General features: G+C 70.2%; 41 protein-coding genes and 1 pseudogene. 29 read left to right on the plus strand and 13 right to left on the minus strand.

Going from position 1 to position 46857, the window contains the following annotated elements:
- The 6 genes and pseudogenes from AC1Q49_RS08025 to AC1Q49_RS08050 form a co-directional block, all read left to right on the plus strand.
- Nucleotides 1-722: LGFP repeat-containing protein (locus AC1Q49_RS08025; RefSeq protein ID WP_492491493.1), on the plus strand; the 722-nt coding region annotated here is incomplete at its 5' end.
- 214 nt (nt 723-936) lie between these two features.
- Nucleotides 937-1203 (plus strand): hypothetical protein, encoded by a 267-nt coding sequence (locus AC1Q49_RS08030; protein WP_060960953.1) that lies wholly within the window; start codon nt 937-939, stop codon nt 1201-1203.
- A complete protein-coding gene (locus tag AC1Q49_RS08035) occupies nt 1200-2327 on the plus strand; it encodes a glycosyltransferase family 2 protein (protein WP_492491495.1) in 1128 nt (375 codons plus the stop codon). The genes AC1Q49_RS08030 and AC1Q49_RS08035 overlap by 4 nt, the downstream gene beginning before the upstream one ends.
- A 7-nt stretch (nt 2328-2334) precedes the next feature.
- Entirely contained in the window at nt 2335-3567 is a 1233-nt protein-coding gene (locus AC1Q49_RS08040) for an acyltransferase family protein (protein WP_492491497.1), read from the plus strand.
- Between the two features lie 4 nt (nt 3568-3571).
- Nucleotides 3572-4441, plus strand: a complete 870-nt coding sequence (locus tag AC1Q49_RS08045) for an NAD-dependent epimerase/dehydratase family protein (RefSeq protein ID WP_101306722.1) — start codon at nt 3572-3574, stop codon at nt 4439-4441.
- Nucleotides 4438-4998 (plus strand): annotated as a pseudogene (locus AC1Q49_RS08050) (dTDP-4-dehydrorhamnose 3,5-epimerase family protein); the annotation flags it as partial. The gene AC1Q49_RS08045 and the pseudogene AC1Q49_RS08050, both read left to right, overlap by 4 nt.
- Before the next feature lie 9 nt (nt 4999-5007).
- Here AC1Q49_RS08050 and AC1Q49_RS08055 read toward each other — a convergent pair.
- The 5 genes from AC1Q49_RS08055 to rfbA are packed head-to-tail and all read right to left on the minus strand — an operon-like array spanning nt 5008 to nt 10630.
- Nucleotides 5008-6519, minus strand: a complete 1512-nt coding sequence (locus tag AC1Q49_RS08055) for a glycosyltransferase family protein (protein ID WP_157831635.1) — start codon at nt 6517-6519, stop codon at nt 5008-5010.
- 38 nt (nt 6520-6557) lie between these two features.
- Nucleotides 6558-7781, minus strand: a complete 1224-nt coding sequence (locus AC1Q49_RS08060; protein WP_060960947.1) for an ABC transporter ATP-binding protein — start codon at nt 7779-7781, stop codon at nt 6558-6560.
- Between the two features lie 7 nt (nt 7782-7788).
- Nucleotides 7789-8700, minus strand: coding sequence for an ABC transporter permease (locus tag AC1Q49_RS08065; RefSeq protein WP_082734293.1), 912 nt, complete (start codon nt 8698-8700; stop codon nt 7789-7791).
- Between the two features lie 59 nt (nt 8701-8759).
- Nucleotides 8760-9761 (minus strand): dTDP-glucose 4,6-dehydratase, encoded by a 1002-nt coding sequence (gene rfbB, locus AC1Q49_RS08070; RefSeq protein ID WP_191008937.1) that lies wholly within the window; start codon nt 9759-9761, stop codon nt 8760-8762.
- Nucleotides 9761-10630: a glucose-1-phosphate thymidylyltransferase RfbA gene (rfbA, locus tag AC1Q49_RS08075; protein WP_060960944.1), complete on the minus strand. Its 870-nt coding sequence runs from the start codon at nt 10628-10630 to the stop codon at nt 9761-9763. The genes rfbB and rfbA overlap by 1 nt, the downstream gene beginning before the upstream one ends.
- A 144-nt stretch (nt 10631-10774) precedes the next feature.
- Here rfbA and AC1Q49_RS08080 point away from each other — a divergent pair, with 144 nt between their 5' ends.
- The 3 genes from AC1Q49_RS08080 to AC1Q49_RS08090 are packed head-to-tail and all read left to right on the plus strand — an operon-like array spanning nt 10775 to nt 13949.
- Entirely contained in the window at nt 10775-12718 is a 1944-nt protein-coding gene (locus tag AC1Q49_RS08080; protein WP_492491501.1) for a DUF6541 family protein, read from the plus strand.
- 23 nt (nt 12719-12741) lie between these two features.
- On the plus strand, nt 12742-13488 hold the full coding sequence (locus AC1Q49_RS08085; protein ID WP_060960942.1) for a glycosyltransferase family 2 protein: 747 nt from the start codon (nt 12742-12744) through the stop codon (nt 13486-13488).
- Entirely contained in the window at nt 13485-13949 is a 465-nt protein-coding gene (locus AC1Q49_RS08090) for a DUF2304 domain-containing protein (RefSeq protein WP_060960941.1), read from the plus strand. Before AC1Q49_RS08085 ends, AC1Q49_RS08090 begins: the two co-directional genes overlap by 4 nt.
- Here AC1Q49_RS08090 and AC1Q49_RS08095 read toward each other — a convergent pair.
- The 3 genes from AC1Q49_RS08095 to AC1Q49_RS08105 form a co-directional block, all read right to left on the minus strand.
- The gene (locus tag AC1Q49_RS08095; protein ID WP_492491504.1) at nt 13942-15078 is read right to left on the minus strand and encodes an NAD-dependent epimerase/dehydratase family protein; all 1137 of its coding nucleotides are present in this window, start codon (nt 15076-15078) and stop codon (nt 13942-13944) included. The genes AC1Q49_RS08090 and AC1Q49_RS08095 overlap by 8 nt on opposite strands.
- A gap of 170 nt (nt 15079-15248) precedes the next feature.
- Nucleotides 15249-16136 carry a glycosyltransferase family 2 protein gene (locus AC1Q49_RS08100; RefSeq protein ID WP_492491506.1) on the minus strand — a complete coding sequence of 296 codons (888 nt, stop codon included), beginning with the start codon at nt 16134-16136 and terminating at the stop codon, nt 15249-15251.
- Nucleotides 16129-16995: a glycosyltransferase family 2 protein gene (locus AC1Q49_RS08105; protein WP_492491508.1), complete on the minus strand. Its 867-nt coding sequence runs from the start codon at nt 16993-16995 to the stop codon at nt 16129-16131. The genes AC1Q49_RS08100 and AC1Q49_RS08105 overlap by 8 nt, the downstream gene beginning before the upstream one ends.
- A gap of 86 nt (nt 16996-17081) precedes the next feature.
- Here AC1Q49_RS08105 and AC1Q49_RS08110 point away from each other — a divergent pair, with 86 nt between their 5' ends.
- The 4 genes from AC1Q49_RS08110 to glf all read left to right on the plus strand — a co-directional run bounded on the left by AC1Q49_RS08110 (nt 17082) and on the right by glf (nt 21649).
- The gene (locus AC1Q49_RS08110; RefSeq protein ID WP_492491510.1) at nt 17082-18272 is read left to right on the plus strand and encodes a glycosyltransferase family 4 protein; all 1191 of its coding nucleotides are present in this window, start codon (nt 17082-17084) and stop codon (nt 18270-18272) included.
- A 50-nt stretch (nt 18273-18322) separates the two neighbouring features.
- Entirely contained in the window at nt 18323-19225 is a 903-nt protein-coding gene (locus AC1Q49_RS08115) for a glycosyltransferase (protein WP_060960937.1), read from the plus strand.
- Complete coding sequence (locus AC1Q49_RS08120; protein WP_101306712.1) at nt 19222-20451, plus strand: lipopolysaccharide biosynthesis protein; 1230 nt, start codon at nt 19222-19224, stop codon at nt 20449-20451. Before AC1Q49_RS08115 ends, AC1Q49_RS08120 begins: the two co-directional genes overlap by 4 nt.
- 61 nt (nt 20452-20512) lie before the next feature.
- Nucleotides 20513-21649, plus strand: coding sequence for a UDP-galactopyranose mutase (gene glf / locus AC1Q49_RS08125; RefSeq protein WP_060960935.1), 1137 nt, complete (start codon nt 20513-20515; stop codon nt 21647-21649).
- Nucleotides 21650-21688: 39 nt separating this feature from the next.
- Here glf and AC1Q49_RS08130 read toward each other — a convergent pair whose 3' ends face one another.
- Both AC1Q49_RS08130 and AC1Q49_RS08135 read right to left on the minus strand, forming a co-directional pair.
- On the minus strand, nt 21689-23611 hold the full coding sequence (locus AC1Q49_RS08130) for a glycosyltransferase (protein WP_060960934.1): 1923 nt from the start codon (nt 23609-23611) through the stop codon (nt 21689-21691).
- A 36-nt stretch (nt 23612-23647) separates the two neighbouring features.
- Complete coding sequence (locus AC1Q49_RS08135) at nt 23648-24649, minus strand: glycosyltransferase family 2 protein (RefSeq protein ID WP_492491513.1); 1002 nt, start codon at nt 24647-24649, stop codon at nt 23648-23650.
- A gap of 95 nt (nt 24650-24744) precedes the next feature.
- On the opposite strand from AC1Q49_RS08135, the gene AC1Q49_RS08140 reads away from it, so the two are divergent.
- Both AC1Q49_RS08140 and AC1Q49_RS08145 read left to right on the plus strand, forming a co-directional pair.
- On the plus strand, nt 24745-25539 hold the full coding sequence (locus AC1Q49_RS08140; RefSeq protein WP_060960932.1) for an ABC transporter permease: 795 nt from the start codon (nt 24745-24747) through the stop codon (nt 25537-25539).
- Nucleotides 25539-26279 carry an ABC transporter ATP-binding protein gene (locus tag AC1Q49_RS08145; RefSeq protein ID WP_060960931.1) on the plus strand — a complete coding sequence of 247 codons (741 nt, stop codon included), beginning with the start codon at nt 25539-25541 and terminating at the stop codon, nt 26277-26279. The genes AC1Q49_RS08140 and AC1Q49_RS08145 overlap by 1 nt, the downstream gene beginning before the upstream one ends.
- Before the next feature lies 1 nt (nt 26280).
- Here AC1Q49_RS08145 and AC1Q49_RS08150 read toward each other — a convergent pair whose 3' ends face one another.
- Both AC1Q49_RS08150 and AC1Q49_RS08155 read right to left on the minus strand, forming a co-directional pair.
- Nucleotides 26281-27609, minus strand: coding sequence for an O-antigen ligase family protein (locus tag AC1Q49_RS08150; RefSeq protein ID WP_492491516.1), 1329 nt, complete (start codon nt 27607-27609; stop codon nt 26281-26283).
- Entirely contained in the window at nt 27606-29009 is a 1404-nt protein-coding gene (locus tag AC1Q49_RS08155; protein WP_492491518.1) for an O-antigen ligase family protein, read from the minus strand. Before AC1Q49_RS08155 ends, AC1Q49_RS08150 begins: the two co-directional genes overlap by 4 nt.
- Before the next feature lie 42 nt (nt 29010-29051).
- On the opposite strand from AC1Q49_RS08155, the gene manA reads away from it, so the two are divergent.
- The 4 genes from manA (at nt 29052) to AC1Q49_RS08175 (ending at nt 35032) form a co-directional block, all read left to right on the plus strand.
- On the plus strand, nt 29052-30215 hold the full coding sequence (gene manA, locus AC1Q49_RS08160) for a mannose-6-phosphate isomerase, class I (RefSeq protein ID WP_492491520.1): 1164 nt from the start codon (nt 29052-29054) through the stop codon (nt 30213-30215).
- 156 nt (nt 30216-30371) lie between these two features.
- Nucleotides 30372-30689 carry a WhiB family transcriptional regulator gene (locus AC1Q49_RS08165; RefSeq protein ID WP_101306705.1) on the plus strand — a complete coding sequence of 106 codons (318 nt, stop codon included), beginning with the start codon at nt 30372-30374 and terminating at the stop codon, nt 30687-30689.
- Between the two features lie 66 nt (nt 30690-30755).
- Entirely contained in the window at nt 30756-33590 is a 2835-nt protein-coding gene (locus AC1Q49_RS08170; RefSeq protein WP_492491522.1) for a glycosyltransferase, read from the plus strand.
- Nucleotides 33587-35032, plus strand: a complete 1446-nt coding sequence (locus tag AC1Q49_RS08175; protein ID WP_240191298.1) for a DUF5719 family protein — start codon at nt 33587-33589, stop codon at nt 35030-35032. The genes AC1Q49_RS08170 and AC1Q49_RS08175 overlap by 4 nt, the downstream gene beginning before the upstream one ends.
- Nucleotides 35033-35062: 30 nt before the next feature.
- On the opposite strand, the gene AC1Q49_RS08180 is transcribed toward AC1Q49_RS08175, so the two are convergent.
- The gene (locus tag AC1Q49_RS08180) at nt 35063-35497 is read right to left on the minus strand and encodes a metallopeptidase family protein (RefSeq protein WP_191008927.1); all 435 of its coding nucleotides are present in this window, start codon (nt 35495-35497) and stop codon (nt 35063-35065) included.
- Nucleotides 35498-35598: 101 nt separating this feature from the next.
- Here AC1Q49_RS08180 and AC1Q49_RS08185 point away from each other — a divergent pair, with 101 nt between their 5' ends.
- From AC1Q49_RS08185 to hpf, 10 genes are all read left to right on the plus strand, one after another.
- Nucleotides 35599-35805: a DUF3499 family protein gene (locus AC1Q49_RS08185; RefSeq protein WP_005048283.1), complete on the plus strand. Its 207-nt coding sequence runs from the start codon at nt 35599-35601 to the stop codon at nt 35803-35805.
- Nucleotides 35806-35845: 40 nt separating this feature from the next.
- Complete coding sequence (ahcY, locus tag AC1Q49_RS08190) at nt 35846-37327, plus strand: adenosylhomocysteinase (RefSeq protein WP_060960925.1); 1482 nt, start codon at nt 35846-35848, stop codon at nt 37325-37327.
- Between the two features lie 135 nt (nt 37328-37462).
- Complete coding sequence (locus AC1Q49_RS08195; RefSeq protein ID WP_101306702.1) at nt 37463-37933, plus strand: Fur family transcriptional regulator; 471 nt, start codon at nt 37463-37465, stop codon at nt 37931-37933.
- Nucleotides 37930-40203, plus strand: coding sequence for a catalase/peroxidase HPI (katG, locus tag AC1Q49_RS08200; RefSeq protein WP_492491526.1), 2274 nt, complete (start codon nt 37930-37932; stop codon nt 40201-40203). Before AC1Q49_RS08195 ends, katG begins: the two co-directional genes overlap by 4 nt.
- A 150-nt stretch (nt 40204-40353) precedes the next feature.
- Nucleotides 40354-40998 (plus strand): MIP/aquaporin family protein, encoded by a 645-nt coding sequence (locus AC1Q49_RS08205; protein ID WP_060960922.1) that lies wholly within the window; start codon nt 40354-40356, stop codon nt 40996-40998.
- A gap of 164 nt (nt 40999-41162) precedes the next feature.
- Nucleotides 41163-41843 (plus strand): MtrAB system response regulator MtrA, encoded by a 681-nt coding sequence (gene mtrA, locus AC1Q49_RS08210; protein ID WP_191008925.1) that lies wholly within the window; start codon nt 41163-41165, stop codon nt 41841-41843.
- A gap of 10 nt (nt 41844-41853) precedes the next feature.
- The gene (mtrB, locus tag AC1Q49_RS08215; RefSeq protein ID WP_492491529.1) at nt 41854-43524 is read left to right on the plus strand and encodes an MtrAB system histidine kinase MtrB; all 1671 of its coding nucleotides are present in this window, start codon (nt 41854-41856) and stop codon (nt 43522-43524) included.
- The gene (locus AC1Q49_RS08220) at nt 43521-45212 is read left to right on the plus strand and encodes an LpqB family beta-propeller domain-containing protein (RefSeq protein ID WP_492491530.1); all 1692 of its coding nucleotides are present in this window, start codon (nt 43521-43523) and stop codon (nt 45210-45212) included. Before mtrB ends, AC1Q49_RS08220 begins: the two co-directional genes overlap by 4 nt.
- Before the next feature lie 100 nt (nt 45213-45312).
- Entirely contained in the window at nt 45313-45984 is a 672-nt protein-coding gene (locus AC1Q49_RS08225) for a ComF family protein (protein WP_492491532.1), read from the plus strand.
- A 141-nt stretch (nt 45985-46125) separates the two neighbouring features.
- Complete coding sequence (gene hpf, locus AC1Q49_RS08230; RefSeq protein WP_060960917.1) at nt 46126-46788, plus strand: ribosome hibernation-promoting factor, HPF/YfiA family; 663 nt, start codon at nt 46126-46128, stop codon at nt 46786-46788.
- The last annotated feature ends 69 nt before the right edge of the window (nt 46789-46857 follow it).

Genomic DNA, 46857 nt, shown 5'->3' on the forward strand with positions numbered 1-46857 from the left:
GCGGCGGGGCGTTGGGTGCGCCGACGGCGGCGGCGGTGTGCACGGCGGTGACGTGTTCGCAGTCGTTCCAGGGCGGTCTGCTGGTCGGTTCGCCGTCGAACGGCGTCGTCGCCGTGACGGGACAGTACCGTGACGTGTGGCTCGCGACGGGCGGCGTCACGGGCTCGCTGGGTCTGCCGCTGGGCAACGACTCGTGTGACGGCAAGAGCTGTTCGCAGGCTTTCCAGCGCGGTGTCCTGGCGTGGACGCCGGCGTACGGGATGGTGACGGTGTCGGGCTGGTTCCTGCAGCCGTGGCAGGCGCAGGGTGCGGGCGGCGGGGCGTTGGGTGCGCCGACGGCGGCGGCGGTGTGCACGGCGGTGACGTGTTCGCAGTCGTTCCAGGGCGGTGTGCTCTCGGGGTCTCCCTCCAACGGCGTGATCGCCGTCCTCGGCGAATACCGTGATCTCTGGATGGCGGCGGGTGGTCCCACCGGCACGCTCGGGCGTGTGCTCGCCGCCGCCACCTGCAACGGGAAATGGTGCGGGGTCGACTTCGACAACGGATCCATCGTCTGGTCGCCGGCAACGGGTGCCAACGTCGTGTCGGCGCCGATCTACAGCCGGTGGATCGCCGCCGGGGGAGCGAACGGGCGTTACGGACTTCCGTTGCGCGCGGCCAAGAACGTTTCGGGGGGCACGGCTCAGGACTTCCAGTTCGGCACGATCTCGGTGGCGCCGTGACGGTCGGTCGTCGCGAAGAGTCCACGGCGATGGATGCTAATCTGCTGGGGGCGGGGGAGATCGCCGGCGGGCGATATCGAACCCGCGGCGTCCTGATCGCCACCGAGTCCGCTGCAGCGCCTGCCGGGGCGGGCTCATCTGAGGCCGGTCGTGCTCCCCGGTGAGAACCCGGCCCCACGTCCCCTCGCCGAGGGTACTGACGAGAGGATTCCAGATGACCGATGACCGTGTGCTGTCCGCGGATGCCGTCGATTCCGTCTCGCTCGAGCGTGCGCTCAAGGACGTCGAGGTCGCGAACGCACGGGTCATCGAGCTGACTCGCGGCATGCTGGAGCGCGAGAAGCGGATCACCGAGCTCGAGGCCGAAGTCGTCCAGCTCAAGCTCATGCTGGATCCGCGGCGCAAGATCGAGCACGTGTTCCGCAAGAACCACACCCTGTACGTCATCGGTCGTCGCGCCAAGCGGATGATGGGCCGGTGAGCGCGCCCACGAGGCCGCGCGTCCTCCTGGCGGTCACCTTCTACAACGGCCGCGATTTCGCCGAGCGGACGATGGACTCGATCGCGGCCATCGAGCACGATGGCTTCGATCTCGATGTGCTCGTGCTCGACGACGCGAGCCCGGAGCCGGGCTTCAGCGACCATCTGGCGGAGATCTCGGATCGCAAGGGCGCGACGTACTACCGCGCCACGCGCAACCTCGGCATCCCGCGGAACGTGAACCTGGGCCTCGCGACGGCGCAGAAGCTGCAGTACGACTACGTCGTGATCTCCAACTCCGACGTCATCTACTCCAAGAACTCGGTGAGCGTGCTGCTGGAGGCGCTGCGCGGGCACGAAAACGTCGCATCGGCGACGGCATGGTCGACCAACGTCGAGCCGTACTCGTTGCCCTGCGGTGTGGAGCTGTATCCGGAGGAGCAGGACGTCGCCGATCTCATCGGAACCGCCCTCCACAACCGTTTCGGGACGGAGGCGATCGACATCCCCGCGGGCATCTCGTTCGCCATGATGGTGCCCGTGCCGCGACTGGAGGTCGTCGGACTCATGGATCCCGTCTTCGGGCGGGGCTACGGCGAGGAGTCGGACTGGTCCGCACGGGCGACGAGCGCCGGGTATCGGCACCTTCTCGTCCAGGGGGCGTACGTCTACCACGCCGGACGTGGCTCGACTCTCGCGGCCGGGGTGGTGTCGCAGTCCGATATCGCCGACTGGACGAATCAAGCGATCGTCGAGCACCGCTCACCGATGTTCCGCTGGAGCGTCGATGCCTTCATGCGCTCCGGGGTCATGGACGACGCGCGCCCGGAGGCGGTGGCGGCGATCATCGCGCACGCTGCCGCTGTCAACGGCTATGCGCTCGTCAACGCGGCATCCGACTGGGACGATGTCGACCCGCGGGTGGTGACCGTGACCCTGCGGTCCGAGGCCGATGAGATGTGCATGGCTCAGTGGTGCGGCTTCACGACGGAGATCGACACCGATCAGATCGACGTCGTCGACGCGGTGGTCGCCTACTTCGGCGGGCAGCGCCCTGTTGCGACCAACCTCCGCCCGGCGATCTGGGAGGGCGCCGACACGTTCGGCTATCCCGTCGGATTGTGAGCGCGGATTGACGAGTCTCGCTGTCGCCTTCGACACCCGTAACAACTCCATCGGCTTTCTTCGCTGGCTGATGGCCTTCATGGTCATCTTCTCGCACGCGGGACCCGTCGCCGGTCTCTTCGGCGGCGTGGATATCGGCGCCCAGTGGGGCGCGGAGACGTCGCTGGGCGGAGTGGCCGTCACGGGCTTCTTCTTCCTGTCGGGAATGCTCATCACCCGCAGCATGATGAACAGCTCCTCCCCGGTGCGCTTCCTGTGGCATCGCGTCGTCCGCATCTTCCCGGCCTGGTTCCTCGTCCTCGTCATCACGGCATTCGTGTTCGCGCCCCTGGCGTGGTGGCACGAGCGCGGGACCGTTCGCGGCTTCTTCTCCGTCGCATCGGATTCCCCGTGGGATTACGTGGCGCGCAACTTCACCTTGATCCTCGGACAGTGGTCGATCGCCGGCACGGGCTCCGGCGTTCACGCGGTGCTGGAGGGGTACAACACCTGGAACGGCTCCGCATGGACCCTGATGTGGGAGTTCGGCTGCTACCTGGGGGTCCTGGCGCTCGGCGTCGTGGGCGCCCTGGCCGGGCGCATCGTGGGTGCGGCCTTCGCGGTGCTGATTCTCGCGCTCAGCATGCTGCAGGCTCTGCATGTCGGCGACCTGGCGTCGACGTTCCAGCTGCTCGGCAACCCGCAGGTTCTGCAGCTCGCCGCCCCGTTCGCCTTCGGCACACTGGTCCAGCTCTTCATCGACAAGGTCCCGTTCGATGATCGGCTCGGGATCGGGATGCTCGTTCTGGCCGCGTTGTGCTGGTGGCGCGGTGGATGGTTCGTCGTCGGCCAGTACGCCTTCGCCTACGGTCTGATCTGGTTCGGCAGTCGGGTGAAGGTCCTTGCCAACTGGGACCGGAGGGCGGACCTCTCGTACGGCATCTACATCGCCGGATGGCCCGTGATGTTCCTTGCGGCGGTCTTCGGCGTCGAGAAGTGGGGAACGGTAGCGTACCTCGCCGTGGTCATCGTGATCGTGCACCTGTATGCGCTCGCGAGCTACATGCTCATCGAGAAGCCGGCGTTGGACTTGAAGCACTGGATGCCGCGCGGCGTCGCCGTCCTGGGAGGCTGGAAGCCGGTGCCGCCGAAGGCGAGCTCGTCGCGCGTCCCCTCGTGGCTCAGGATGACGCCGCTCGTGCTTCTGCTCCTCGTGACGGGAGCGCTGGTCATTGTCGGGGCCCTGAGAGGAGCGATCTAGGACTATGGCGGGATCATCGGTCATCATCACCGGAGCGGCTGGTTACGTCGGAAGGCATGTCGTCACGGCGGTCGCCGACCTCGGCTTCGAGCCGATCGCCGTCGTGCGACCCGGCTCCGCCGCGGCCATCGACCCCCGGGCACGTGTCTTCGAGGCAGACATCCTCACAGAGGGTGCGGATGTGCTCCGGGCCGTCGGGGTCGGCGACGTCGCGGCGGTCATCCACCTCGCGTGGCAGGACGGTTTCGTGCACAACGCGCCGTCCCACATGGCGCAACTGTCACGCCACTACGCGTTTCTGACGGGCCTCGCCGATGCCGGCGTTCCGCGCATCGCCGCGCTCGGGACCATGCACGAGATCGGCTACTGGGAGGGGCCGGTGACCGCCGACACCCCCACCAATCCGCTCACGCTGTACGGCGTCGCGAAGGATGCCCTGCGACGCTCGACGACCATCGCCATCGGTGAGCGTTCCGAGTACGTCTGGCTGCGGGCCTATTACATCCTGGGTGATGATCGACGAAACCGTTCGATCTTCGCCAAACTGCTCGAGGCGGCAGATCGAGGGGAGACGGTCTTCCCGTTCACGACCGGAAAGACCCTGTACGACTTCATCGATGTGGTGGAGCTCGGCCGGCAGATCGCCGTCGCCGCCGTCTCTCCCGGTGTCACCGGGGTTCTCAACGTCGCGAGCGGCGCCCCGGAGTCGCTGGCGAGCCGAGTGGAGAGGTTCATCGCCGACAACGGTCTGGGGCTCACACTCGAGTACGGAGCCTTTCCCGACCGCCCCTATGATTCCCCCGGAACGTGGGCCGATGCAGAAGCCATATCTGCGCTCATGTCCGCCTCCCCCTTCGCCAAGGAGAATTCGTGACCATCGAGTACGGCAAATCGCTCGCCGCCCGCACCACGCCGATACCCGGGCTCCTCCTCGTCGATCTGCCCGTCCACGGCGACAACCGCGGATGGTTCAAGGAGAACTGGCAGCGCGAGAAGATGATGGAGCTGGGTATTCCGGACTTCGGTCCGGTGCAGAACAACATCTCGTTCAACGACGCCGTCGGCACGACGCGCGGCATCCATGCCGAACCGTGGGACAAGTTCATCTCGATCGGCTTCGGATCCGTCTTCGGCGCGTGGGTGGATCTTCGCGCCGGTGAGAGCTTCGGCACCGTCTTCACGGCGGAGCTCGACCCGTCGACCGCGATCTTCGTTCCGCGCGGGGTGGGCAACTCCTACCAGACGCTCGAGCCCAACACGGTCTACACCTACCTCGTGAACGACCATTGGAGCCCCGAGAAGCTCGGCGAATACTCCTTCGTGAACCTCGCCGATGAGACCGCCGACATCCCGTGGCCGATTCCGCTCGCGAACGTCGAGTTGTCCGACAAGGACCGACAGCACCCCCGGTTGGGGGAGGTCACGCCCCTCTGAGCGAGATCACCGACGGCGATCTCGAAGAGCGCGCAGACGGCGCGCGACGGCCCGGACGGGCCTCGTCGCCCGCCATGCGCGGCTCTGCTCGATGCGCTGGAGTCGTGACCGGGTCTCCCGCAGCTCCGATCGCGCATCGTCGAGCTCGCGGGCCGTGCCCATCAACTGCTCATACGTCTCGGTGAACTCCGCGGTGGCGGCGTCGCGCTCTGCCGTGCGGATGCGGGCCAGGCGGTCCAGCTGCAGGATGTTCCACTCCGTCTCCGCTTTCGGGACCAGCTCCAGATGGAACGAGATCTCCAGGGTTCCCGCCACCGGCGCCGACGACAGGTACCACGGGTTCGTCGTGAGGAAGGTGTCGACGCCGTCCGCGGACGACGCGCCCTCGGCAACGAGCGCTGCGTCGCCGAGGTCCGACACCGCGGAGAGCACCGAGATCCGGCTGACCCATCCGTCCAGGGGGTGGAAGCGGACGCTGTCGATGTTCGTGTAGGCGGAGAGATCGAACGTCACCGTCATCCGGTCGTCGCCGAACACGTTGTTCGTGGCGTCGATACGCTGGTCGTCCGTGAATCCGGCTCCGGTGTCGATCAACAGCTTGGAGGCCACCATGTCCCCCGGCAGAAGCCGGAGATCGCGTGCGCGCTGCTCGGCCTCGGCCGCCCGCGTCGCCAGATCGTAGGCGTCCCAGGGTGTGACGCCCTCGGGCACGTGTGCGCGGACGACGGCGAGGACCTCCTCCAGGAAGAGATCGGTCTTCTCGATGCAGGCGTCCAGGACGTCGTAGGAGCGCGCTCTCCTCGCCGCATCCTCGAGATCCTCGCCCGGATCGATGAACGTCGGCGGGTACTCGAACCCGTCGAACTTCGTGGAGAAGCCTCCGGGGCTCAGGCAGCGCTTGCCCATCAAGGTCGCCCAGTAGATCATGTGATAGCTGTTGGACACGACGATCTCGCTCTCACCGATGAAGGTGAGGATCTCCTCCACGCTCGTCTCATTGGAGATCGCGTCATGGCCGGGGAAGTCCAGCGGGAAGTCCTTGTGGTGCGCGACTCCGAACCGCCTGCGGATCTCGTGCGTCGTCCGCAGCTGCGGCATCACGCACGTCACATCCGGGAGGTAGGGGATGGCGTGCTCGTTCTCGAAGTCGCGGACGGTGAGGATCGTGAATCGATCGAAGTCGATCGGCGTCCGGAACGAGGGGGACAGGCCGAAGTGCGTGTTGAACCCCGGCGCCCACGCGATGACGGGCGCACCGACGCGAAGGAGCCGATTGATCGCGCGGTTCATGAACTCGGTGTGGTCGAACATGCCGCCGCCGCCGAGGATCACGACGTCGTCGTCGCGGATGGCGTCCCAGTCGATGTAGCGGATGTCATGCCGTCGGAAGGGGAAGGCGGCGAACCGCTCGGCGTAGTGGGTGAGCGGGCTCGCCACGCGGTCACCGGCGTTGCTGTCGTCGACTCGGCTGACGAAATGCAGCATGCGGCGCCGGGTGGTGGCTGGCGAGAGGGACATCGACCTACCCTATCCGTTTCCTCGGCGGGGCATCGGCCTCACCGACCTGCAGCCGATGCCTCCACGGGGATGCTCAAGAATCCGATGGCGTGGGGGTCGGCTTCGACGTTGAACGACGTCGCCTGCATCACGTTGTGCAGGGTCTGACCCTGGTCGTTCAGCAGCGCCGCGTTGACGAAGTACTTTCCACCGCCGAACGCGGGTGCGCGCAGGAGGAAGCGCACCTCCCGCTCCCCGGACAGCGGCTCCTGCGCCACTCCCAGCCAGTCCGTTCCGGTGACATAGACCTTCTGGCCCATCTTGTCGTCGATCTGAATCCGGCAGGCCCAGTCGTCGAGGTGGTCGGCGGCGACCGTGACCACGATCTCCAGGTCGTCACCGCGCCGCAGCGCTCCTCCGGAGCGGGGATCGCCCGCACGTGCGACGACCGTCGTGACGGCTGCGCCACCCGTCCGCGCGTTGGCCGCATCCGTCGCCCGTTCCTCCAGACGCCGTTCCTCGAGGAGGTCTCGGAACTTGGCGACCGCGATGGTGGGGTTGCCGTCGTAGACGATCTTCCCGTGATCCAGCAGGACGGAGCGTCCGCACAGATCCACCACCTGATCCAACGAGTGGCTGACGAGGATGATCGTGCGTCCCTCGTGCTGGAACTGCCGGATGCGGTCCATGCACTTGCGCTGGAAGGCCTCATCCCCGACGGCCAACACCTCGTCGACGAGCAGGATGTCGGGGTCGGTGTGCACCGCCACGGCGAACGCCAGACGCACGTACATGCCCGATGAGTAGAACTTGACCTGCGTATCGATGAAATCGCCGATGTTGGCGAAAGCGACGATGTCGTCGAACTGCGCCTCGGTCTCCTCACGGCTCAGCCCCAGCACCGAGGCGTTGAGGAAGACGTTCTCGCGGCCGGTGAGATCCGGATGGAAGCCGGCGCCCAGCTCGAGCAGCGCCGCGAGGCGACCCCGTTCGCGCACCGTTCCCGATGTCGGTTCGATGATCCCGCCGATCATCTTCAGCAGTGTGCTCTTGCCGGACCCGTTGTGACCGATCAGTCCGATCGTCTCGCCGGCGCGGATGTCGAGCGTCACGTCGTCGAGGGCCCAGAAGCTCTGCCGATGGCGCCTGCCCGCCCTGCCGAGTGTGACGATGCGCTCCTTGATGGAGGAGTCCTTGCGGATGACGAATCGCTTCGAGACGTGCTCGACGGATGCCACCACGGGAGGCGTGACGTCGTCCTGGTCGCGGGATGAGGAAGGCATGGCCGGCTCAGAGCTCCTGGGCGAAGTTGCCCTGCAGGCGAACGAAGGTGCGGTGACAGAAGACGAGGAGGACGAGCCCGATCCCGAGCGCGACGAGGAGGCGCAGCATGAGTTCGCCGGGCCACACGTGCGCTTCACCGGCGACCCAGAACGCGCGCTGGAATCCGAGGACGGCGAGCGTCAGCGGGTTGTTGGTGTACACCTCGAGGAGCAGCGGGCTCGAGATCAGGTTGCGCACCATCTCCCACGAGTACACGACCGGGCTCGCCCAGAACAGCAGCATCGTCACGACCTCGACGAGGTACTGCGTGTCGCGCAGGTACACGTTGACCGCGCTGAACAGCAGCCCGAACGCGGTCGCGTAGACGACGAGGACCAGGAGAGCGGGGAAGAAGTAGAGGAACTGGAGGTGCAGCGGCGGCTTCGCCACGAGCAGGGTCGCGCCGAGGAGGATCACCAGCTGGATGCCGAAGTTGAACAACGCCGATCCGACGCTCGAGAGCGGGAAGATCTCTCGCGGCAGGTAGACCTTCTTCACCAGGCCGCCATTGTTCAGGATCGAGCTCGTCGCTCCGGTGATGATCTCCGTGAACAGTCCGATGGCCGACAGGCCGGCGAAGACGTACACGGCGAAATCGGGGATGCTCTTCGCCGCCTGGAGGAACTGCCCCATGACGACGAAGTAGATCGCGAGCTGGATGAGGGGCCGGGCGGTCGACCAGAAGAAGCCGAGGGTCGAGTCCTTGTAGCGGGCCTTGAGGTCGCGGCGAATGAGCAGACCGAGCATCTCACGCCGGGACAGCACGTTGCGCAGGGCTCCGACGGATGAGCGGCGGCCGTGGGATCCGCCGACCTCCTCGAGCGGCATCGCCGCGAGGCGGCGCATCCGCTCACCAGCATCCCGGTCTGAAGCAAACATCCTTGCGAGTCTACCTGGTGGGGCCTGTGCGCCAGCCTGAGAACGAGGCCGTCCGCGGGTCACTGTCCTTTGCTGGCGTAGAACGCTTCGACGCCGTCTTTGGCGGCTGCCCACCATGCTTCGTTGGTGCGGTACCAGTCGATCGTCGCGGCGAGCCCCGCTTCGAAGTCGCGGTACTGCGGCGTCCAGCCCAGCTCGGTGCGCAGCTTCGTGGAGTCGATCGCGTAGCGCAGGTCGTGGCCGGCACGGTCGGTCACGTGGTCGTAGGCGTCGGCGGGTTGGCCCATGAGCTCGAGGATCAGCTCGACCACGGTCTTGTTGTCCTTCTCGCCGTCTGCGCCGATGAGGTACGTCTCGCCGATGACACCCTTGTCGAGGATCGTGAGCACGGCCGAGGAGTGGTCGTCGGCGTGGATCCAGTCGCGCACGTTCTCGCCCTTGCCGTACAGCTTCGGACGGATGCCGCGGATCACGTTCGTGATCTGGCGCGGGATGAACTTCTCGACGTGCTGGTACGGGCCGTAGTTGTTCGAGCAGTTGCTGATGGTCGCCTGCACGCCGAAGGAGCGCACCCAGGCGCGCACGAGGAGGTCGGAGCCCGCCTTCGTCGACGAGTACGGCGACGAGGGGTTGTAGGGGGTGTTCTCGGTGAACCGTTCCGGGTCGTCCAGCTCGAGGTCCCCGTACACCTCATCGGTCGAGATGTGATGCACGCGCGTCCCGTGCTTACGCGCGGCCTCCAGCAGCGTGTACGTGCCGATGATGTTCGTGTCCAGGAACGGACGCGGATCGTTCAGGCTGTTGTCGTTGTGCGATTCCGCGGCGTAGTGGACGACCGCATCCGCCCCGGCGAACAGGTCGTCGACCAGCGCCGCATCGGCGATGTCGCCCTCCACGAAAGAGAAGCGGTCCGCCGGCAGGCCCGCCAGCGACGCCAGGTTGCCCGCGTAGGTGAGCTTGTCCAGGACCGTGACGTGATCGTCGGTGTGCGCGATCACGTGGTGGACGAAGTTCGAACCGATGAAGCCGGCACCACCGGTGACCAGGAGTTTGCGCGCCATCAGAGTCCTCGTTCCAGAATGCTGAGCAGGTAGGTGCCGTAGCCCGATTTCACGAGCTTCTGCGCCCGCTCGTTCAACTGCGCGTCGGACAGGAACCCCTGCCGCCACGCGACCTCCTCCGGCACCCCGATCCGCAAACCGGTGCGGCGCTCGATCGTCCGCACGTAGTCCGCGGCATCCGTCATCTGGTCGAAGGTACCCGTGTCCAGCCACGCGGTTCCGCGCGGCAGCACCTCCACCTGCAGCTTTCCCGCCTCCAGGTAGGCCTTGTTGATGTCGGTGATCTCGTACTCGCCGCGCGCCGACGGCCGCAGGTTCCGGGCGATGTCCACGACGTCGTTGTCGTAGAAGTAGAGACCCGGTACCGCGTAGTTGCTGCGCGGCGCGACGGGCTTCTCCTCCAACGAGACGGCTCTGCCTTCGGCGTCGAACTCGACGACACCGTACGCGGAGGGCTCGGCGACCCAGTAGGCGAAGACGGCGCCGCCGTCGACGTCCGTGTACCGCTTGAGCTGCGTGCCCAGTCCGGGGCCGTAGAGGAGGTTGTCGCCGAGGACGAGCGCGACCTTGTCGGTGCCGATGAAGTCGGCGCCGATCGTGAACGCCTGGGCGAGGCCGTCGGGCGACGGCTGCTGAGCGAAGGAGATGTTCACCCCGAACTGGGAACCGTCGCCCAGGAGCCGCTCGAAGAAGGGCGCGTCATGGGGGGTGGTCACGACGAGGATGTCCCGGATGCCCGCGAGCATCAGCGTCGACAGCGGGTAGTAGACCATCGGCTTGTCGTACACAGGAACCAGCTGCTTCGACACCCCGAGGGTGATGGGGTGCAGCCGGGTGCCGGAGCCGCCCGCCAGGATAATGCCCTTCATGGTCTCCCATCCTGCCAGACGGCGGTCGTCTCTCTCCGCAGAACGTGCGGACGCGGCGCGCGTCGGTGTTCTTCCAGGCCGCACGATTAGTGTGGATGGGATCCGCGAGAATCGAGCGGACACGACTCCCGAGGACTTCACCCCGTGACCTGGCTTTTGCTCGCTGTTGCCGTGCTCGCTGCCCTCGCCGTCCTCGCCGTCGTCGGCGGCGTGCTCTCCTGGGCGGTGGGCCTGCGCGGACTGTGGGCGTGTGCCGCGGCTCCGGCATTCGCCCTGACGGCGATCGCGCTCGCCTCCGTCACCGCGCCGTGGGTCGGGTTGGTCTGGTCGCCCGTCCCTCTCATCCTGCTCACTGCGATTCTGGCCGTTGCACTGACGCTGATCCGCCGGAGGTGGGTGCGACCGTCGACGGAGGCGGGGGGTTCGCGCCCCGACTTCTGGGTGCTGGCCGCGATCGTGCTGGGCAGCGGCTTTCTCGTCTGGCGGGTCTGCGTCGCGATCGGGGAGCCGACCAACTTCTCGCAGACCTTCGACAACATCTTCCATCTCAACGGTGTCCGATATGTCCTGGACACGGGAAACGCTTCGTCGTTCAACCTCGGACGGATGACGAACCCGGGGGGCACGCTGCCGTTCTATCCGGCGGCGTGGCACGCTCTCGTCTCGCTCGTGATCACGCTGACCGGTGTGGCCATCCCGATCGGAGTGAACGCCGTCACCCTGGTCGTCTCGGCCGTCATCTGGCCGCTCGGCGCCCTCCTGCTCACCCGCACGCTCCTGGGGACGGGGCGGCTGCTGTCTGTCGCCGCGGTGGTCGCCGCCGTGGGGGTGCCCGCCTTCCCCTTCCTGTTGATGGACTACGGCGTCCTCTTCCCCTTCCAGCTGGGTCTCGCTCTCGTGCCGGTGGCGCTCGCGGCGGCCGTGCAGGCCCTCGGCTTCGGTGCGCGGACGACGATGCCGCGGACCTGGTGGTCGCTCATCTTCCTCGGCACGCTCCCGGGGCTGTCACTGGCGCACCCCGGTGCGTTCGTCGTCGTCCTGGCGCTGACCCTGCCCATGGTCACCCTCTTCGCGTGGCGGCTCTCCCGGCGGACCGCGGGGCGTCGGCGCATCCTGGTCGTGCTCGGCTTCGTGGCCTATGCAGGCGTCGGTCTCCTGCTGCTCAAGGTGCTGCGACCGCCGGCAGACGCCCGTGGATGGCCCCCGACGCTGTCGATCCCGGATGCCGTCGGCCAAGTGCTGACGGCATCGATGTGGTACGCGTCGCCCTCCGTCGTCGTGGCGGTCGCGGTGCTCGCCGGGATCGTCGCCACGGCCGTGTCGCGCCGTCCGGAGGCTCTCGTCGCGCTGTCGATGTACGTGGTCGCGGCCGGGCTGTTCGTCGTGGTCTCATCGTTCACCTATCAACCGCTGCGAGACGTCCTCACAGGGAGCTGGTACAACAACATCCCGCGTCTCGCCGCGATCGTTCCGATGACGATGGTGCCGCTGGCGGCCCTCGGCACGGAGTGGGTCTGGAGGATGCTCAAGCGGCCGGCCGATGCCTCGGGGGTGCGCGTCGGACGCGCCGTGCGCGCCGTGGGGAGCGTGGCGGGCGTCGCCGCGATCGCCCTGGTCCTCACGGGCCCCGTCGCGACGGTCTCGTCCTTCGTCAACACCGTGTACCGCATCGCGCCCGACTCCCTGCTGATCAGTTCGGACGAGTACGCGCTTCTCGAGCGGCTCGGCGACCGGGTGCCGGAGGGGGCGGTGATCGCAGGAAACCCCTGGACCGGCACCGCGCTCGCCTACGCGCTCGCGGGGCGTCAGGTGCTGCAGCCGCACACACTGTCCGAGGCGTCCCCGGACATCCGCACGATCCAGGACGGTCTCCGTTCGGCTCGCGCGGGCGACGCCGTCTGCGCGGCCCTCGATCGCACGCACACGCGCTTCGTGCTGGATTTCGGTACCCGCGAGATCCTTCCGGGAACGCACAGCTACCCCGGGTTCGAGGATCTCGCCACGTCGCCCGCGGTGCGTCTGGTCGACGAGCAAGGTGACGCGCGTCTCTACGAGATCGTGGCGTGCGGGGGACAGGAGGGCCCGTGAGGTCCGTGGATAGAATCGCGGGTATGGGCTCGACCGAGGGACGCGTGCTCGTCATTGTGCCGGCATGGAATGAAGCTCGAAGCGTCGGCCCCACCGTGCGCGAGATCCGCGCGAGCGACACGTCGTTCGATGTCGCCGTCATCGATGACGGGTCGACCGACGACACGGCCGCGCAGGCGCGAGCCGCGGGAGCGACGGTGCTGACTCTTCCCTTCAACCTCGGGGTGGGCGGTGCGATGCGCACCGGCTTCACCTACGCGCAGCGCCGGGGCTACGCGCGCGCCATTCAGGTCGACGCCGACGGGCAGCACAATCCCGCCGACATCGCCCGGGTGCTGCAGGGACTGGAGCACGCGGACATCTCCATCGGCGCGCGGTTCGCCGACGTCGGTGACTACCAGGTGCGCGGCCCGCGGCGCTGGGCGATGATCGTCCTCGCGCGCGTCGTGTCCGGGGTGGCGAAGACCCGACTCACGGACGTCACGAGCGGTTTCCGTGCCGCGAACGCGCGCGCCATCGATCAATACGTGAAGTACTACCCCGCGGAGTACCTCGGCGACACGCTCGACTCGCTGGTGGCGGCCTGTCACGCGGGGCTGACGGTCACGCAGGTGCCCGTCGCCATGAGGCCCCGAGCTCATGGAACTCCGAGCCAGGGGCCCATCGGGGCCAGCATGTACCTGTTGCGGTCGGTGTTCGCGCTCGCGTTGGCGATCACACGCCGTCCGTCGCCGACGCGAGGTCGTCCCGTCGGGGAGGCTGCGGCATGATCGTGCTCGTCGGGATCGTCCTCGCCGTCCTCATCCTCGTCATCGTGGTGTGGATGCTGCTCGCTCGTCGTCTGCGTGAGAAGTATGCGGCGATGTGGCTGGTGATCGGTTTCGCCGTCCTCATCCTCGGCGTCTTCCCCCAGCTGCTCCTGGGGCTTGCGGGCGTGCTCGGAGTCCAGGTGCCGGCGAACCTCATCTTCGCGCTCGGCATCGTCCTTCTTCTCGGTGTCTCGCTCCACCTGTCGTGGGAGCTGTCTCAGGCCGAGGACGAGATCCGTCGGCTCGCCGAGGAAGCCGCCATCGCCCGCGCCGAGATCCAGGGCCTCGCCGCGCGCCTCGCTCTCCTCGAGCGTGAACGCGCCGACCTCGGGACACGGGGCGACGGGTCGGCCGCCGCGGCGAGGGACGACGAATCACCCGGTCCGGGTGATCGTCGGGGTCTCGACGGCTCGACTACTTGAGGAGCTTCCGGCGAGCCATCTCCTCGAGCGACTGCTCGTAGGCGTCGTCCGTCGTCGGTTCGGCACGAACCCAGTCGACGAAGCGGCGGACACCGTCGGCGAAGGGCACGGACGGTGTGAAACCGAGTCGGTCTCGTAGAGCGCTCGTGTCGGCCACGTTGTGGCGGATGTCGCCGAGTCGGTAGTTCCCGGACACCCGCACCGGCACCTCCGTGCCGAACGCGGAGAACAGGGCATGAACGACGTCGATCACGGTCGTCGCCACCCCGGAGCCGACGTTGTAGACGCCTCCGGCCGCGTCGGCGTGCGTGGCGGCGAGGAAGGTCGCCTCCACGACGTCGTCGATGTACACGAAGTCGCGGCTCTCCGCACCGTCCTCGAAGACGTTGATCTCCTTGCCCTGCCTGATGAGGGTCGAGAAGATCGAGAGGATGCCGGTGTAGGGGTTGGTCAGTGACTGGCCGGGGCCGTACACGTTCTGATAGCGCACCGACACCGGCTCGATCCCGAGCGTGGGCGCGACGGTCATGACCAACGATTCCTGCATCTGCTTCGTGATGCCGTACACGCTCGACGGGTGCAGACGCGCGTTCTCGTCCGTCGGGACCATGCGCAGAGGACCTTCGCCGGCCAGGTGCACCTCGAAGTCGCCCGCCGCCATATCGACCTCGGCGCGGTGCGGCGGATAGACCACGCGCCCGTCCTGTGTCAGGTACGAGCCCTCGCCGTACACTGAGCGGGACGAGGCGATGACGATGCGCCGCACATCGTGCGGTTCGTTGGCGAGAAGGTCGAGGAGTTTCGCGGTCCCGCCGACGTTGGCGTCGACGTAGCGGTCGATCTCGTACATCGACTGTCCGGTGCCGGTCTCCGCGGCGAGGTGGACCACGATCGTCGCGCCACGCAGAGCCTCGCGCAGATCCTCGATCGAGGTGACCGATCCACGGCGAACCTCCGCGACACCGTCCAGCGAGCGCAGCAGCGGTGAGGTGGTCTCCGGATCCGGCCCGTGCACCTGCTCGATGAGCGAGTCGAGCACGGTGACCGTGCACCCGGCCCGCACGAAGGAGCGTGCCAGATGCGAGCCGATGAAACCGGCGCCGCCGGTGATGAGGACGTGGTCGGGCATGTGTGGTTCTCCTGGGCGAGGACGGATGCCGCCGAGCGGCGCGGGAGCGGGCGTCGGCTCGATACGCGAACACGTGCGCGAGTCTCGATTGTATCGTCACCGCTGAATCGTCACCGCATCGCGGGTCCGAGCCCTCCCTGCCCGTTCGCGAGGCGGCGAGATGTCGCCGGCTACGCGAAGACGTGGCGAAGGTAGCGCCGTGCCTGTGAACCTCGTCCGCGGGCGAGCGCCGCCGCGGCCGACACGAGGGCGTTCAGCCGCGGGATGAGTCGCGCCCGTGCGGTCCGCGCGGCGCCGTGCCATCCCCGTGCGGCGAACCGGCGCGCATACGCGTCGAGCAGCATCGCTTCCTGGGTGAAGCGCACATCCCCGTGCGTCCCCGCCGCGGACGCCGACGCCGCGTGCCGCCGATATCGGAACACCAGGTCGTCGGCGATGAGCATCCGCCCGCCGTCCAGCGCGATGTCCAGCAGCAGGGAGAGGTCCAGAGCGATCGCGAACGTGGTGTCGAACCCGATCCGCCGTGCCGTCGAGGTGCGCCAGAGGAGGGACGGGAAGTAGGCCCAATCCGCCCGCGCGAGACTCTTGGCCATCGCTTCTCCCTCGATGACAACGGATGCGCCGCGCGTACGCGGGCGCAGCACCGCCTTCACGACGTCGCCCAGGGGTCGGCTCGGCCGGCCGCCGGCATCGATGACCTCCACGCCGAGCTGGATGATGTCGACACCGGGATGAGCGTGCAGCTGTCGTGACATCGTTTCCAGGTACCCGGGCAGCATGATGTCGTCGCCGCCCATCATGACGAACCAGTCCGCCTGCGCGAGCTCCAGACAGCGCGAGAAGTTGCCGGCGACGCCGAGGTTGTGGTCGTTGCGCACGTACTCGATGCGCGGGTCGTCCAGCGACAACAACCAGTCGCGCGGTTCCAGGGAGGGGTAGTGGTCGTCGACGCACAGGAGGCGGAAGTCGCCGTGCGATTGGGCGAGGACGCTGCGCACCGCTTCTTCGAACTGATCCGACGGCCCGTAGAACGGCAGCAGGATGTCGAACTCAGCCACGGCGGGACCTCGCCGGGGGGTGTCCGGTCCGTCCGCGACGGCCGTCGCGCCACCCGCGCCACGCATCGAGCACATCCGGGCGGCGGCCGTGCAGCACGCGGAAGGCGCTCTCCTCGGCGACGCGGCGCGCCACGCCCAGCGCCGAGCGCCACCCGGGAATGCCGGCGCGGCGTGCGAAGAGCACCATGTTGCGGATGCCGAGATACATCGGATGCGCGCCGGGATCCTGGGCGGCGAGCGCCGACGGCACCACGACGGTCTGGCGTCCCGCACGCCGCATCCGCCATGCCGTGTCGACGTCTTCGAAGTAGAGGAAGTAGCGCTCGTCGAGCCAGTCGATGAGATCGAGCGCATCGGTCCTGTACATGACGATCGCGCCGTCCACCCAGTCCACCGGGTAGGGCGCGTCCGCGGCCGGAGCCACGGTGTTCCATGCCCGCCCGTTGCGCGTGAGCCGCCCGCCCGCCGAGAAGACGGTCGACGGGTTCGACGCCCGGCGCAGCAACGGTCCTGCGGCGCCGGCCGCCGGCGAGGCCGCCGCGACCAGCAGTTCGGCCGCCAGCTCCGGCGAGAACTCCGCGTCGTGCGTGAGAACGAGCAGCCGAGCGATGTCGGCGGCACGCACGAACGGGCGAGATTCGTTGACCGCCGCGGAGTAGCCGGGATTGTCCGGTCGTCGGATGAGGTGCGTGCGCAGGGCCAGAGGGCTCTCGCGGAGCACGTCCTCGTCGAGGTCGCCGGCGTTGTCGACGACGATGACGAGCTCGGGCGGGACCGTCTGCTCCGCCAGCTTCGCCAGCACCGAACGCAGGAGATCGGGGCGTCGGTAGCTGATGACGATCGTCGCGTACTGTTCCATAAAGTGGTCGCTGTCAGAGCGCGTCGTGGGAGAGGTGAAGCGTGGTTTCGGAGTCGAGCGAGGCGCAGCCTCCGCGTCTTGCGAGCTTGACGAAGTATATCCCGTACCCGGGTATCGCCCATGCGGGAGGCCGCTACGTCGGTGCCCATTACCGCGCCCTCGCGTCGGAGTGGGCGATCGATGCGACCGCTCCGCTGACGACGGACAACGCGGACGCGTCTCGACGCGTCGAGGACGTCGCATCGGTGGCTCTGATGCGCGGCCGTGGACTGTTCGCCGGAGGCCGGCTGAAGCCCGTCGCCGACGTCGAGGCCGCCTGGGCGGGAAGCGCGGTCACGCGAAACGTGCGCAACGAGTTCCGCCGACCGGATGCCGCGGTGTGGGATCGGCTGCACCGGGCCGACGTCATCGAGTTCCAGTGGTCGGAGATGTTCGCCCTCGCCGAGCCGGTACGGCGCCGGATGCCCGACGGATTCCTGGTGGGGATCGCGCACGACGTGATCACGCAGCGCTGGGAGCGCGCCGCAGCGGCCGCACGAGCTCCGCTGAGCAGTGCGTACCGGGTCGCAGCCGCCCGCAGCAGAGGCCGCGAGCAGCGGTCGCTGGCGCAGCTGGACGTCGTGATCGTCTTCAGTCAGAAGGACGCTGATCTGGCCCGCGAGTTCTCACCGGGCACTCCCGTGGAGGTCGTTCTCCCGGGCCTGGGGCCGGAAGGGACCGCTCCGGCCCGCGCGCCGCACGCGGCGGAGCCGATCGTGCTGTTCACCGGGGCGCTCAACCGCGCGGACAATCACAACGGCATCGAGTGGTTCCTGCAACGGGTGTGGCCCGCAGTGCTGCGTGCCGTGCCGTCTGCGCGGCTCGTCGTCGCGGGCGCGCACGCCCGGCCGGGGCTCGAGCGCATGGTCGCGCGCGCGGATCGAGCAGCGCTCACGGGGTATCTCGAGTCCCTCGAGCCGTCCTATGCCGAGGCGTCGGTCTTCATCGCCCCGCTGTTCACCGGCGCCGGCGTGAAGTTCAAGACGATCGACGCGATGGTGCGGGGAGTGCCCGTCGTGGCGACGCCCGTCGGCGCGGAGGGCATCGGCGACGCGGACCTGTTCGCCGGGCTGACGGACGATGCCGACGAGTTCGCCGCCTCCGTCGTGGGCGCCCTCGCAGCGGACGGCTCGGCCCGCACCCGTCGCGCGCAGCAGTGGGCGGAGAGTCGCTACGGAGTGACCGCGTTCGACCGACGCCTCCGCGGCCTGTACGCAGGGTTCCCACGAACACGCTGATCTACGATGAAAATCCCGCTCCTTTCCAGTGAGAGCGGCCGAGGAGTCCTGTGTCCCACTTCGTCATCGCCGTCATCCCCGTGTTCCACGCGCCGCCGGCCCTCGCTGCTCGCGTGACCGCCCTCCGGGAGCAGGTCGATGCGGTCGTCCTGGTGGATGACGGGACCCATTCGACGGCGGCGCTCGGCCTCGAGCTCCCCTCGTTGCACATCGTCGAGATCGCCGAGAACTCGGGCATCGGCAACGCTCTGAACGAGGGGGTGCAGCGCGCACGCGAGCTCGGTGCCACCCACGTGCTCACCCTCGATCAGGACTCGTCCGCCCCCGACGGGTACGTCGAGGGCGCACTGCGCATCCTCGCGGCATCAGCGGCGTCCGGGGTGGAGGTCGCGGCCGTCGTGCCCGAGTTCGTCGGCGGCCAGCGCGTCCTGCTCCGTGACGGGTTCGCTTTCGATCCGATCCAGGCCGGCCAGCTGATCCCGATGTCGGTCCTCGACGAGGTCGGACCGTACCGCTCCGATCTGTTCATCGACGCGGTCGACTCCGAGTTCTCCATCCGGGCCGAAGAGCACGGCCTGCACTTCGTGGTGGCGGCGGGTGCGCAGATCGCCCACGAACTGGGTGAGCTGGTGCCCCTGACGGTCTTCGGCCGTCACCTCGTGATCGCCGGGAAGCCCCGACACGTCCTGTACCACGCTCCGTTCCGCACCTATTACATGGTGCGCAACAGCACCATCCTCGTCCGCGTGTTCGGTCGTCGCCGCCGGCGCTGGATGCTGTTCCGCACCCGCAAGATGGCAGAGATGGTCGTCGGATGCGTCGTGCTGTCACCGGATCGCGGCGCGCAGTGGCGGGCTGCCGTGGCGGGGCTATCGGACGGGCTGCGCGGCGTGACGGGTCGCATCAGCGAGGAGCGGCTGCGTGCCATCCGGGGGAGCCGGCGACGCCCATGAGGCGCCTGTTCCGCCACGAGCTGCTGCGCCGGAGCGCTCTGTTCTCCCTCTCGATCGTCGCTTCGACGCTCGTCGGGGTCTTCTCGCTACCCATCCTGATCGCCACGGTCGGCGCCGAGCAGTGGGGGCATCTCGCCGTCATGCAGGCCATCACCCAGTTCGCGTCGGTGATCGTCGCCTTCGGCTGGGGGGCGACGGGCCCGAGCATGGTGTCGGCCATCGCACCCGGGGAGCGCAAAGCGGTGTTCATGCAGTCGCTCTCCGTCCGCGGGACGCTGTTCGCGGTGGTGCTCCTGCCCACCGTGATCCTCTGCGCTCAGCTCACGGGCCAGTCGTGGACCAATGCGGTGCTCGCCGCCGGAACCTACACGTTCGCCGGACTGAGTGCCGCCTGGTACTTCGTGGGCACGAATCGTCCGATCCCGCTCTTCCTCCTCGACGCGACGCCCTCCATCGTGGGCCAGGTGCTCGGCCTGTTCGCCGTCTCGATCACCGGAGAGCTGACCGCGTACCTCGCGTGCACGGCGGCGCTGACCGTCGTCGGAGTGGCGGCATCCGTGGTGTACGTCGTCACCCGTCCCCAGGACGGCCCGCGTCGGGCCGCGCACCCGACTCCGTGGCGCGAGATCCTGCGCTCCCAGTCCGCAGGAGTGTCGAGCACGATCTCGGCCAGCATGTGGACGGCTGCGCCGACGGTGCTCGTTCAGGCCTTCGCGCCCGCCGCCGTTCCGGTCTTCGCCATGATCGATCGGCTGATGAAGTACGGAGTCCTCGCCCTCGCCCCGATCCTGCAGGCCATCCAGGGGTGGGTGCCGGAATCCGGGCGAGCGACCGTGGGCGCCCGAGCGGTGACCGGAGTGAAGGTCGCAACCGGAGTCGGCCTCCTCGGGGGTGTGGCGCTGGCGGTGCTGTCGACCCCGGTGTCGTCGCTGCTGAGTCTGGGCGAAGCCGTGGTGCCGTGGACGGTCGCCGTCATCGCCGGCGCCGCCTTCGCCTTCGAATGCGTGGCTCAGATCGCCGGTCTCTCGGGCCTCGTCGCGCTCGGAGGCTCTCGCCAGCTGGCGCTCTCGTCGATCGCGTCCGCGGTGGTCGGCATCCCCGTCATCGCGGCGCTGGTGATCTGGCTCGGACTCTACGGTGCCATCCTCGGCATCCTGATCGTCGCCGCGGCGCTCGCCGTCTATCGGGCGGTGCACGTCCGACGTTACGCAAGACGGTACGTCTGACCTCACCGGTCGGCTCGGTACCCTGGGAAAGTGAGCGCCATCGCGCTCGGGATTGGATGTCATGGATCTTCTCATCGTCGGCTCGGGCTTCTTCGGACTCACGATCGCCGAGCGGGCCGCGGCCGCGGGCCGCAAGGTCGTGGTGATCGATCGCCGCCACCACATCGGTGGCAACGCCTACAGCGAGGACGAAGCGCTGACCGGCATCGAGGTGCACCGCTACGGCGCGCACCTGTTCCACACCTCGAACGCGACCGTGTGGGAGTACGTGAACCGGTTCACGACGTTCACCGACTACGTCCACCGCGTGTACACCACTCACAAGGGCGTCGTCTTCCCCCTCCCGATCAATCTGGGCACGATCAACCAGTTCTTCCAGGCGGCCTACACGCCCGATGAGGCGCGTGCGCTCGTGCACGAGCTGGCGGGGGAGTTCGACCCGAAATCCGCCCAGAACCTCGAGGAGCGCGGCATCGGCCTGATCGGACGCCCGCTCTACGAAGCCTTCATCCGGGACTACACCGCCAAGCAGTGGCAGACCGATCCGAAGGAGTTGCCGGCAGAGATCATCAGCCGCCTGCCCGTGCGATACACCTACGACAACCGCTACTTCAACGACACCTGGGAAGGCCTGCCGACCGATGGCTACACGGCGTGGCTCGAGAGGATGGCGGACCACCCCAACATCGAGGTGAAGCTGTCGACGGATTACTTCGACGAGTCGCAGCCGTTGAACAAGAAGTCGACCGTCGGTCAGGTCCCCGTCGTCTACACCGGCCCGGTCGATCGGTACTTCGACTACGCGGAGGGCGAGCTGTCGTGGCGGACGCTCGACTTCGAGGAGGAAGTGCTCGATATCGGCGACTTCCAGGGCACGAGCGTCATGAACTACGCCGATGCGGACGTGCCCTACACGCGCATCCATGAGTTCAAGCACTTCCACCCGGAGCGTGCCGACCGCTACCCGACGGACAAGACCGTCATCATGCGAGAGTTCTCCCGCTTCGCGACGCGCGACGACGAGCCGTACTACCCGGTGAACACCCCGGACGATCGTGCCGGTCTTCTCGCCTATCGCGAACTCGCGAAGGGTGAGCGCGACGTCCATTTCGGCGGGCGACTCGGCACTTACCAGTACCTCGACATGCACATGGCGATCGGGGCCGCGCTCTCCCTCTGGAACAACCACCTCGCCTGACGGCGATGGCGCCTGTCGCCCCGAGCGAGCGACCCGGGCTCAGCGGCCCGCGTCGCCGTCGAGGTCGAACGTCCGGCGCCAGGCCGACTCCGCGGTCAGCTCCGGCAGCGCTCGGCGGTACTCGTCGGACAGTCGGTCCCATCGCCGACGCAACGTGCGGTGCAGGCGGATGCTGTCGATGAGCATCCGACGGAACTGCGCACGATCGCGGGTGTAGACGTTCTTGCCCGACCCGTCCGCGGCGTTGACCAGGGCGCTGTCGAAGAGCGGGACGCGCCACCAGTGGGCGTCGTCCTTGCCGAACTCGACCTCGGGCTGCGCCACGTTCTCGGGGCGGGGTGCACGGAGCCAGTGCGCCGCAAGGGTGGATGCCGTGAACCATCGCAGCCGCAGGCCCGTGGGGCTGTCGATCTGATGGCGCTTGCGCTGCGGGAACACCAGCCGCCCGCGCCGCGACCGCAGGGGCGTGTCCGTCTCCCGGTGCACGACGGTCTCGGGGAACCCCGACGACAGTGCGCGGGCTTCCGGCATCGCGGTCGCGAGGGTGGCCCTCATGTGCGCGGGACCGGACAGGACGTCACGCAGTGCCCGGTGGCGCAGGGCCACGGGGTAGTACTGCATCATCATGAGGTGCTTGAGGTCCAGCCGGCGGCTGTGCTTCATCAGGGTGCCCCCCTGCGGTGCGCGAGAGTGCAGCAGCCCGGCGACGATGCGGTTGCGCGCGTGGAAGTACGCCTGCCAGTCGATGGAGTCGTCCTTGCCCACCCACGACACATGCCAGAGGGCGACGCCCGGCACGGAGACCGTGGGGAAACCGGCCTCGCGCGCGCGCAGTGAATACTCGGCGTCGTCCCACTTGATGAACGCCGGGAGGGCGAGCCCGACCTCACGGATGACGTCGGTCGGGATCAGACACATCCACCACCCGTTGTAGTCCGCATCGAGGCGCGAGTGCAGCGACGGCGACTGGCGGAGATTCGCGACGGAGAAGTCGTGGGGCATCCGCTCCTGGTTGAGGGTGCGCCACATGAACGGCATGTCGTCCACGACCTCCGCCCACGCGTGCAGTTTGGGGCGGTCGAGCAGATCGAACATGTGGGCGCCGACGATCGTCGGAATCGTGGCGAACCGCGCGAACATGATGGATCGCCGGATCGACTCCGGCTCGATGCGGACGTCGTCGTCCAGCAGCTGCACGAAGTCGCTCTCCGGCCGCTGGAGGGTCTCCGTCATCGCCCGGGCGAAGCCTCCGGAACCGCCGAGGTTCGGCTGCGTCACGATCTGCAGCGTGTCGCCGAGCGTGCGGGCGACGTCGTCGTAGCCGGGCTCCGCCGAGACGAGCCGATCGCCTTGATCGATCACGAACACGCGGTCCAACAGGGGAAGGACCTCGGGACTCGCCGCCAGCGCGCGCAGGGTTCCGATGCAGTAATCGGGCTTGTTGTAGGTCGTGATGCCGATACTCGCCTTGCCCTGGCGACGCGGCTCCGTCTCGGTCGACCACGTGGCGCCTTCGAACGTCGCCGACTTCTCATCCGCGGCGACGTCGAACCAGATCCAGCCCCCGTCGCTGTACTGATTGAGCGTGAGCTCGAACGTCGTGGTGGCCTGGCCCTCCACTTCGCGCGTGTCGATCCGCTGGCGCACACCGCTGCCGGTCGAGCGGTACACGAGGATCGTGGCCGGTCCGGTGGTGCGCACCGTGAGCGTCACGGCGCGCACCGTCGTCCAGTGCTGCCAGTACGACGCGGGGAACGCGTTGAAGTAGGTGCCGAAGGAGACGCGCCGCCCGGCGACGATGCGCGCCGTCGTGCGGCCCAGGATGTTGCCGAGCTGGGCACGGCTGGACACCCGCACGGGCTCCTCGTCGATGGAGGTCCAGGTCTCGGGGTCCACGTAGAGCGGAAGCAGATCGGGGTCGCGCTCGGTCGGGAGGACGGTGTTCTGCAGGATGTGGGCCACGAGAGTCTCCGAGCGTTGCGAGCGATGAAGGGGAGTTCAGGATGCCGCGGGTGCCGCGACCAGCGGCGGCATCGGCTTCCACTCCGCATCCCGCGCGATCTTCCTGCCGTCGCGCAGCCCGCGGAACAGGTTCGAGGTCCCCCGGACGGTGCGCTCCACGAAGAGGAGCCGGATCAGCTCCTTGCCGAACGTCAGCGCGGTGCCGACGCCGAACAGCACCGGGTTGTAGACCCCGAGGCTCCGGTAGTAGCGCTGGATGATGGCGCGGTTGCGCATGATGTAGTAGCGGTACGCGTTGCTCGACGCGTTCATGTGTCGGATGCCCATGTCCCACTGCTTGATCTCGCGGGTGCGGCGGAGCACGAACTCGTTGACGATGACCGACGTCGTCACCCGCGACGCGAGCCAACCGTAGGTCTGGTCGTCCCAGTAGATGAAGAAGCGCGGGTCGGGCAGGCCGATCCGCTCGACGATGTCGCGGTGGATGAACATGCCCTCGAAGCAGCCGGAGTTCATCTCCTTGTAGCCGGAGTCGTCGAAGCGGCTGGGCGCGAACGGGATCGGGATGGCCAGCGGCTCCGCCACGCGGTACTGCCAGTAGAACTCGCTGCCGTCGAAGTCGTAGCGCCGCCCCTGGATCGACTTGAAGCGCGGCGCCCACGCCCCCATCCTCGCCAGGCCGTCGGGCAGCACCTCGACGTCGTCGTCCATGAGCCAGATCCAGGTCGATCCGAGCTCGTACGCGACGCGCATCCCCTCGCTGAACCCGCCCGACCCGCCGGTGTTCTCGTCGAGCCGGCGGTACACGAGCTCGGTGCCCAGGCGGTCGCGGAACGACTCGACGACGGCGGTGGTGTCGTCGCTCGACGCGTTGTCGACGATGACGACATGACCCGGCTTCGGGTCCATCGTGGTGATGCTCTCGAGCAGCCTCGTCAGCAGTCCGGAACGGTTGAAGGTGACGATCGCGATCGTCGCGCTGGCGGGCGTGAACGTGTCGTTCGGGGCCGCGTCGTGGCGCGAAGGAATGGAGGCCATGGCCTCACGAGTCTACCCCGGTGCGCCCCGCGTCCCCTGTGCGGGACGGCGCAGGCCCACCCGCGTGCGCACGCTCACCTCCTAGACTCGGACGCGTGACCACCGCCGTCGTCGGCGCCGCCGGCTCTCCGCGGCGTTACCTGCACTCGCTGTGGCTGCTGTCGGCGCGCGACCTGCGCGTGCGCTACGCGACGAGTGCCCTCGGCTACCTGTGGTCGGTGCTGGATCCGCTCGTGATGAGCGCGATCTACTGGTTCGTGTTCACCCAGGTGTTCCAACGCGGAGACATCGGCGCCCAGCCCTACATCGTGTTCCTCCTGTCGGGCCTGCTGCCGTGGGTGTGGTTCAACGCGGCGGTCGGCGACCTCACCCGCGCCTTCAACAAGGACGCGCGCCTCGTGCGCTCGACCGCGATCCCGCGTTCGATCTGGGTCAACCGCATCGTGCTCAGCAAGGGCGTCGAGTTCGTCTTCTCGCTGCCCGTGCTCGTGCTGTTCGCGGTCTTCTCGGGGGTGACCGTGGGCTGGGGGCTGCTCCTTTTCCCGGTGGCCGTCGCGCTGCAGGCGATCCTGCTGGTCGGGCTCGGTCTGCTCGTCGCGCCGCTGTGCGTCCTCTGGGGCGACCTGGAGCGCACGACGCGGCTGATCCTGCGGGCCCTGTTCTACGCCTCGCCGATCATCTACGGCGTGAACGACCTTCCCGGGATCTTCCGCGACCTGGCGCTGCTCAACCCGCTGTCGGGCATCTTCACCCTGTACCGCGTGGGCCTGTTCCCCGGCGAGGCGGACGTCACGGCCGTGCTGGTCGCGGCCGTCGTCAGCCTCGGCATCCTCGCCCTCGGCGTCGTCGTCTTCCGGCGCCTGGAGCCCGCCGTGCTGAAGGAGCTGTGATGGGCGAGGACATCGCGATCCGCGTCGACGGCCTGGGGGTGCGCTTCCGCCGCAACCGCCGCGGTCGCCGCAGCCTGAAGGACCTCTTCGCGGGCTCGGCGCGGCGCAGCCGGCCGGGCGAGTTCTGGGCCCTGCGGGGCGTGTCCTTCGACGTCCGCCGCGGCGAGGCGATCGGTGTCGTCGGCCGCAACGGTCAGGGCAAGTCCACGCTCCTCAAGCTCGTCGCCGGGGTCCTGCTCCCCGACGAGGGGTCCGTCCGGGTCGAGGGGGGAGTGGCGCCGCTCATCGAGATCACCGGCGGTTTCGTGGGCGATCTCACCGTGCGGGAGAACGTGCGGCTGATGGCCGGGCTGCACGGCATGTCGAAAGCGGAGACCTCGCGCCGCTTCGACGACATCATCGCCTTCGCCGAGATCGGCGACTTCGTCGACATGCCCTACAAGCACCTCTCGAACGGCATGAAGGTGCGGCTGGCGTTCTCGGTGGTGTCGCAGCTGGACGAGCCCACGCTCCTCGTGGACGAGGTGCTCGCCGTCGGCGACAAGGCGTTCCGGGAGAAGTGCTACCGCCGCATCGACGAGCTCCTCGCCGAGGGGCGGACGCTCTTCTTCGTCAGCCACAACGAGCGGGACCTGCGTCGGTTCTGCACGCGCGGCCTCTACCTCGACAACGGCGTTCTCGTGATGGATGCCGCGATCGGCGACGTCCTCGACGCGTACAACGCCGACCACGCGGGGTGAGCTACCCCGCCTCGGGCAGCCCCGACGTGGGCACGGCGCCGACGCGCAGCCGGTCGCGCCACGACCGCGACTGTCCCGCGCGCACGGCGCACAGGCACAGGAGCATCCACCCGAAGCCGACGAGCGCGACCGACTCGAAGATGCTCGTGACCGCCAGCGTCACCACGATCAGCGGCGTCCAGGCGTGCATGATCGACCGGCGCCGGCTGGCGACGCTCCACGATCTCACGAGCGCCACGCCGCCGAGCAGGCACAGCAGCAGCCCGCCGACCCAGCCGAGCTGCACCAGCGCGTCGACGTAGGCGTTCAGGGCGCTGGAGTGGTGCTCGGCCAGCAGCTGATTGATGGTCAGGAACGGCTGGCCGGAGCGGTCCCACGGCCCGAACCAGCCCCACCCCAGCACGGGGCGCAGCTGCACGAAGAACTCCGCCAGCGACCACAGGCGCGTGCGCATGTCGAGGTCGTCGGTCGCTCCCAGGGCATCGAGCAGGCGGGTGCGCTGCGCGTATCCGACGAGCGCGGCCACGACGACGACGATCGCCAGCGACCACTGCACGGCGGCGCGCCGGGCGGGCGGCACGGTGCGCACCAGCGTGAGCGCCCCGGTCGCCGCACCGACCGCGACGGCCAGCACGAGCACGGTGGGAGAGGCCGAGAGGATGCCGAGCGCGGCGGCGAGGGCGAGCGATCCGACGCCGACACCGGTGCGCACCGAGTGCGTGCGCAGCTCCACGGCGAAGGTGACCATCGCGACGACCGCCACGAAGCCGAGCATGTTGCGGGTGCCGAAGATCCCCTGCACCGGCCCGAGCGCGGCGATGTTTCCCTGGATGCCGAGGAAACGCAGCGGCATGTCGAGCAGGAGCCCCGAGAGGATCTCGAGGCCGAGCGACAGGCCGAGCGCGACGCGCAGGACGTCGCCGAGCGCGCGGACCGTCTGGAGCGGGTCGCGCACGTGGCCGATCGTCACCGCGATCAGCGCGATCGCCGCCATCGCGAGCCAGCGGGCGAGGCTGCCGAGCGGGTCGGTGCTCCAGAAGACGCTCGCGAACGCCCAGGTGACCCACAGCAGCAGGGTGAGGGGGACCAGGCGCAGCGGCGTCAGCTCCTCGCGACGGGCGATGAGGATGCCGATCGCGAGGGCGCACAGCCCGGCGATGATGCTGCGGAGGGTGACGACGCCGGCGAGCCGTGCGATCAGGTGCGAACCGACCAGGGTGGCGACGGCGGCGAGCGTGTACGCCCGCGCCAGATCCGCCGAGGCGAGCAGGCGCTGCAGGGGGCTGTCGGCGCCGAGCAGCGACCCGTCGCCGCGCCCGGCGCGCGTCATCGCGGCATCCGCTCCGGCTCGCCCTGTTCGCCGACCAGCCGCTCCTCGGAGGCGCCTCGGCCGAGCAGCGGCGCCTGTTTGATCTTGAAGGCGAGCATGACGACGAACAGCCAGCCCCAGCCGAGGAGCGGCCCCGACTCGGCCAGGCCCTGCACCAGCAGCACCGCGCCGACCAGGGTCGGCAGGAGGGTGACCGGGGAGTAGGGGCGGTCGGCGACGAGATCCCAGCGCGGGCGGTCGACGGCGAAGAACCACGACCGCCACACGTAGGCGAAGAAGGTCAGGGCGATGAGGGCGAGCCCGACGGCGCCGAGCTGGAAGAACACGTCGAGCCACATGTTGTGGGCCTGCATCACGGTCTGGCCGTGGTCGACGATCCATCCGTCGAACGCGGGGTCGTCGGGCAGCCAGGGCGTGGCGAAGCCCCAGCCCACGACGGGGCGCTCGACGGCCTTCGCCCCGACGATCGACCAGATGCCCTCCCGGCCGGTCAGGTCGGACGAGCGGCCCAGCACCGAGAACACCCGTTCGCGGCCGAGCCAGAGCGCGACCAGTCCGCCGACGGCCACGACGGCGTAGACGAGGTAGTAGCGTGTGCGCTCGCCGGCGCGGCGGGTGGTGCGCATCGCGAGCACGGTGAGCAGGACCACCACGACCGCGCCGGCGGCGAGCCAGGCGGTCGCCGATCCCGCGCGCACGAACAGGTAGGCCGCGAGGGCGAACCAGGCGACGAGCAGCGAGCGTCGGGGGGCGCGCGTGGCGAAACGGATCGCGAACAAGATCATGCCGAGCAGGGCGACGTAGGCGAGGGGGTTGGCGTTGCCGAAGACGCCCTGGATGCGGCCCCCGTCGAAGAGGTTGTCGCGCGACCAGTAGACGATCGGATCGGCGACCGGCCCGTCGGGCCGCACGAACTGCGGCAGGATCGGGCCGCCCCACACGAGCGAGACCCAGAGCTCGAACACGATCGACAGCCCCAGCACCCATTTCAGGGCCGACGCGATCGCGCGGACGAGTTCGCGCCAGGTGAGCACGGCGCCGACGAACATCGCCTGCAGCGTCGTGATCAGCAGGAGCAGCAGCGTGACGGCCGTCGTGGTCGGATGCGCGCTCCACAGGAGCGAGGCGATCGCCCAGATGACGTAGCCCATCGCGAACCACGGGAGCCGGCGCCACTGCACGGGCGGGCGGAGCAGGGCCCACAGCACCGCGGAGACCACTCCGGTCGCGATCGCCACGACCGCCGCGCCGGGCGCCCCGAGCAGCATCAGCCACGACGTGCCCGCGAGCGCCGCGGCGATCACGAAGATGCACCAGCCCCGCAGCAGCAGATGGGCCGTCGTCGCGCGCACCGGCGCGGTCGGCGGCGCGGCGACGGGGTGCGTGGTGAAGACGGCCATGGTGTGATCAGGCTATCGCGGCGGCGGTTCTAGGCTGGGGGCATGCTGACGCCGATCTCCAACGAGCCGCGCGACTACTCCTGGGGCTCCACGACGCTGATCGCGGGACTGGAGGGGCGTCCGCCGACGGGGGCTCCGGAGGCCGAGATCTGGTACGGCGACCACCCCGGCTGCCCGTCGCGGACGCCGGACGGACGCACGCTCGACGTCGCCCTCGCCGAGGCCGGGCGCCCGCCGCTGCCGTTCCTGCTGAAACTGCTGGCGGCGGCATCCTCGCTGTCGATCCAGGCGCACCCCACGCGGGACCAGGCGCGGGAGGGCTTCGAGCGGGAGGAGGGCGCCGGCGTCCCGCGCGACGCAGCGGAGCGTCTGTACCGCGACGACAACCACAAGCCCGAGATCATCGTCGCGCTGAGCGAGCGGTTCCGCGCCCTCGTGGGACTGCGTCCGCTCGCCGAGACCCGACGGCTGCTGGACGCCCTGGACGCCCCGTCCGCGAGCGGCGCCGTCGCCGAGATCCGCGAGCGGCTCGGCGACGCCGACACCGGCGTCGACGCCCGGTCCGCGCTGCGGGGCACGCTCGCGTGGGCCCTCGACGAGGCGGATGCTGCGACCGTCGCCGACCTGACCGCCGCCCTCGGCCGTGCCGACAGCGCCGAGTTCTCCGACGAGATCGCCGTGCTGCGTGCGGCCGCCGCGGATTTCCCGGGAGATCCCGGTCTGATCGTCGCCCTCCTCATGAACCTCGTCACGCTGCGGCGCGGGGAGGGGCTGTTCGCGCCCGCCGGCGTCCTGCACGCCTACCAGTCGGGTCTCGGCGTCGAGCTGATGGCCGCGAGCGACAACGTCATGCGCGGCGGTCTGACCCCTAAGCACGTCGACGTGCCCGAACTGATGCGCGTCGTGGACGTCACCCCCGGACCCGCCCCCGTCGTGCACCCCCGCGCCGTCGGCGACGGCGTGGTCGACTACGACACACCGGTCGACGACTTCGCCCTGTCCTGCGTGAGCGTCGCCCCCGGCGCCGACGCGCGCCTGACGCTGCGTGGCCCCGCGATCGCACTGTGCACGCGGGGCGAGGTCGTCGTCTCGGCATCCGGCCATGAGGTCGCCCTCCGCCCCGGGGCCGCCGTGCACGTCGCCGACGAAGGGGTCATCGCCGTCGCCGGATCCGGTGAGATCTTCCTCGCTCAGCCCGGGGCGTGAGCCCGCGACATCGCGCGCGACACGCCGATGCGTCGAGATGAAGGTTCAATCCCTCATTGAGGGTTTACGATCTGCGACTTGACCACGGCGAATGACAAGGGTGTAATTATTCCCAACACGCGCATCGGCGCATCGGGAAAACGTGGGGAGAACGATATGACGGGTTACCGCTCCGGCGTCCCCGACAACTGGTTCGTCGACCCGGTCAATCTCGGCGTGCCGGGCGTGCGCCGGGCCGCGGCGACCGACGAGGACACCGCCCTCGCCTGGCAGGCCGACGCCCTGTGCGCCCAGACCGATCCCGAGGCGTTCTTCCCGGAGAAGGGCGGCTCGACGCGAGACGCCAAACGCATCTGCACCTCGTGCGACGTGCGCGGGGAGTGCCTCGAGTACGCCCTGCAGAACGATGAGCGCTTCGGTATCTGGGGCGGGCTGAGCGAGCGCGAGCGCCGCAAGCTCAAGCGCCGCGCCTGACGAGTTCCCGAGACTCGCGGGCGACGTGCGCGGGCCGGAGCCGTCCGCGCCTAGGCTGACGACGTCATGCCCGCCCGAGTTCACGCACTGCTGGTCGTGCGCCCCGATGCGCGCGTGGCCACCGACATCCGCCTCGAACGCGTCCTGTCCGCGCTCGCGGCGCAGTCGCGCCCCGTGGACAGGCTCACGATCGTGCTCTGCGGCGTGCACGCCGGCGACCGTGAACTGCAGCGGATCGCGGGGGAGTCGGGCGCCGAAGGGGTCATCACAGCCGATCGCGGCACCTCCTTCGCCGACGCCCTCGATCTGGCCAGCCGCCGACTCGACGGCGAGGCGGTGTGGATCCTCGCCCAAGACACCACCCCCGCGCCCGACGCCCTCATGCGCCTTCTCGGCGCGCTCGAGACCTCGCCGTCGGTCGCCTTCGCCGCCCCGAAGCTCGTGCGCGCCGACGACAACGACCGCATCGTCTCCCTCGGCGTCTCCCTGACCCACGGGGGGCGCACGGTCGGGCTCGCCGACGGCGACCACGACCAGGGTCAGCACGACGCGGGCGACGACGTCCTCGGCGCCGATGTCCGCGGCATCCTCGTGCGCACCGACGCCTGGCGGGCGCTGGGCGGACTCGACACCGCGCTCGCCGGCGCGGACGAGGGCCTCGACCTCGGCGTCCGCGCCCGGCTGCGCGGCGGGCGCGTCGTGCTCGCACCGCAGGCGATCGTCGCCATCGCCGACGCCGACCGCAGCGACCCGCCGGCGCTCGGCGACCGCTTCGAGCCGGAGGGCGTGCGCCGCGCCTACGCCCAGCGCACCGCACAGCTGCACCGCCGCCTCGCCTACGCCCCGGCGGCCGCGGTCCCGCTGCACTGGCTGTCGTACCTCCCGCTGGCCCTGCTGCGGTCGGTGGCGCTGCTGCTGGGCAAACGCCCCGCGCTCATCGGCCCCGAGTGGGGGGCCACCGTCACGGTGATGGCCCGCCCGGGTGCGGTCGCCCGGGCGCGACGCGGCATCCGGGCCGGGCGCAGCGTCTCGTGGGCGCAGCTCGCGCCGCTGCGGATCACCCGCGCCGAACTGCGCCAACGCCTCGACGACGACGTGGTGGACGGTGCCGCGCGCGGGGAACTGCGCTTCTTCTCGGGCGGCGGGGCCTGGATCGTGCTCGGCGCGCTGCTGGTCTCCGTGCTCGCCTTCCTCTCGCTGCTGGCGTGGCCGGTGCTCGGCGGGGGAGCGCTCGTCCCGCTGCGGGCGACGGTCGCGCAGCTGTGGGCGGATGCCGCGTCGGGACTGCGTCCGCTCGGCTGGGACACCAGCGGTCCGGCGGATCCGTTCAGCGCGGTCATCGCCGTGCTCGGCTCGCTGTGGCCTGCGGCGCCCTCGCGCGTCCTCGTCGTCGTGTGGGTGCTGGCGCTGCCGCTGTCGGCGCTCGGGGCGTGGTTCGCGGCGACCCGCGTCACGGAGCGCCCCCTCGCGCGCGCCCTCGTCGCCGTCGGCTACGCGCTGGCGCCGAGCCTGCTGGGGGCGCTCGCCACCGGTCGGCCCACCGTCGTGATCGCGCACCTGCTGCTGCCGTGGCTGCTGTGGACCGCCGCCGTCGCGCACCGCTCATGGAGCGCGGCCGGCATGGGGTCGGTCATCGCGGTCGCCGTCCTGGCCTGCGCGCCCTCGCTGGCCCCCGCCGTCGTGCTGCTGTGGGTCGTGGCCATCGTGCTCACGGCGAGCCTCGGACGAGGCCGCGGCATCGCCCGCGTCATCTGGCTCCTCGTGCCCGCGGTGGCCGTCTGGGCGCCGATGGTCTGGCATCGTCTCGACACGGGCGACCCGTGGGCCCTCCTGGCCGACCCCGGCGTCCCCCTCGCGAGCGGCGAGCAGGTCGACCTCGCGCGCCGCATCGCGATCGCCTTCGGATTCCCGACGACCGACGGCGCGGGCTGGGATCAGCTCGTCGCCGGGATCGGACCGTGGGCGCTGCTGCTGGTCGTCCCGCTGCTGGGTCTCGCCGTCGCCGCACCGCTCCTGTCGCGGGTCGTGCCGGCGGCCGTCGCGCTCGTCGTGGCCGTCAGCGCCCTCGCGACCGCGATGGCCGTCATCGGCATCGAGGTCACCACGGATGCGTCCGTGGGCATCGCCGTGTGGCCCGGGGCGGCGTTGAGCCTGTACTGGCTGGCGCTGCTGGGTGCTGCGGCGCTCGCCGTCGATGCGATCCCCGACGCCGCCCGGGTGCGGATGCCGCTGGCGGTCCTGGCCATGGCCGCGCTCGCCGTCAGCGCCGTGCCCGCCCTCACCGCGCTTCCCCGGGGGACCTCCGCCCTCACCGACGGGCCGAGCAGCACGCTGCCCGCCTACGTCGAGGCGGAGGGCCGCGCCGGGCTCGGCAACGCGACGTTCGTGTTGACACCGGCATCCGACGGCGCCGTCGTCACCGACGTCGTGTGGGGCGAGACCTCGGCCCTCGGCGGACAGACGACGCTCCGCTCGGCGCGCCAGGGCCCCGACGCCGGCGACGCCGAGGCGGCGCGACTGACCGCCGAGCTGCTCGCCGCGCCCTCGGGGAGCGCCGTGGCCGACCTCGCCGCCCACGGCGTGGCCTTCGTCCTGCTCAGCGGCGGCGGTGACGGCGAGAGCGACGTCGCACGGGCCGTGCGCATCGGGGCGGAGACGGCGCTGGACCAGCGCGACGACCTCGAGATCGTCGGCGACACGGGCCGCGGCAAGCTGTGGCGCGTCACCGGCACGGTCGTCGATCGGCAGCAGACCGGCGCCGCCGCCGGTGCGGAGGTCGCCGTCCTCCAGATCGGAGTGATCGTCGTCGCGCTCCTGCTGGCGCTTCCGACGCGGCGCTCGCTCCGCCTGAACCGGCGTCGCCCGCGCACCGTCGGTCTCGAACGAGGAGGGGCAGCGTGAGCGACGGAGTCTCCCACGCCCGCGGTCCGCGCGGCATCGCCGGCGTGCGGCTGGCCGTCGGCGGCGCCGTCGCCGCGGTCGCGATCGCCGCGGCCGTCGCCCTCGTCGTCACGCCGCTGCCGACCCTCGCGCGCGAGGCCGTCACGGTCACGGCGCACACCCCCGCATCCGCCTCCGTCGCGACGTGCGTGGGACCGATCCTCGCCACGGGGCGCGACGCGTCGATCGCCTCCCAGCTCACGGATGCCGCGCCCGCCGCCGTCACCTCCGCCGCCGCCTCCGCGGGCACGCCGGCCGCGGCGACGACCTCGACGCTGCTCACCCCCGATGTCACCGGGGGAACCGGCCCGACCACGCTTCGCGCCGCCCCGGTGGGCGGGGAGCCGACCGACATCGCGGCCGCCTCGGCCGCCCGGGCGGCCGCCGAGGACCTCAGCGGGTTCGCCGCCGCGGCGTGCGCCCGCCCGGAGATGGAGTCGTGGCTCGTCGCGGGCTCCGCCGCGACGGGGGCGTCGGATCTCGTCGTGCTCTCCAACCCCGGCGCGGTCGCGGCGCGGGTCACCGTCACCGTCTACGGCGCCGACGGCGGCGCCGTGCCCGTGGCGGGCAACGGCATCGTGGTTCCCGCCGGCACGCAGCGCGTCATCCCGCTCGCCTCGCTGGCCATCGGCGAGGAGAACCCCGTCCTGCGGATCACCTCGTCCCAGGCGCCGGTCCGTGCCGCGCTGCAGGCGAGCCTCACGCGCGTGCTCGTCGCCGGCGGCGTCGACCAGGTGGGCGCCGCCGCCGTGCCGGACACCGATCTCGTCATCCCGGGCGTCCCGGTCGTCACGACCCAGGGCGGCGCGGGCGAGAGCAACGTGCCCACCGCGCTGCGGCTCCTGTCGCCGGGCAGCGACGCTCAGGCGACGGTGACCGTCTTCCAGGGCGCGACGCAGGTGGGCACCGCGCAGACCGTGCCGTTAACGGCGGGTGTGCCGCTGAAGCTCGACCTCGGCGGCCTCGCCACCGGCACCTACGCCGTGCGCGTGAGCGCGACGGCCCCGGTCACCGGCGCGGTGTGGGCGACCTCGGGGTTCGGCGCCGGGAGCGACTTCGGCTGGTTCGTCGCGGCCGAGGAGATCTCGGCTCCCGCGCTCGTCGCGGTCGCCGCCGGCGGGTCCGGCGCGCCGGAGCCCACGCTGACGCTCGCCTCCTCCGACGGGCGGGCGACGACCGTGGTGCTGACCGCGGCGGCCGGCGCGGGCACGGCGACGGATGTGACGGTGCCGGCGTCGGGGGCGGTGACGGTCCCCGTCCGCCCCGGAGAGGTCTACCGCGTCGATCCCGGCACGGGCGCCGTGCGCGCGGGCGTGACCTACGCGGGGGCGTCGGCGCTCGCGGGCTATCCGGTGGCGCCGAGCGCGGCGGCGGCGTCGGCGGTCACGGTGTACCCCCGCTGAGCCCGCTGAGGGCCGCCGCCGGCGGCGCGCTCAGAAGTAGCGGAAGCGCTCGGGGCCGAGGTCCCACGGATCGCGGTCGAGGTACTCCGCGGCCGCACGGAAGACGCAGCTCTCGATCGCCATCCGCCGGTGCAGGTCGTCCTCGCGGTGCAGCGACCCGAGACGCTCGATCGGCAGCCGGTAGAGCACGATGCGCCGGTCGCCCGTCGACACCGTCCAGCGCGGGATGCCGTCGGCGTCGGGCGCCGGAGGCATCGCCGCGACCTCGAAGGCGACGTCGCGCAGCTCGGGCCAGGCGCTGCGCAGGAACTCCGCCGCCGTGCCCACGATGAAGTCGAAGCGTTCCTCCCGGGTCTCCTGCGCCGGCAGGGGCGGGCGGACGACGGGGCTGCGGTCCTCGCGGCCGTGGCGGCCGTGGCGCGAGGCGCGCACGCGCGGGGCACTGCTCGCGCGCCGCCTCATCATGGTCCGAGTCTAGGTCAGCGTGCGCCGATCGGCCGGGCCGATCGCCCCGCGGCGGCGCGGCATCCGCTCGGGGAGCACCGCGGACGGGTACCGTGAGGGCGATGCGTACCCGACTGTGCTCGAAGGTGGGCTGTGCCCGCGAGGCTGTGACGACCCTGACCTACGACTACGGCGACCAGATGGCGGCGCTCGGCCCCCTCGGCGCGGCGACCGACCCGCACGCGCACGACCTCTGCGCGATCCACACCGATCGGCTGTCCGTGCCGAAGGGCTGGGTCGTCGTGCGCCACGAGACGCTGCGGGTCTGACGCACAGCCGTCCCCGGGCGTGGGATGCGAGAATGGTCGGATGCCGACCACTGCCGCCCCCGCCCGCCTCCACGACTTCGTCGTCGCCGATCTGAGCCTCGCCGAGGCCGGTCGTCACCAGCTCCGCCTCGCCGAGAACGAGATGCCCGGGCTCATGGCACTGCGCGAGGAGTACGGGCCCTCGCAGCCCCTCGCCGGCGCCCGCATCGCGGGCTCGCTGCACATGACCGTGCAGACCGCCGTGCTCATCGAGACGCTCGTCGCGCTCGGAGCACAGGTGCGCTGGGCGAGCTGCAACATCTTCTCCACGCAGGACGAGGCCGCCGCCGCGGTCGCCGTCGGCCCCACGGGCACCGTGGACGAGCCCGCCGGGGTTCCCGTCTTCGCGTTCAAGGGCGAGACGCTCGAGGAGTACTGGCAGTTGGCCGACCGCATCTTCGACTGGTCGGCGGAGGGCTTCGACGGCCCCAACCTCATCCTGGACGACGGCGGCGACGCGACGCTCCTCGTGCACAAGGGCGTCGAGTTCGAGGCGGCCGGCGCGGTGCCCGCGGCATCCGAGAACGACTCCCTCGAGTACCGCATCGTGCTCGACACGCTGCGCGCCAGCCTCGCCCGCGACCCGCAGCGCTTCACCCGCATGGCGTCGCAGATCGTCGGCGTCACCGAGGAGACCACGACCGGCGTGCACCGCCTGTACGAACTCGCCGCCGCCGGGAAGCTCCTGTTCCCGGGCATCAACGTCAACGACTCGGTCACCAAGAGCAAGTTCGACAACAAGTACGGCATCCGTCACTCGCTGCCCGACGGGCTCAACCGCGGCACCGACGTGCTGATCGGCGGCAAGGTCGCGTTCGTCGTGGGCTACGGCGACGTGGGCAAGGGCGCGGCCGAGGCCCTGCGGGGTCAGGGCGCGCGCGTCATCATCGGCGAGGTCGACCCGATCTGCGCGCTGCAGGCGGCGATGGACGGCTTCCAGGTCGCCCGGCTCGAGTCCGTCGTCGGCGACGTCGACATCCTCATCACCGGCACCGGCAACACCCGTGTCGTGACCGTCGAGCACCTCACGAAGCTGAAGCACCTCGCGATCGTCGGCAACGTCGGCCACTTCGACGACGAGATCGACATGGCCGGTCTGGAGGCGCTGCCGGGCGTCGAGAAGATCGAGATCAAGCCTCAGGTGCACGAGTACCGGCTGCCGGCGGCCGCCGACGGCGCGCCCCGCAGCATCCTGGTGATGAGCGAGGGGCGCCTGATGAACCTCGGCAACGCGACCGGGCATCCCTCGTTCGTCATGAGCGCGTCGTTCACCAACCAGGTGCTCGCCCAGATCGAGCTGTACACGAAGCCCGAGCTGTACCCCGTCGGCGTGTACGTGCTGCCGAAGATCCTCGACGAGAAGGTCGCGCGCCTGCACCTGGCCGCCCTGGGCGTGGAGCTCACGGAGCTGACCCCCGAGCAGGCGGCCTACATCGGCGTGCCCGTCGAGGGTCCCTACAAGCTCGAGCACTACCGCTACTGAGCCGCGCCCTCCGCGTCTTCGCAACGCCGTCCCCGCCACCGGGGGCGGCGTTGCGGCGTTCGGAGCGCCGCCGCGACGGCCTATGGATCACCCGTGAGTAATTTTGACTCTGTCAAAATTGGGTAGGGTGGAGACATGACCGAGATCGACACCCCGCACGGCGAGGCGGCGGCCCCGGCCGCGCTGCGGGCGGCCGGACTCAAGGTCACCGAGTCGCGGACGGCCGTCTACGACGCCCTGCGCGACATGCCGCACGCGAGCGCCGACGACGTCTTCCTGCGAATCGTCCAGCGGATGCCGCGGACGAGTCGCCAGTCCGTGTACAACGCGCTGGGCGACTTCGTCGACGCCGGGCTGGTCCGCCGCATCGAGCCCGCGGGGCGCCCCATGCTGTTCGAGCTGCGGGTGCGCGACAACCACCACCATCTCGTGTGCACCTCCTGCGGCACGGTCGTCGATGTGGACTGCGCCATCGGCGCCGCGCCCTGTCTGCAACCGTCCGACGCGCACGGCTTCACCCTCACCACGGCGGAGGTCACGTACTGGGGGCTCTGCCCCTCGTGCGCGGCCGCCGCCGGACCCACCCCAACGGAAGGAACACCATGACCGACCACGACCCGACCACCGCCGGTATCGGCGCTGACGCGACCGAGATCGACCAGTCCCTCACCGTCAGCGACACCGACGAGGCGCGCGCGGAGGAGGCGGCGACCTGCCCGGTCATCCATGCGCAGCCGCATCCCACCAGCGGCTCGGCGAACCGGGTGTGGTGGCCGAACCAGCTCAACCTCAAGATCCTCGCGAAGAACCCGAGCGTCCGTAACCCCCTGGATGACGACTTCGACTACGCGGCGGCCTTCGAGTCGCTCGACCTCGCCGCCGTCAAGGCGGACATCGCGGAGCTCCTCACCACGAGCCAGGACTGGTGGCCCGCCGACTTCGGCCACTACGGGCCCCTCATGATCCGCATGGCCTGGCACTCCGCCGGCACCTACCGCGTGACGGACGGCCGCGGCGGCGGGGGAGCGGGACAGCAGCGCTTCGCTCCGCTGAACAGCTGGCCCGACAACGTCAACCTCGACAAGGCCCGGCGCCTGCTCTGGCCCGTCAAGAAGAAGTACGGGCAGTCGATCTCCTGGGCCGACCTCATGATCCTGGCCGGCAACGTCGCGCTGGAGTCGATGGGCTTCCGCACCTTCGGCTACGCCGGCGGACGCAACGACGTGTGGGAGCCGGACGACGACGTGTACTGGGGCCCCGAGACCACGTGGCTCGGCGACGAGCGCTACTCGGGCGACCGCGAGCTCGAGAAGCCTCTCGCGGCCGTGCAGATGGGCCTCATCTACGTCAACCCCGAGGGGCCCAACGGCAACCCCGACCCGCTCGCCTCGGCCCGCGACATCCGCGAGACGTTCGCCCGGATGGCGATGGACGACGAGGAGACCGTGGCCCTCATCGCCGGCGGCCACACCTTCGGCAAGACGCACGGCGCCGCCCCCGACGCCAACCTCGAGGACAACCCCGAGGCCGCGGGGCTGGAGATGCAGGGCCTCGGGTGGAAGAACAACCACGCCACCGGCCGCGGCGACGACACGATCACGTCGGGCCTCGAGGTGACGTGGACCTACCACCCGACCCGGTGGGACAACGAGTTCTTCCACATCCTCTACGCGTACGAGTGGGAGCTCATGAAGAGCCCGGCCGGCGCGCACCAGTGGCGGCCGACGGGCGGCCACGGCGCCGACATGGTGCCGCTCGCCCACAGCGACGGCAAGCGCGAGCCCCGCATGCTCACCAGCGACCTCGCGCTGCGCGTGGACCCCGCCTACGACAAGATCTCGCGCAGGTTCAAGGACGACCCGGACGCCTTCGCCGACGCGTTCGCGCGCGCCTGGTTCAAGCTGACGCATCGCGACATGGGTCCGGTCGCCCGCTACCTGGGCGCCGAGGTCCCCGGCGAGGAACTGCTGTGGCAGGACCCCGTCCCGGCGCCGACCGGCGCCCCGCTCGGGGCCGACCAGGTCGCCGACCTCAAGGCTCGGGTGCTCGCCTCCGGCCTCACGGTGTCCGAGCTGGTCGCCACGACGTGGGCCGCGGCATCCTCCTTCCGCGGCAGCGACAAGCGCGGCGGCGTCAACGGCGCCCGCATCCGCCTCGCCCCGCAGAAGGACTGGGAGGTCAACAACCCCGCGCAGCTGCACCGCGTCCTGGGCGTGCTCGGGGGCATCGCGGCCGACGCCGCACAGGCGGGCATCGAGGTCTCCCTCGCCGATCTGATCGTCATCGCGGGCAACGCGGCGGTCGAGAAGGCGGCCGCCGACGCGGGCGTGGAGGTGGAGATCCCGTTCCACGCGGGGCGCACCGACGCGTCGCAGGAGCAGACCGACGTCGAGTCCTTCGGCTACCTGGAGCCCGCGGCCGACGGGTTCCGCAACTACCAGGGTCCGCTGGCGGCGATGCCCGCCGAGTACCACCTCCTCGACAAGGCGAACCTGCTCACCCTCACGGCGCCGGAGATGACGGTCCTCGTCGGCGGTCTGCGCGTGCTCGGGGCCAACTGGGACGGCTCGCCCTACGGCGTGTTCACCGACCGCGTCGGCGTGCTGACGAACGACTACTTCGTCACGCTGCTCGATCTCGGCACGACCTGGAAGCCGCTGGATCCCGGAGCCCACGCGTTCGCCGGGACGAAGGACGGCAGCGGCGAGAAGGTCGGCGTCGGCACCCGCGTCGACCTGCTGTTCAGCTCGAACTCCGAGCTGCGCGCGCTGGCCGAGGTGTACGCCTCGGACGACGCCACCGAGAAGTTCGTGCGCGACTTCGCCGCCGCGTGGGGCAAGGTCACCGAGCTGGACCGGTTCGACCTGCACCGCTGACCGCGCTGCGCGGATGCCGGGCCCTCTCCGATCGGAGGGGGCCCGGTTCGGCGTGGAGGGAGTTCTCGCGCGGCTGCCTGGGAAAGCGCTGGGAGTGCACTATGGTCGTGCTGAGCCGGAAGGGACCGGCGATGACCACAGGAGCTCATCATGAAGGATTCGTTGCGCAACCCCCTCGCCGAGTTCATCGGCACGTTCATCTTCGTGTTCGCCATCATCGGCGCCGTCAACAGCGGCAGCGCCCTGACCCCCCTCGCCATCGGCTTCGCACTCATGATCATGGTGTTCGCGACCGGACACATCTCCGGCGCCCACCTGAACCCGGCGGTCTCGCTCGGCGCCTGGCTGCGCGGCGCCATCAGCCTGACGCGATTCGTCTCGTACGTCGTCGCCCAGCTCGCGGCCGGAGCGCTCGCGGCGGCCGTCAGCTTCGCGCTCTGGCCCGTCGCGGACGAGCCCGCCAAGATCGAGATCGGCCCCGCGTTCCTCGTCGAGGCGCTCTGGACCTTCGTGCTCGTGTACGTCGTGCTCAACGTCGCGACCACCAAGTCCAACGTCCACAACTCGTTCTACGGTCTCGCGATCGGCTCGACGGTCTTCGTCGGCGCCGTGGCCGTGGGAGGCATCTCCGGCGGCGGCTTCAACCCGGCCGTCGCGCTGGGGCTGTCCATCACGGGCATCTTCGACATCGGCGCCTACTGGCTGTACTTCCTGGCCCCGCTGGTCGGCGGCGCGTTGGCCGCGCTCCTGTTCCGCGCCCTCAACAGCGACGACAAGCTGCCCGCTCTGCAGTAGCGGTCGCCGCGGCGGGACGTCGACGATGACGGGTCCGGGACAGCGTCCCGGACCCGTCATCGTCTGCGCGGCACTCGGTGCCATCCCAGGAGCGTCCGATACTGTGTTCCTGCGCCCTGCCGCGTCGGCGGCATCCGGCCCACCCGAAGGACGAACCAGGCCATATGACTTCCCGCATCCTCGTTGTCGACGACGACGTCGCGCTCGCCGAGATGATCGGCATCGTGCTGCGCACCGAGGGCTTCGAACCGCTGTTCTGCGCCGATGGCACCGTCGCCGTCGACGTGTGGCGCGAGGAGCGCCCCGACCTCGTGCTGCTCGACCTCATGCTTCCCGGCATGGACGGCATCGAGATCTGCACGCGCATCCGCTCCGAGTCGGGCGTTCCGATCATCATGCTGACCGCGCGCACCGACACCGCCGACGTCGTCCGCGGGCTCGAATCGGGCGCGGACGACTACATCGTCAAGCCGTTCAACCCGAAGGAGCTCGTCGCGCGCATCCGTACGCGGCTGCGCCCCGCCGCCGAGCCGGCGGGCGACGACCTGCGCATCGGCGACGTCGTCGTCGACGTGGCCGCGCACGAGGTGCGCCGGGGGAACGAGGTGATCGCGCTCACCCCGCTCGAGTTCGAGCTGCTGGTGGCGCTGGCCTCCAAGCCGCAGCAGGTGTTCTCCCGCGAGATGCTCCTCGAGCAGGTGTGGGGCTACCACTACAAGGCGGACACGCGCCTCGTGAACGTGCACGTGCAGCGTCTGCGCGCCAAGGTCGAGATCGACCCCGACAACCCGCGGATCGTCATGACGGTGCGCGGGGTCGGCTACCGCGCCGGCGCGGTGGTCTGATCGGCCCACGATGACGCCGCAGACGGCGACCGTGCCGACGATGACCGGGTGGCGCGACTGGCGCACCTGGCCGCGTCGCGTGGCCTACGCCTGGACGCGTTCGCTGCGGTTCCGGACGCTCGTCATCACGATCGGCGCCACGGCGTTCGCGATCCTGATCGCGTTCGTCGCGATGGCCCTCGCGATCCAGAACGACCTCTTCGAGTCGCGCGTCCAGCAGGTGCAGGAGTCGGTGCAGCGGGCGACGCAGTCCACGCAGCAGACCCTCAACGCCGCGCAGATCGACGGGGACGGCGCCGCGCTCCAGTCCCTGTGGAACAACGTGACCGACTCGATCGCACGACAGGCCGGCACGGACATGATCGCCGCCTTCCGCATCTCGGACGCCCCGTCGACGATCGCGCCCCAGGACTTCCAGAAGGGCGGCCTCAACGTCGGTCTCATCACGCCGGGGCTGCGCAGCGCCGTGCAGGGGGATGCCGAGAAGCGCTGGTGGCAGTCGGTCGGGCTCGCCGAGTCCGACGGCAGCACGGTGCCCGGCGTCGTGATCGGCCAGCAGCTCGTGTTCCCCGAGGTCGGAGCCTACGAGTTCTACTTCGCGTATGACTTCGCCCCCGAGCAGCAGACCCTGCAGTTCGTGCAGGTGACGCTCTGGTTGGTCGGCGCGGGACTGGTCGTCCTCATCGCCGCCATCTCGTGGTTCGTCCTGCGCTCCGTGACGGTGCCGATCGCCGAGGCGGCGGAGACGAGCGCCACGCTCGCCGCCGGCGACCTGGCCGTGCGGCTGCCGGTTCGCGGCGAGGACGAGTTCGCGACGCTGGGCCGGTCCTTCAACGCGATGGCCGACAGCATCGAGGCGCAGATCAAGGAGCTGGCGGAGCTGTCGCTCGTCCAGCAGCGCTTCGTCTCCGACGTCTCCCACGAGCTGCGCACCCCGCTGACGACCATCCGTCTGGCCAGCGACATGCTCAACGACCAGCGGGAGAGCTTCGATCCGACGACCGCCCGCGCCGCCGAGCTGTTGCACGCGCAGGTGCAGCGCTTCGAGACGCTGCTGACCGACCTCCTGGAGATCAGCCGATACGACGCCGGCTCCGTGCAGCTCGAGTACGAGCCCACGAGCCTGGCCCACCTCGCGGAGGACGTCATCGCATCGATGCAGCAGCTCGCGGAGCAGCACGGCACCGACGTGCGGCTGGTCGCCCCCGGCGGGTACTCGCCGGTCGAGATGGATCCGCGGCGGGTACGCCGCGTCGTCCGCAACCTCCTCGGCAACGCGATCGAGCACGGCGAGGGACGCCCCATCGTCGTGACGGTGGACAGCAATCAGCGGGCCGTGGCGATCGGCGTGCGCGACTACGGTCTCGGGATGAGCGCGGCCGATGCGGAGCGGGTGTTCGATCGGTTCTGGCGCGCCGACCCGTCGCGCAAGCGCACCATCGGCGGCACGGGCCTCGGCCTGTCGATCGCGCTCGGCGACGCCAAGCTGCACGGCGGCAGCCTGTCGGTCTGGTCCGAGCTCGGCCGCGGGACGAACTTCGTGCTCACGCTGCCGCGTCAGGGCCAGCCGCTCGACGGGGCCTCGCCGATCCCGGTCGATCCCGTCGAGGACGGGGTCTCGCTGGACGACCTCGGTCTCACGCAGCCGATCACCGTGTTCGACCGGGGGAGTCGCCCATGATGCGTATCCGCCTGCGCGGCGCCGCCGCCGCCCTCCTCGCCGCCCTGCTCTCGACGGCGCTCGTCGCGTGCGCCGGCCTGCCGACCTCGGGCCCGGTCAACCCGGGCGTGCGCATCGTCGACGACGACGGCTCCGCCGACTTCGCGTTCATCCCCAAGGGGCCCGTGCAGGATGCGACGCCCCAGCAGATCGTCGAGGGCTTCATCGCCGCCGGCACCGGTCCCAGCAACAACTGGGAGACGGCCCAGCAGTTCCTCGCGCCGAGCTTCAAGGGCACGTGGAAGCCGCAGGCCGGTGTCACCGTGTACGCGGCCGGGCAGCGGACGCTGCAGCAGACGGGCACCGCGGAGTTCGTGCTGAGCGTCGCGCCGGTGGCGACGGTGGATGCCACGGGCGAGCTGACCCCGGCATCCGACGACGGCGACATCCCCCTGTCGTTCAAACTGGCGCAGCAGGCGGACGGCCAGTGGCGCATCACGCAGGCGCCGGACGGCATCGTGCTCGACCAGACGCGGTTCGCGACGGTGTTCGACGCATACTCGCTCATGTACTTCGACCCCACGTGGACCTACCTGGTCCCCGACGTGCGGTGGTTCCCCCGCTACTACGCCGCCACGAACATCGCGGAGGGACTGGTCGACGGCTCACCGGCGCCGTGGCTGCGCGGTGCGGTCGTGAGCGCCTTCACCGACGGCGCCCGCCTGGAGCTGACCTCGGTGCCGCGGCAGTCGAACGTCGCACAGGTGACGCTGCAGGACGGCGCGCGGAACCTCGACCAGGTGGCGCTGGACCGCATGCAGACGCAACTCGAGGCGAGTCTCGGCACGGCCGGTATCAGCGGTGTCGACATGATCCTGCCGGGAGGGCAGGCGCTGATGGCGCAGAAGGTCGACGTGCGCTCGACCGCCGTCGCCTCCAACCCGGTCGTCCGCACGGAGGCGGCCTTCGGATTCGCGTCGGGCTCGACGGTGACACCGATCGCCGGGCTGTCCGACGCGATCCTCGACATCGCGACGACCGACATCGAGGTCAATGCGGATCGCACGACGGCCGCGGTCCGCGACGTGTCGGGCGCCGTGCTCGCGGTGCACGCCGATGCGCCCACCCAGCGGCTGGACCAGCGCGCCGGCCTCATCGCGCCCTCGATCGACCCGTCGGGGTACATCTGGACGGTGCCCACCGACGCCCCGAGCGCCGTGCGGGCCTACGCCCCCGACGGCACGATCGTCACGGTCGCCGGCGGGTGGTCGGGCGCCTCGCAGATCCTCGCGCAGCGCGTGTCCCGCGACGGCACGCGCCTGGTCGCGGCGGTCCGCGACGGCGACCGCTACGCGATCTGGGGCGCGGGGATCCAGCGCGATCGCAACGGTGTGCCGACCTCGATCGAGTCGCCCGAGAAGGTGCTCGACACCCTGCCCGGACCGGCGACGGCCCTCACCTGGCTCGACGGCAGCACGCTCGGGGTGCTCACGAGCGACGGCGAGGACCAGTACCTCGAGACGCTCACCGTGGGCGGGTTCGCCTCAGCGAGCCGCACCCCGGGCGACACGACGACGGTCGCCGGGCAGAAAGACAGCGCGCGCGTGCGGGATGCCGACGGCGAGGTGTACGCCCAGCGCGGCGCCAACTGGCAGCAGCTGGTCGGCGACGTCCGCGTGCTCGCGATCCAGCAGGGCGCGCCCCGCTGATCCCGCGCCGGCTCCTCCCCGGGGAGCGCGGGCGCGCGGCATCCCCCCGATGGTGCGCTCCGGGCCCCGCGGCGCGCACGCGACGGCGAGGCTGAGGGGCGTGAGCGCATCCCCACGAGCACCGGGCGGGCTGGGCGCGGTCCTCCGCGATGCGGGTGCCGAGGCGCTGAGCCTGCTGCTGCCGATCCGGTGCGCCGGCTGCGACGTCCCGGACGTCGGACTGTGCCCGGCCTGCCACGACGAGCTCGCTCCGCGCGTCCGTCGCGGCAGGCTCGACGCGGGCCTGGCCGTCTTCTCGGCGCGAGAGTTCTCGGGCGTGCCCGCGCGTGTCCTGCGCGCGCTCAAGGAAGACGGCCGCACCGCACTCGCACGACCGCTCGGGGCCGCCCTCGCGGCCGCGGCGGAGGCCGCCGCCGGGGGCCCGGTCGAGGACGTCCTGGTGGTTCCCGTCCCCTCGTCCCGGGCCGCGTTCCGGCGTCGCGGACACGAAGTGGCGGGGCTGATCGCGCGCCGCGGCGGACTCCGACCGCTGCGGGCGCTGCGGACGGTCGGCGCGGTGGCGGATCAGCGCGGTCTGGGAAGGGCGGCCCGTGCGCAGAACGTCGCGGGCACGATGTGCGCCCGCGGCGTCGAGGGGGCTCCGGTGCTGATCGTCGACGACGTCGTCACCACGGGAGCGACCCTGCGCGAGGCCGCGCGGGCCCTCACCGACGCCGGCGCGCGGGTCGTCGGAGCGGCGACGGTGGCCGCCACGGCCCGACACGCCCGGTGAGCCCGGATTCATCGCGGATGCTCACGGATCGCGACGGCGATTCGCAGGTGACACGGGCGCGGCACCCCGATAGCGTGGGAGGGACCAAGGCGAACTCAGGGTCCGCCCTTGACCGGCCGGACCCGGAACAAGGAGGTCAGGATGGAAACTAGCATCGTCGGCGTGGGCGTGAGCATCTCCGATCGTTTCCGCACCGTCACCGAAGAGAAGTCCGTTCGCATCGGAACGCTGGCGCCGCGGGCGCAGCGGCTCGACGTCAAGGTCACTCACCGCGCCTATCACAACGGCAGTCGCGAGGAGGAGACCGTCGAGCTCACCGTCACCGGCAAGGGCCCGCTGGTGCGTGCGGAGGCCACCGACGGCGACAAGTTCACGGCGCTGGACATGGCCGTCGACAAGCTCGCCGAGCAGTTGCGGCGTGCCAAGGACAAGAGGGTGGATGCCCGTAACCACCCGCGGGGAGCCAAGCTGGACAAGGGCAGCGGCGCGCTGTCCGGCATCGATCTGCAGCCGGCCTCGGTCGAGACGCTGCGTGCCGTCGCGACCGGCGAGATCCCGATCGCCGTGGGCGACGAGGGCGAGGACGACTACACCCCGGTCGTCATCCGCACGAAGAACTTCGACGCCGAGTGGATGACGGTCGAGGAGGCCGTGGACCGGATGGAGCTCGTGGGCCACGACTTCTTCCTCTTCATCGACGCGCGCACCGATCACCCGAGCGTCGTCTACCGCCGCAAGGGCTGGGACTACGGCGTCATCTCGCTGACGGCCAGTGCGCCGCCGGCGCGGGAGCTCGCGTCCTGAGCGACGCCACCGACTCCCGGAATCGGAGGGAGTGAACAGAATCGGATGCCGCGACGCGCGGCATCCGAT

The organism is Microbacterium sp. MPR-TSA4 (assembly GCF_058792815.1).

Bases quoted from the DNA above. Each gene is read 5' to 3' on its own strand.
- AC1Q49_RS08150 (WP_492491516.1), bottom strand. From the start codon at position 27,609: ATGACGCGCGCCGGGCGCGGCGACGGGTCGCTGCTCGGCGCCGACAGC.
- hpf (WP_060960917.1), top strand. From the start codon at position 46,126: ATGGAAACTAGCATCGTCGGCGTGGGCGTGAGCATCTCCGATCGTTTC.
- AC1Q49_RS08085 (WP_060960942.1), top strand. From the start codon at position 12,742: ATGGGCTCGACCGAGGGACGCGTGCTCGTCATTGTGCCGGCATGGAAT.
- AC1Q49_RS08045 (WP_101306722.1), top strand. From the start codon at position 3,572: ATGGCGGGATCATCGGTCATCATCACCGGAGCGGCTGGTTACGTCGGA.
- rfbA (WP_060960944.1), bottom strand. From the start codon at position 10,630: ATGAAGGGCATTATCCTGGCGGGCGGCTCCGGCACCCGGCTGCACCCC.
- AC1Q49_RS08030 (WP_060960953.1), top strand. From the start codon at position 937: ATGACCGATGACCGTGTGCTGTCCGCGGATGCCGTCGATTCCGTCTCG.
- mtrB (WP_492491529.1), top strand. From the start codon at position 41,854: ATGACGCCGCAGACGGCGACCGTGCCGACGATGACCGGGTGGCGCGAC.
- AC1Q49_RS08105 (WP_492491508.1), bottom strand. From the start codon at position 16,995: ATGGAACAGTACGCGACGATCGTCATCAGCTACCGACGCCCCGATCTC.
- AC1Q49_RS08220 (WP_492491530.1), top strand. From the start codon at position 43,521: ATGATGCGTATCCGCCTGCGCGGCGCCGCCGCCGCCCTCCTCGCCGCC.
- AC1Q49_RS08170 (WP_492491522.1), top strand. From the start codon at position 30,756: ATGCCCGCCCGAGTTCACGCACTGCTGGTCGTGCGCCCCGATGCGCGC.
- AC1Q49_RS08205 (WP_060960922.1), top strand. From the start codon at position 40,354: ATGAAGGATTCGTTGCGCAACCCCCTCGCCGAGTTCATCGGCACGTTC.
- mtrA (WP_191008925.1), top strand. From the start codon at position 41,163: ATGACTTCCCGCATCCTCGTTGTCGACGACGACGTCGCGCTCGCCGAG.
- AC1Q49_RS08095 (WP_492491504.1), bottom strand. From the start codon at position 15,078: ATGCCCGACCACGTCCTCATCACCGGCGGCGCCGGTTTCATCGGCTCG.
- AC1Q49_RS08090 (WP_060960941.1), top strand. From the start codon at position 13,485: ATGATCGTGCTCGTCGGGATCGTCCTCGCCGTCCTCATCCTCGTCATC.
- AC1Q49_RS08135 (WP_492491513.1), bottom strand. From the start codon at position 24,649: ATGGCCTCCATTCCTTCGCGCCACGACGCGGCCCCGAACGACACGTTC.
- katG (WP_492491526.1), top strand. From the start codon at position 37,930: ATGACCGACCACGACCCGACCACCGCCGGTATCGGCGCTGACGCGACC.
- AC1Q49_RS08155 (WP_492491518.1), bottom strand. From the start codon at position 29,009: ATGGCCGTCTTCACCACGCACCCCGTCGCCGCGCCGCCGACCGCGCCG.
- AC1Q49_RS08065 (WP_082734293.1), bottom strand. From the start codon at position 8,700: ATGTTTGCTTCAGACCGGGATGCTGGTGAGCGGATGCGCCGCCTCGCG.
- rfbB (WP_191008937.1), bottom strand. From the start codon at position 9,761: ATGGCGCGCAAACTCCTGGTCACCGGTGGTGCCGGCTTCATCGGTTCG.
- ahcY (WP_060960925.1), top strand. From the start codon at position 35,846: ATGCCGACCACTGCCGCCCCCGCCCGCCTCCACGACTTCGTCGTCGCC.
- AC1Q49_RS08180 (WP_191008927.1), bottom strand. From the start codon at position 35,497: ATGATGAGGCGGCGCGCGAGCAGTGCCCCGCGCGTGCGCGCCTCGCGC.
- manA (WP_492491520.1), top strand. From the start codon at position 29,052: ATGCTGACGCCGATCTCCAACGAGCCGCGCGACTACTCCTGGGGCTCC.
- AC1Q49_RS08055 (WP_157831635.1), bottom strand. From the start codon at position 6,519: ATGTCCCTCTCGCCAGCCACCACCCGGCGCCGCATGCTGCATTTCGTC.
- AC1Q49_RS08120 (WP_101306712.1), top strand. From the start codon at position 19,222: ATGAGGCGCCTGTTCCGCCACGAGCTGCTGCGCCGGAGCGCTCTGTTC.
- AC1Q49_RS08165 (WP_101306705.1), top strand. From the start codon at position 30,372: ATGACGGGTTACCGCTCCGGCGTCCCCGACAACTGGTTCGTCGACCCG.
- AC1Q49_RS08195 (WP_101306702.1), top strand. From the start codon at position 37,463: ATGACCGAGATCGACACCCCGCACGGCGAGGCGGCGGCCCCGGCCGCG.
- glf (WP_060960935.1), top strand. From the start codon at position 20,513: ATGGATCTTCTCATCGTCGGCTCGGGCTTCTTCGGACTCACGATCGCC.
- AC1Q49_RS08185 (WP_005048283.1), top strand. From the start codon at position 35,599: ATGCGTACCCGACTGTGCTCGAAGGTGGGCTGTGCCCGCGAGGCTGTG.
- AC1Q49_RS08060 (WP_060960947.1), bottom strand. From the start codon at position 7,781: ATGCCTTCCTCATCCCGCGACCAGGACGACGTCACGCCTCCCGTGGTG.
- AC1Q49_RS08145 (WP_060960931.1), top strand. From the start codon at position 25,539: ATGGGCGAGGACATCGCGATCCGCGTCGACGGCCTGGGGGTGCGCTTC.